General features: G+C 30.2%; 41 protein-coding genes (1 of these 41 only partly in view). All 41 read left to right on the top strand.

All coding sequences use genetic code 11. The features are described 5' to 3' along the window. Positions 1–260 precede the first annotated feature (260 nt). Positions 261–530, top strand: coding sequence for a 30S ribosomal protein S16 (gene rpsP / locus E4100_RS07340; RefSeq protein WP_135271391.1), 270 nt, complete (start codon positions 261–263; stop codon positions 528–530). Between the two features lie 17 nt (positions 531–547). Continuing rightward, entirely contained in the window at positions 548–778 is a 231-nt protein-coding gene (locus E4100_RS07335) for a KH domain-containing protein (protein WP_135271390.1), read from the top strand. 23 nt (positions 779–801) lie between these two features. Next, positions 802–1,302, top strand: a complete 501-nt coding sequence (gene rimM, locus E4100_RS07330; RefSeq protein ID WP_135271389.1) for a ribosome maturation factor RimM — start codon at positions 802–804, stop codon at positions 1,300–1,302. Continuing rightward, the gene (trmD, locus tag E4100_RS07325) at positions 1,299–2,024 is read left to right on the top strand and encodes a tRNA (guanosine(37)-N1)-methyltransferase TrmD (protein ID WP_135271388.1); all 726 of its coding nucleotides are present in this window, start codon (positions 1,299–1,301) and stop codon (positions 2,022–2,024) included. Before rimM ends, trmD begins: the two co-directional genes overlap by 4 nt. Positions 2,025–2,125: 101 nt before the next feature. Next, positions 2,126–2,473: a 50S ribosomal protein L19 gene (gene rplS / locus E4100_RS07320; RefSeq protein ID WP_135271387.1), complete on the top strand. Its 348-nt coding sequence runs from the start codon at positions 2,126–2,128 to the stop codon at positions 2,471–2,473. Between the two features lie 51 nt (positions 2,474–2,524). Next, entirely contained in the window at positions 2,525–3,340 is an 816-nt protein-coding gene (ylqF, locus tag E4100_RS07315) for a ribosome biogenesis GTPase YlqF (RefSeq protein ID WP_425596613.1), read from the top strand. Positions 3,341–3,342: 2 nt separating this feature from the next. Then, positions 3,343–3,957, top strand: coding sequence for a ribonuclease HII (locus E4100_RS07310; protein WP_135271385.1), 615 nt, complete (start codon positions 3,343–3,345; stop codon positions 3,955–3,957). Between the two features lies 1 nt (position 3,958). Then, the gene (locus E4100_RS07305) at positions 3,959–4,315 is read left to right on the top strand and encodes a YraN family protein (RefSeq protein ID WP_135271384.1); all 357 of its coding nucleotides are present in this window, start codon (positions 3,959–3,961) and stop codon (positions 4,313–4,315) included. A 25-nt stretch (positions 4,316–4,340) separates the two neighbouring features. Beyond that, entirely contained in the window at positions 4,341–5,861 is a 1,521-nt protein-coding gene (locus E4100_RS07300; protein WP_135271383.1) for a YifB family Mg chelatase-like AAA ATPase, read from the top strand. 6 nt (positions 5,862–5,867) lie between these two features. Further along, positions 5,868–6,959 (top strand): DNA-processing protein DprA, encoded by a 1,092-nt coding sequence (gene dprA, locus E4100_RS07295; RefSeq protein ID WP_135271382.1) that lies wholly within the window; start codon positions 5,868–5,870, stop codon positions 6,957–6,959. A gap of 19 nt (positions 6,960–6,978) precedes the next feature. Then, positions 6,979–9,060, top strand: a complete 2,082-nt coding sequence (topA, locus tag E4100_RS07290; protein ID WP_135271381.1) for a type I DNA topoisomerase — start codon at positions 6,979–6,981, stop codon at positions 9,058–9,060. Between the two features lie 100 nt (positions 9,061–9,160). Further along, positions 9,161–9,937: a GTP-sensing pleiotropic transcriptional regulator CodY gene (gene codY / locus E4100_RS07285; protein ID WP_135271380.1), complete on the top strand. Its 777-nt coding sequence runs from the start codon at positions 9,161–9,163 to the stop codon at positions 9,935–9,937. 181 nt (positions 9,938–10,118) lie between these two features. After that, entirely contained in the window at positions 10,119–10,877 is a 759-nt protein-coding gene (gene rpsB / locus E4100_RS07280) for a 30S ribosomal protein S2 (protein ID WP_135271379.1), read from the top strand. Positions 10,878–10,891: 14 nt separating this feature from the next. After that, positions 10,892–11,539: a translation elongation factor Ts gene (gene tsf / locus E4100_RS07275; RefSeq protein WP_135271378.1), complete on the top strand. Its 648-nt coding sequence runs from the start codon at positions 10,892–10,894 to the stop codon at positions 11,537–11,539. 59 nt (positions 11,540–11,598) lie between these two features. Then, positions 11,599–12,315 carry a UMP kinase gene (gene pyrH, locus E4100_RS07270; RefSeq protein ID WP_135271377.1) on the top strand — a complete coding sequence of 239 codons (717 nt, stop codon included), beginning with the start codon at positions 11,599–11,601 and terminating at the stop codon, positions 12,313–12,315. Further along, complete coding sequence (frr, locus tag E4100_RS07265; RefSeq protein ID WP_135271376.1) at positions 12,316–12,873, top strand: ribosome recycling factor; 558 nt, start codon at positions 12,316–12,318, stop codon at positions 12,871–12,873. It abuts the gene before it with no gap. 45 nt (positions 12,874–12,918) lie between these two features. After that, positions 12,919–13,650: an undecaprenyl pyrophosphate synthase gene (uppS, locus tag E4100_RS07260; protein ID WP_209315310.1), complete on the top strand. Its 732-nt coding sequence runs from the start codon at positions 12,919–12,921 to the stop codon at positions 13,648–13,650. Further along, positions 13,651–14,424, top strand: a complete 774-nt coding sequence (locus tag E4100_RS07255) for a phosphatidate cytidylyltransferase (RefSeq protein ID WP_135271375.1) — start codon at positions 13,651–13,653, stop codon at positions 14,422–14,424. Between the two features lie 17 nt (positions 14,425–14,441). Beyond that, positions 14,442–15,443: an RIP metalloprotease RseP gene (gene rseP, locus E4100_RS07250; RefSeq protein ID WP_135271374.1), complete on the top strand. Its 1,002-nt coding sequence runs from the start codon at positions 14,442–14,444 to the stop codon at positions 15,441–15,443. Between the two features lie 6 nt (positions 15,444–15,449). Next, a complete protein-coding gene (gene ispG / locus E4100_RS07245) occupies positions 15,450–16,505 on the top strand; it encodes a flavodoxin-dependent (E)-4-hydroxy-3-methylbut-2-enyl-diphosphate synthase (RefSeq protein ID WP_135271373.1) in 1,056 nt (351 codons plus the stop codon). Between the two features lie 19 nt (positions 16,506–16,524). Next, complete coding sequence (locus E4100_RS07240) at positions 16,525–20,766, top strand: PolC-type DNA polymerase III (RefSeq protein WP_135271372.1); 4,242 nt, start codon at positions 16,525–16,527, stop codon at positions 20,764–20,766. 93 nt (positions 20,767–20,859) lie between these two features. Beyond that, positions 20,860–21,330 carry a ribosome maturation factor RimP gene (locus E4100_RS07235; protein WP_245196374.1) on the top strand — a complete coding sequence of 157 codons (471 nt, stop codon included), beginning with the start codon at positions 20,860–20,862 and terminating at the stop codon, positions 21,328–21,330. Between the two features lie 27 nt (positions 21,331–21,357). Beyond that, entirely contained in the window at positions 21,358–22,428 is a 1,071-nt protein-coding gene (nusA, locus tag E4100_RS07230) for a transcription termination factor NusA (RefSeq protein ID WP_135271371.1), read from the top strand. Next, positions 22,418–22,681, top strand: coding sequence for an RNase P modulator RnpM (rnpM, locus tag E4100_RS07225; protein WP_135271370.1), 264 nt, complete (start codon positions 22,418–22,420; stop codon positions 22,679–22,681). Before nusA ends, rnpM begins: the two co-directional genes overlap by 11 nt. 28 nt (positions 22,682–22,709) lie before the next feature. Then, positions 22,710–24,818, top strand: coding sequence for a translation initiation factor IF-2 (gene infB / locus E4100_RS07220; RefSeq protein WP_135271369.1), 2,109 nt, complete (start codon positions 22,710–22,712; stop codon positions 24,816–24,818). A gap of 10 nt (positions 24,819–24,828) precedes the next feature. Continuing rightward, positions 24,829–25,221, top strand: a complete 393-nt coding sequence (gene rbfA / locus E4100_RS07215; RefSeq protein WP_135271368.1) for a 30S ribosome-binding factor RbfA — start codon at positions 24,829–24,831, stop codon at positions 25,219–25,221. Beyond that, positions 25,214–26,176, top strand: a complete 963-nt coding sequence (locus tag E4100_RS07210; protein ID WP_167792101.1) for a DHH family phosphoesterase — start codon at positions 25,214–25,216, stop codon at positions 26,174–26,176. Before rbfA ends, E4100_RS07210 begins: the two co-directional genes overlap by 8 nt. Positions 26,177–26,187: 11 nt before the next feature. After that, positions 26,188–27,087: a tRNA pseudouridine(55) synthase TruB gene (gene truB, locus E4100_RS07205; RefSeq protein WP_135271366.1), complete on the top strand. Its 900-nt coding sequence runs from the start codon at positions 26,188–26,190 to the stop codon at positions 27,085–27,087. Then, complete coding sequence (locus tag E4100_RS07200; RefSeq protein WP_135271365.1) at positions 27,087–28,016, top strand: bifunctional riboflavin kinase/FAD synthetase; 930 nt, start codon at positions 27,087–27,089, stop codon at positions 28,014–28,016. Before truB ends, E4100_RS07200 begins: the two co-directional genes overlap by 1 nt. 100 nt (positions 28,017–28,116) lie before the next feature. Further along, complete coding sequence (gene rpsO / locus E4100_RS07195) at positions 28,117–28,383, top strand: 30S ribosomal protein S15 (RefSeq protein ID WP_135271364.1); 267 nt, start codon at positions 28,117–28,119, stop codon at positions 28,381–28,383. Positions 28,384–28,443: 60 nt separating this feature from the next. After that, positions 28,444–30,558 (top strand): polyribonucleotide nucleotidyltransferase, encoded by a 2,115-nt coding sequence (locus tag E4100_RS07190; RefSeq protein WP_135271363.1) that lies wholly within the window; start codon positions 28,444–28,446, stop codon positions 30,556–30,558. A 50-nt stretch (positions 30,559–30,608) separates the two neighbouring features. After that, on the top strand, positions 30,609–31,883 hold the full coding sequence (locus tag E4100_RS07185) for a M16 family metallopeptidase (protein ID WP_167792100.1): 1,275 nt from the start codon (positions 30,609–30,611) through the stop codon (positions 31,881–31,883). Between the two features lie 9 nt (positions 31,884–31,892). Beyond that, complete coding sequence (gene dut / locus E4100_RS07180) at positions 31,893–32,324, top strand: dUTP diphosphatase (protein ID WP_135271361.1); 432 nt, start codon at positions 31,893–31,895, stop codon at positions 32,322–32,324. Between the two features lie 40 nt (positions 32,325–32,364). Then, positions 32,365–33,186 carry an undecaprenyl-diphosphate phosphatase gene (locus E4100_RS07175; RefSeq protein ID WP_135271360.1) on the top strand — a complete coding sequence of 274 codons (822 nt, stop codon included), beginning with the start codon at positions 32,365–32,367 and terminating at the stop codon, positions 33,184–33,186. Between the two features lie 13 nt (positions 33,187–33,199). Continuing rightward, positions 33,200–35,371, top strand: a complete 2,172-nt coding sequence (locus E4100_RS07170; protein ID WP_135271359.1) for a DNA translocase FtsK — start codon at positions 33,200–33,202, stop codon at positions 35,369–35,371. A gap of 5 nt (positions 35,372–35,376) precedes the next feature. Beyond that, positions 35,377–36,714 (top strand): 30S ribosomal protein S12 methylthiotransferase RimO, encoded by a 1,338-nt coding sequence (gene rimO / locus E4100_RS07165; RefSeq protein WP_135271358.1) that lies wholly within the window; start codon positions 35,377–35,379, stop codon positions 36,712–36,714. After that, positions 36,698–37,243: a CDP-diacylglycerol--glycerol-3-phosphate 3-phosphatidyltransferase gene (pgsA, locus tag E4100_RS07160; protein ID WP_135271357.1), complete on the top strand. Its 546-nt coding sequence runs from the start codon at positions 36,698–36,700 to the stop codon at positions 37,241–37,243. The genes rimO and pgsA overlap by 17 nt, the downstream gene beginning before the upstream one ends. 23 nt (positions 37,244–37,266) lie before the next feature. Beyond that, complete coding sequence (locus tag E4100_RS07155) at positions 37,267–38,511, top strand: competence/damage-inducible protein A (protein WP_135271356.1); 1,245 nt, start codon at positions 37,267–37,269, stop codon at positions 38,509–38,511. A gap of 76 nt (positions 38,512–38,587) precedes the next feature. Then, positions 38,588–39,622 carry a recombinase RecA gene (gene recA, locus E4100_RS07150; RefSeq protein ID WP_135271355.1) on the top strand — a complete coding sequence of 345 codons (1,035 nt, stop codon included), beginning with the start codon at positions 38,588–38,590 and terminating at the stop codon, positions 39,620–39,622. A 51-nt stretch (positions 39,623–39,673) separates the two neighbouring features. Further along, entirely contained in the window at positions 39,674–40,642 is a 969-nt protein-coding gene (locus E4100_RS07145) for a metallophosphoesterase family protein (protein WP_135271354.1), read from the top strand. An 8-nt stretch (positions 40,643–40,650) separates the two neighbouring features. Beyond that, a protein-coding gene (locus E4100_RS07140; RefSeq protein ID WP_135271353.1) for an AAA family ATPase crosses the window boundary here: on the top strand, positions 40,651–42,077 show its 5' portion. 19 nt of this gene lie beyond the right edge of the window; the window shows 1,427 of its 1,446 coding nt (coding positions 1–1,427); it begins with the start codon at positions 40,651–40,653; the stop codon falls past the right edge of the window.

The raw sequence follows: 42,077 nt of genomic DNA, 5'->3' as shown, positions 1-42,077 counted from the left end.
AATAGAGAAAGAAAGTCATCTTGATTTTGATTATAAAACTTATCAAAATCATTAGAAATATCACAAAGATTTAATTGCTTAGCTGAAACTGGCATAAGATTCTCCTTTCTGTTTTTGTTTTGAGTTATACACATTTTGACACTGTATATATACCCAAAATGGGGGGAATCTAGCCATTTCAATATAAACAAAGGCAGTAAATATGCGAGTTGTAGAGTTCTGCAACGAGCTAAGATAATATATAATTAGGAGGTGATATAATGGCAGTTAAAATAAGACTGAAAAGAATGGGAGCTAAAAAGAATCCTTTTTATAGAATAATAGTAGCTGATTCTAGATCCCCTAGGGATGGTAGATTCATTGAAGAAATTGGTTACTATAATCCACTTACAGAACCAAAGACAATAAAAGTAGACAATGAAAAAGCACTTAAATGGATAAAAAACGGTGCTAAACCAACTGAAACAGTTGAAAAATTGTTTAAAGAAAGTGGTATTTATGAAACAAAGGAAGAAAATGCTGACAAATAAGTATGGAGGTTTTAACTATGGGAGAATTAGTGGAATTTATAGCAAAAAGCTTAGTTGATAACCCTGATGAAGTTAAAGTAAACGAGATTGAAGGCTCTCAGTCTATAATCATTGAATTGCGAGTTGCGCCTGAAGATATGGGCAAAGTAATAGGTAAGCAAGGAAGAATTGCTAAAGCTATTAGAACTGTAGTTAAGGCAGCAGCAATAAAACAAAATAAAAGAGTAGTCGTTGAAATAATTCAATAAACTTCTGGAATTCAGGTGGATAGATGGATTATACTGTTGTAGGAATGATTACTAATACTCATGGGATAAAAGGTGATTTGAAAATTTATCCTCTTACAGACGATATAAATCGATTCTTCTATTTGAGTAAAGCTTATTTAGGAGATGAAAAAGAATTATATTATATTGAGTCAGTAAAAATTCATAAGGGTATGGTAATAGTTAAATTTAAAAGTTTAGACGATATTAACAAATCAGAAAAATATAAAGGGAAATACCTTTATGTAGATGATTATGATAAAGTGGAATTACCAGAAGATAGGTATTTTATTTCTGATCTCATCAACTGTACTGTATTTAATTTATCAAATGATTATATTGGAAAAGTGACTGATGTTATTACAGGAAATGCAAATGATGTATATGTAGTAACGAATGAAGAAGGTAAAGACTATTTAATACCTGCTGTTAAAAAATTCGTTGTGGAAGTAAATATTAAAGATAAATCAATAATTATTGATCCTATAGAAGGAATGTTAGAATGATTATAGATATATTAACTTTGTTCCCTGAGGTTTTCTCGTATCTTTATAGTTACAGCATTATTGGCAAGGCTTTGGAAAACAACAAATTTGTTCTAAACACTGTGAATATTAGAGATTTTTCAAAGGATAAACATAAAAGGGTTGATGATTATCCTTATGGTGGCGGACCTGGAATGATTCTAAAACCAGAACCAATATATGATGCTATTATGAGCTGTAAAACCGAAAAATCACATGTTGTTTATTTGTCTCCTAAAGGGAAATTGTTAAATCAAGAGATTGTAAAAGAATTAGCAAGAAAAGAACATGTCATTCTATTGTCTGGGCACTATGAAGGAGTCGATAATAGAATAGTTGAGAATTACGTTGATGAAGAAATTTCTATTGGTGATTATGTTTTAACAGGCGGAGAAATACCAACTATGGTAGTGATTGATTCTATTGTTAGGTTACTCCCAGGTGTACTATCTTCTGATGAATCATTTGAAAATGAATCATTTTACCAAGGACTGTTAGAATATCCACAATACACAAGACCTGAAAATTTCAGAGGTAAAAGAGTGCCTAAGATTCTTCTAAGTGGAGACCACATGAGGATTAAAAAATGGAGAATTATTAACTCCTTATATATAACCTTATCTAATAGGCCAGATCTGATATGTAACAATAAATTAGATGATACAACGAGTAGCTTAATTAAAGATATAATTAAAAACATTTAAAGTTTTATTGTATTAAAATTTTAACTATGTTATAATACATTTCGTGTAAATATGTGTGTTCCTCTGTTTTTACAAGAACATTCAAGGAAGGGAGGATAATGATGGACATAATAAAATCTATTGAAGCAGAACAAATAAGAAAAGATTTACCTCAATTTAATGTTGGAGATACAATTCAGGTATTTTATAAGGTAACTGAAGGTTCTAGGGAAAGAATTCAAGTATTTGAAGGTACTGTTCTTAAGATACAAGGAGAAGGATCAAGAAAAACTTTTACAGTAAGAAGAATATCATATGGTATTGGTGTTGAGAGAACATTCCCTATTAACTCTCCAAGAATCGATAAAATTACAGTAGTAAGAAAAGGCAAGGTAAGAAGAGCTAAATTGTATTACTTAAGAGATAGACAAGGTAAATCAGCTAAGGTTAAAGAAAAAAGATTTTACTAATGGGACTTAATAAGTCCCAATTTTTGTATTTAAAGTGGTGATAATATGAACATTAATATAAACTGGTACCCAGGGCACATGAAGAAGACTACAGAATCTATTAAATCGAATTTAAAATTAGTAGATATAGTTTATGAATTATTGGACGCGAGGATTCCTTATAGTAGTCAAAATCCATCAATTAATTCTATATTAGGACAGAAAAAGAGGATAACCATTCTAAATAAGTCTGACTTAGCAGATCCAAATATAAATAATAAATGGATGAAATGTTATAATAACAATGGGATTGATTGTGTATTTCTCAATTCATTAAATGGCAATGGCATTGATGAATTGGTTAATTTAACAAAAAAAATAATTGACAAAAATATGATTAAAGTTATGATTGTAGGTATTCCAAATGTTGGCAAATCTACATTGATTAATAGAATTGCAAATAGAAAATCTACTAAGACAGGCAATAAACCAGGTATTACTAAGTCGATACAATGGATTAATTCTAATAATGGTATTTATTTATTAGATACTCCAGGGGTATTATGGCCAAAATTCGAGGAAGAAAACGTTGGTTTAAATTTGGCGTTTGTGGGATCTATAAAGGATGAAATCTTAGATACTGTAACTCTTTCATTAAAATTAATAGATAAGCTTAATACAATAAACAAAATGTTAGTAATTAGACGATATGATTTGGAAAATAGTATCTCTGACTCTTATGTTACATTAGAAAATATTGCCATAAAAAGAGGTTGCCTATTGAAAGGATCAATTATTGATTTAGAAAAGGCAGCTAATATAGTAATTGATGATTTTAGAAAAGGACTTTTGGGAAGAATTTCGCTAGAAAGTCCGCAAGAGGGATAAATATGAATCAAATTGAATTAGAATTATATGAAAAAGGATACAACTATATAATTGGTGTTGATGAAGTTGGAAGAGGCTCTTTATTTGGCGATGTCACAGCATGTGCACTAATATTGCCAAAATACTTTTATATATTGGATGTAAAGGACTCTAAAAAATTATCTCCAAAGAAAAGAGAATATTTGAATGAAATAATTATAAGTAATTGTGTTGGTTATTCAATATCTTGTGTTGACAATAATACTATAGATAAAATAAACATTAAACAAGCTACTAGGCTAGCAATGAAATATGCTATTACAAATCTTCTACAAAAAACAAAAATTTCAACAGATAAAATAATAGCAATAGTTGATGCTGAAAGATTAGATTTATCTATTGATCAAATTTCATTAAATCATGCAGATGATTTAGTCCATCATGTTTCATGTGCATCAATTGTTGCAAAAGTTTATAGAGATCGTCTGTGCAATGAATGGGATAAATTGTACCCACAGTATAAATTATACAAGAATAAAGGCTATGGCACTGCAGAGCATATAGAGTTGATAAAAAAATATGGAGCTTCAGATATGCATAGGAAATCATTTTTAAATAATATTTTGAGGACTAATTAATATGAGTAATAAGAATATTGGAGATGAAGGGGAAAAATTAGTATTAGAGTATTTGAGATCTAATAATTATAAAATAATTTATCATAATTATAGAAATCAAATAGGTGAAATTGACATAATAGCTATGGATAGAGATATTCTAGTTTTTATTGAAGTTAAAACAAGAAATAGCAAAATTTATGGTAGGCCATCAGAAGCAGTGAATAGAAGAAAACAATTAAAAATAATAAATACCTCTTTATTGTATATTCAAACAAATAAATTAAATAATATTCAAATCAGATATGATGTAGCAGAAGTATATCCGCTAGATAATAATAAAATAATATATATTAAAAATGCTTTTAATGCATGGTAAATTATATTAAATGAGGTGAGTGCTAGTGTACTCTAAACTTAAAACATGTGTATTACAAGGATTAAATGGTCACATTGTAGATGTAGAGATCGATTTATCTAAGGGTCTTCCTGTTTTCAATATCGTTGGATTACCGGATACAGCGATAAAAGAATCCAAAGAACGAGTTAGAAGTGCAATTAAAAATTCAGGATTTGAATTTCCTCTTAATAGAATAACTATCAATCTTGCACCAGCAAATTTAAAGAAAGACGGTTCACAAATGGACTTGTCGATAGCTATAGGAATATTAGCTGCAGCGGAAATTGTTAATCTACCTGATGCTAATTGTATCTACCTAGGAGAGTTGTCTTTGGATGGGACTATCAATCCGATAATTGGTGCTTTACCGATGATAATATCTATGAGAGAATATGGTATAAAAAAATTCATTATTCCTGAACAAAATAAAGATGAGTGTGCAATCATAGAAGATGTAGATATTATCCCAGTAAATAATTTAAAACAAGTTTGTGATTTTTTAAATGGGAAACTGACGATAGAAGCTTATAAAGGAGAAGTTTATAGTTGTGAGAGCATAAGTAGCAATATTGATTTTTCTGATATAAAAGGGCAAGAAGGATTAAAAAGAGCTATGCAAATAGCCGCTGCTGGTTCTCATAACATGTTAATAGTTGGGCCTCCCGGATCAGGGAAAACCATGTCTGCAAGAAGATTGCCAACAATATTGCCATCTTTAAACATTGAGGAATCAATCGAAGTTACTAAAATTTATAGTATTGCAGGTCTTTTGACAGACAACAGGCTTATCACAGAAAGACCTTTTAGAGCCCCACATCACTCATCTTCAGGCATTGCTATAATAGGTGGAGGAAAAATTCCAAAACCAGGAGAAGTATCACTAGCGCATAGAGGAGTCTTATTTTTTGACGAATTACCAGAATTCCAGAAAAATGTTCTTGAAGTATTAAGGCAACCTCTTGAAGATGGTTTTGTACATATATCAAGAGTAAATGCATCTTTAACATATCCTTCAAATTTTATGTTCATAGCAAGTATGAATCCCTGCCCTTGCGGAAATCTTGGGGATCCATTTCATCAATGCACCTGTAGTCAAACATCGATCGAAAAATATCTTAATAAAATAAGTCATCCATTATTAGATAGAATTGATATACATATAGAAGTTTTACCTGTCAATTACTCTGATCTAAGTAAAGAGTCTAAGGAAATTTCATCATCAGATTTAAAAAGTACGGTTGAACAGGCAAGACTAATTCAGCAAAATAGAAACTCCACTAAAGCTACAATTTACAATGCCAATCTTTCAAACAAAGAAATTAAAACAATATGTAAGTTATCAAAGTCTGCAGAATTGTTGATGTCAAAGGCTTTTGAGAAATATAAATTCAGTGCGAGATCATATAATAAAATATTAAAAGTAGCTAGAACTATCGCTGATTTAGACCAGAAAGATATTATTGAAGATTATCATTTATCTGAGGCTATTAGATATAGAAGTTTAGATAAAAAATATTGGAGGTAATTATCAATGGGATATAGTGAAGAAGAAATCCTAATTTGGTTAAGCTATAATGGCATAAATAGTGATAAAATAGAAAAACTAGAAAATATTTTTGACAGTTTAAAAGATATTCAATATTTTAATAAAAATGAATTCGAAAGTCTTGGATTGTTTAATTCAAATATAATAGAGAAGTTATTGAGTTCCAATATTGATGATGTTTTAAATATAATTTATAATATGAAAAAATCAAATAACATTGGTATTTTGACTATTTATAGTGAAAATTATCCTATCAATCTAGAATATATTCAAAATAAACCCTTTGTATTATACTATAAAGGGAATATTGAACTGATTAATTCTAATTCATTAGCAATTGTTGGAACTAGGAAGCCAACATTATATGGGAAATGGGCATGTGAAAAATTTACGAAAGAGTTAATAAGCTATAATCTAACAATTATCAGTGGACTTGCATATGGAATAGACACTATTGCTCATAAAACCGCTCTTTCAAACAACGGACAAACAATTGCAGTTTTAGGTTGCGGAATTAACAAGATATACCCTAAATCAAACAAAGCATTATTTTACGATATTGAAAATAATGGTTTGATTATTAGTGAGTTTTCGCCTGATACTGAACCATTTAAATATAATTTCCCCCATAGAAATAGGATTATATCCGGACTTAGCTCTGGTGTTTTAGTTATAGAAGCCCAGAAAAACTCGGGTTCGTTGATTACTGCAAGCCATGCATTAAATCAGGGGAAAGAAGTATTTTCACTTCCTGGCAATATCAACAGCTTATACAGCGAAGGAACAAATGCATTAATAAAAGATGGAGCAAAGCTGGTTCAAAATGTAGAAGATATATTAGTAGAACTTGAAAATATATTACATCTCGAATATAATACTAAAGCATCCATTAATAGTATTGAGTTAGGTGATACTGAAAGCTGTATATATACAATACTAAAAGACGGCCCACTTCATTCTGATTTAATAGCCTTGAAATCCGGCTTAGATATAAACATGGTAAATAGTACTCTTACAATTCTTGAAATAAAAGGTATCGTTAAAGAGCTTGCCCCAAGTATTTTTACTATTTGCTAGTTAATTTGGAGGTGTTATTTTGACTAAAAACTTGGTGATCGTTGAATCGCCAGCAAAAGCAAAGTCGATAAGTAAAATGTTAGGGAAAAATTATACAGTGATTGCTTCTTTAGGTCATATTAAAGATTTGCCTAAAAGCAGGTTAGGAATAGACATAGAAAATGAATTTCAACCTGAATATATAACAATTAGAGGAAAAGGTAGTATCGTAAATAATTTAAAGAAAGAAGCCAAAAAATCAGACAATATTTTTCTTGCTACAGACCCTGATCGAGAAGGTGAAGCTATATCTTGGCATTTAGCTAACTTATTGGATATAGATAAAGATACTCCTTGTAGAGTTGAATTCCATGAAATTACAAAAGAAACAGTTAAAAATTCTGTTAAATCTCCAAGAAAACTTGATGAAAGTCTATATAACGCACAGCAAGCTAGGAGAATATTGGATAGGTTGGTAGGATACAAAATCAGTCCTATACTTTGGAAAAAAGTAAAAAAAGGCTTGAGTGCAGGTAGGGTCCAGTCTGTAGCAGTAAAGTTAATATGTGATCGAGAAAATGAAATTACGGAGTTTATTCCAGAAGAATATTGGACAATAAAGGCACAATTTAAAAAAGATTACAATGAATTTGAAGCTATGCTTACTCATCAAATAGTAGATGAAAAAGAAATGAAGCTAACCATAAGAAATGAAGAAGAAACGAAAAACATATTAGTAGAATTAAAAAATAATGAAAATATAGTTTTTGATATCAAAAAAAGCAAGAGGAAAAGAAGTCCATATCCACCATATACAACAAGTACTTTACAACAGGATTCATCAAAAAAATTAGGCTATACTTCAAAAAAAACAATGATGATTGCACAACAATTATATGAAGGAATTGATGTTAAGGGAGAAGGTACAACTGGGCTTATAACCTATATGAGGACTGACTCAACTAGAATAGCAAATGAAGCGGTTGATACAGCAAAAGAATATGTTATTAATAATTATGGGAAAGAGTATTCAAATGGAGGGAATAATTATTCTAAGAAGACTAAAAAGGAAACTCAAGATGCTCATGAAGGAATAAGGCCAACGCATATAAATTTATATCCTGAAAAAATAAAAGATTCTCTGACTAAGGAGCAGTTTAAATTATACAAACTAATATGGGATAGATTCATTGGTTCGCAGATGGCAGACGCAATTTATGATACAGTTTCTGTAAAAATAAAAAATGGCAAATATATTTTTAAATGCAATGGTTCTAAATTGCATTTTAGTGGATTTTTAGAAGCTTATAAAACAGCAGATGAAGAACAAAATGATGTTGTATTACCTGAATTAAATTTAGGTGAGAAATTAGAGCTTATAAAACTTGAAGAGAAAAGAAATTTTACTCAGCCACCATCAAGATATACTGAAGCATCTTTGATTAAAACGATGGAAGAACTTGGAATAGGCAGACCAAGCACATATTCGCCAACTATATCTACAATATTATCAAGAGGATATGTAGTACTTGAGAAAAAAACTTTCTATCCAACTGAACTTGGAACAATTGTTAATGATATATTAGTAAATTATTTTAGTGAAATAATAAATGAAGAATTTACTGCTCAGCTGGAAAACCAACTTGATGAAATTGCTGAAGGCAAATTAAACTGGAATGAGGTTATAAAAGAATTTTATTTGAAGTTTGAGAATGCATTAGACAAGGCTGAAAGCGAAATAGAAAAAATTGAAATTAAAGATGAAGAGTCAGATGAAATTTGTGAAAAATGTGGTAGGCAAATGGTAATAAAAGTCGGCAAATATGGTAAGTTTTTAGCTTGTCCAGGATATCCTGAATGCAAAAATGTCAAGCCTATATTAGAAAAAATAGGTGTCAAATGTCCTTTATGTGAAGACGGGGAAATAGTGAAAAAAAGAACAAAAAAAGGAAGAGTTTTTTATGGTTGTTCAAATTATCCAAGCTGTGGATTTAATTCTTGGCAAGAACCAGTACAGGAAAAGTGTCCTAAATGCGGAAGTATGATGGTAATAAAACAAACAAAAAATAGTAAAAAAGTAAGTTGTACCAATGATAAATGTGGATATAATAAAAATATTTAAAATATAAAAAATATCTGTACAATTCTTAAAATATATAGTATGTTATATATGTGATGAAAATTCAGAATTGTTTTAGAAAAATATATGAGGAGGTCAATATATGGAAAGTCTATTAAAAAAAACTAGAAGACTCAATAAAACACTTCAAAGTTATGGTTCGAAACCAATATCTTTTACAGAGTTAAGTAAGATATTATCTGATATTCTAGAAGCTAATGTCTACATAGCAAGTACAAAAGGTAGAGTATTGGGTTATGCACTATCAGAAGGATTTGATTGCGATATTGTAGAAAGTGAAGTAGTAAAAGAAGGAAGATTTCCTAAGAAGTATAATGAAGAACTTTTAAAAATCAGCGAAACAAAAGAAAATATAAAAGACATGGATATCTGTGTTTTTGATCAAACTTCAAGATGTGAATATCCAGATAAAGTTTCGACGATAATTCCTATAAATAGTGGTGGATCTAGACTTGGTACTCTTGTAATAGCTAGGTTTGGAAAAGACTTTAGTGAAGAAGACTTGATACTTTGTGAATATAGTGCAACGATAGTTGGAATGGAGATACTTAGGGCTAAAAGTGAAGAAATAGAAGAAGAAGCAAGAAAGAAGTCGGTAGTTGATATGGCGTTGGGAACACTTTCTTATTCTGAACGGGAAGCAATGGAATATATTTTTGAAGAACTTGATGGTATGGAAGGCTTAGTTGTTGCTAGCAAAATTGCTGACCGTGTTGGAATAACAAGATCGGTTATAGTAAATGCACTAAGAAAGTTTGAAAGCGCAGGGGTAATAGAATCAAGATCACTAGGTATGAAAGGAACTCATATAAAGGTCTTAAATGATAAGTTAATTGAAGAATTAAGAAGGAATAAATAGCAGCAAAAAAATAATCGCATTTTGCGCGATTATTTTTTTGCATTTCAAATTGTTGAATTTATGAAAATAATATGCTATACTATTTGAGGAATTACACACACGTCATGATGCAAGAGGCGTTCTCTTTTTGAGTCCTCGCGCAAATGAGTGAAGTGGAGGAAAAAAACTTGGAGGTGCAAATATGTCAGTAGTATCAATGAAAAATTTATTAGAAGCAGGAGTTCACTTTGGACATCAAACTAGGAGATGGAACCCTAAAATGTCCAAGTATATCTTTACAGAAAGAAATGGGATCTATATTATAGATTTACAAAAAACTGTTAAGATGATAGACGAAGCATATGCCGTAATGAAGGAAATAGTTGCTAATGGTGGAGAAGTTTTGTTTGTAGGAACAAAAAAACAAGCTCAAGAAGCAATTGAAACAGAAGCAAAGAGATGTGGGATGCATTATGTTAATCAAAGATGGCTAGGCGGCATGCTCACAAACTACAAAACTATAAGAAAAAGAATTGATAGACTTCATGATTTAGAAAAAATGGAAGAAGATGGGACTTTTGATGTTCTACCTAAGAAAGAGGTTATTCAATTAAAACACGAAAGAGAAAGATTAGAAAAATTTCTCGGCGGGATAAAAAACATGAATAGAATACCCGATGTTTTATTTGTTGTAGACCCTAGAAAAGAAAGAATCGCTGTTATGGAAGCTCATATATTAGGTATTCCCGTAATTGGCATAGTAGACACTAATTGTGATCCAGACGAAGTAGATTATGTAATACCAGGAAATGATGATGCAATAAGAGCTGTAAAACTCATTACAGAAACTATTGCAAATGCTGTAATTGAGTCTAGGCAAGGGGAACAATTCTCCATTGAACAAAACAATGGTAATAACAATGAAAAAAGCAATGAAGAAATAGTTAAAATAGAAGAATAAATAGGAGTGATAAAATGGCTATAAGTGCCTCTTTAGTTAAAGAACTAAGAGAAAAGACTGGTGCTGGGATGATGGATTGCAAAAAAGCACTTGAACAAACCAGTGGTGATATAGATAAGGCAATAGATTATCTTAGAGAAAAAGGATTAGCTTCAGCTTCAAAGAAGGCAGGTAGAATTGCGGCTGAAGGACTAATAGATGCTTATATTCATGGCGGAAGAATTGGTGTTTTAATAGAAGTAAATTCAGAAACTGACTTTGTTGCTAAAAACGATGAGTTCAAGCAATTTGTTAAAGATATGGCAATGCAAGTTGCTGCGTCCAATCCAAAAGTAGTTTCTAGAGAAAATTTAAGTCCAGAAGAAATAGCCCATGAAAAAGAAATTCAAATCAATAAAGTTATCAACGAAGGAAAACCAGCTCATGTTGCTGAAAAAATTGTTGAAGGAAGAATGGAAAAATATTATGAGGATGTATGTCTTCTAGATCAACCATTTATTAAAGATCCTAGCATGAAAGTTAAGGATGTATTAGCACAATTGATAGCAAAAATAGGAGAAAACATAGTAATAAGAAGATTTACAAGGTATGAAGTTGGAGAAGGACTAGAAAAGAGAGAAGAAAATTTTGCTGAAGAAGTTGCAAAACAAATGAAGATGTAATTATATATAGGAGAACACTAGTTGTTCTCCTTTATAAAATTATAATAAGGAGAGTACATATGAGCCTTCAATATAAGAGAATCGTTTTAAAACTTAGTGGGGAAGCCTTAGCGGGGAATAATGGCATGGGGATAGATCTTGAAACAATTAGGAATATTTCTTATCAAATTAAAAAAATTCATGATTTAGGTGTTGAAGTAGCTATAGTGGTTGGTGGCGGAAACTTTTGGCGTGGAAGATCATCAAAAGACATGGATAGAGCCACATCGGATTATATGGGAATGTTAGGGACAATGATGAACGCATTAGCTTTACAAGACGCACTTGAAAAAATTGATGTCATTACTCGAGTCCAGTCTGCAATAGAGATGAGACAAATAGCAGAACCATATATAAGGAGAAGAGCTATAAGACACTTAGAAAAAGGGAGAGTTGTAATTTTCGGAGCAGGCACAGGCAATCCTTTTTTTTCAACAGATACAACGGCTGCTTTGCGTGCGGCTGAAATAGAAGCAGATGTTATTTTTCTAGCAAAAAAAGGTGTTGATGGTGTATATGATTCTGATCCAAAGCTAAATAAAAATGCAAAAAAATTTGACACATTAAATTATATTGATATACTTAACTTAGGTTTGGGTATAATGGATTCAACAGCCACATCTCTTTGTATGGACAATAACATTCCATTAGTAGTATTTGGAATTGATGACCCAGATAATATAGTAAATGTTGTTTTAGGTAAAAAAATTGGTACGAATATAAAGGGGGATTTGTAGATGCAATTAGAAATTCATAAAGAAGCAGAACAGAAAATGAAGAAAACAATTGCAGTTTATAAAGAAGAGCTTCAGGCTATAAGAGCAGGGAGAGCAAACCCTGCATTGCTAGAAAGAATTACTGTTGATTATTATGGTCAAATCACACCTTTAAAACAAGTAGCTAGTATAACAGCTCCAGAACCAAGGTTACTTGTAATACAACCATGGGATTCCAAATTAATACCCCTTATTGAAAAGGAGATACTAAAATCAGATTTGGGATTAAACCCTTCTAATGATGGAAAAGTAATCAGACTATTAATACCTCAATTGACAGAAGAAAGACGTAAAGAACTGATAAAGTTAGTGAAAAAAAGTGCAGAGAATGCAAAAGTGGCAATAAGAAATACTCGAAGAGAAGCTGTAGATAAAATCAAAAAAGCTGAAAAGGAAAAAGAAATTTCTGAAGATGACAGAAAGTTAGCTGAAGAAGAAATTCAAAAAATAACTGACAAGTTTATCGGAGAAATCGATGAAATAACAAAGCAAAAAGAAGACGAACTACTTGAAATATAACCCTTCCTCTTGAAGGGTTTTTTGTTGATGGAGGTAACATTTAAAATGAATATAAATGATGATTATAAATTAAATTTTGAGGACATACCATCACATGTAGGAATAATTATGGATGGAAATGGAAGGTGGGCAACAGAAAAAGGACTGCCAAGATATTTAGGACATCAAGAGGGCATGAAACGTGTTATTGACATAGTAGAAGCAGCAAATGATATTGGTATAAAAAACTTAACATTATACGCTTTTTCAACAGAAAATTGGAAAAGATCAAAAATTGAGATAGATACCTTGATGAATCTGTTAGTGATATTTATTAGAAAAGAACTTAGAAGATTAGTTAAAAATAATATAAAGATAAATACTCTTGGGGATATAGATCAATTACCTTCTAATGCATTAAGTGAAGTTAAAAGAGCAGTTGAAAAAACTAAAGATAATAAAGGAATGATATTGAATATTGCGTTGAACTACGGCTCTAGGAAAGAAATTGTTGATGCAATTAAAAAAATCATTAAAGATCATGATAACGGTTTAATTAACATTGATGAGATAAATGAGCAAGAATTTACGAAATATTTATATACTGATGGTCAACCAGATCCTGATTTAATTATTAGAACAAGTGGTGAAAAAAGACTAAGTAATTTTCTTACATTTCAATCTGCATATTCGGAATTATATTTTACGGATCAGTATTGGCCAGACTTTAATAAAGAATCTTTCTTTTTAGCAATAAAAGATTTTCAAAATAGACAAAGAAGATTTGGAGGTATCTAATTGGATAATTTAAAGAAAAGAGTTCTATCTGGTATAATAGGTTTAACATTTATGATTGTAGTTGTGTTGAAGGGCGATATATTATTAAATATATCTCTATTTTTAATATCTATGATAGGATTAAGAGAAATATTCAATGCATTTAGAAATCTATCAATAAACCCAGTTAAATGGCTTGGCTTTTTATCTTGTGTTTTTATATACTTATCTATTTATTTACAATTTGACATTAATATGCTGATGATTTTAATTGCTTTAATTCTATTGATAAACTACGTGCTAAATGAAAAAATACATTTTATAGATATTTCAGCAACTTTTTTTTCAATAATTTATGTTCCGTTTATGTTGATAAATATTTCTTATTTAAGTAACACTAGGTATATTTGGATGATTTTCACTATAGCTTTTGGTACAGATACTTTTGCGTATTTGATTGGCAGTACTTTTGGTAAACATAAACTTTGTCCTAAGCTTAGCCCTAAGAAATCAGTAGAAGGAGCAATAGGTGGAATTTTTGGTAGTTTAATTACTACACTGGTATATAGCTATTTTTTTGCACCAAACTCTTTGTGGTTAATCGCGTTGCTTGCAATAGTTGCTTCTATAATAGCACAATTCGGTGATCTAGTTGCCTCAAAGTTAAAAAGAGAAGCAGGAATCAAAGATTATGGTAATATAATACCTGGACACGGTGGCATTTTAGATAGGTTTGATAGCATAATATTTGTCGCCCCTATCGTTTTTTATTTCTCGAAATTTTTTTTATTTTAAAATAAGGTGGTATAAATATGACAGTTATAGCAGCAATATTTGTATTTTTAATCGTAATTCTTATTCATGAATTAGGGCATTTTACTGTTGCAAAATTAGTTGGAATAAAAGTAAATGAACTTTCAATCGGAATGGGACCCAGATTTTATCATAGAAAGCGTGGAGATACAGAATATTCTATAAGAGCCCTTCCTATTGGAGGATATGTGAAAATGGAGGGTGAGGATGAAGAGTCTGATGATCCAAGAGGCTTTTCTAAAAAAAGTCCATTAGCGAGAATAGCAGTTGTTGCAGCTGGTGCAATAATGAATTTTATTCTTGCAATTATCGTATTATCGATTATTTCTTTTATGGTAGGTGAACCGACAACAACTATATCAGAAGTTATTGAAAATAGTCCTGCAGAATTAGCTGGCTTGAGACCTGGAGATAAGATAATCTCAATTTCAGACAATAAAATAGAATCATGGGATGACATAGTAAATAGTATAGAAAATTCCGATATAGAAACTAAATTGGAAATCAAGGTTGAGCGTGATAATGATATTACTAGTATTTTTGTGACGCCAAATATTGAGGATGGTAAGAAAATAATAGGAATTGTACCAGAGGGCGAAGGAAATTTAATAACAGCAATTAAAGAAGGATTTTCTAATACGGCTTATTTTATTAAACTTATGATTGATTTTATTATGACTGCGTTTAGTGGTAATGTATCCGCAGATGATTTATCTGGGCCTTTAGGTGTAATATCGGCTGTAAATCAAGCTGCTAATCAAGGAATCATTAGTTTGCTTTATTTATTAGCTTTTATAAGTGTAAATTTAGGATTTATCAACTTGCTACCATTTCCAGCACTTGATGGTGGAAGAATTGTATTTCTAATAGTAGAACTGGTGCGAGGGAAACCAATAGATCAAAAAAAAGAAGGTTTGATACATTTTATTGGTTTAATTTTATTGTTTGCACTCATGATATTTGTAACATATAATGATATATTAAGAACCAATTTATTTTAGGAGATAATGAAAATGATTAGAAAAAAAACAAAAAAAATAAAAGTAGGGGAATTATATGTAGGTGGCGATGCACCAATAACTGTTCAATCAATGACAAATACAGTAACCCAAGACATAGAAAATACCATTAGACAAATGCTTGAATTAGAGAAACATGGTTGTGACATAATAAGAGTTGCTATAAATAGTGATGAAGATGCAAGAGCAATAAAAGAAATAAAAAAACATATCAAAATGCCAATAATCGGTGACATTCAATTTGATTATAGATTAGCTTTGAGTGCGGTAAAATATGGAATTGATGGTTTGAGAATCAATCCTGGAAATATCGGAAGTGAACAGAAGGTTAAAGAAATTGTTAAAGCTTGTAATGAAGCGAATATATCTATAAGAGTCGGTGTAAATTCTGGGTCAATTAAAAAAGAATACCTAGAAAAGTACAACGGAGTAAACGAGAATTCTATTGTAGAAAGTGCATTAGAACAGGTCAATCTACTGGAAAGCTTAAATTTTAATAATATCAAGATATCACTAAAAGCAAGTTCTGTACCGCTTACCATTGAATCATATAAAAAAATGTCAGAAATAGTCGATTATCCTTTACATTTGGGAGTAACTGAAGCAGGCACACCATGGAGAGGAACTATCAAATCGTCTATCGGCATTGGAGCCTTACTATCAATGGGGATTGGAGATACAATTAGAGTGTCTCTAACCTCTGATCCAGTAGAAGAAGTAAAGGTAGGAAAAGAAATATTAAAATCTCTAGGTTTAAGAAAAGAAGGATTGACGCTAATATCGTGTCCAACATGTGGAAGGACTAAGATCAATTTGATAAAATTAGCAGAAGAAGTTGAAAAAGCTTTAGAACATATAGATAAACCAATAACAGTCGCGATTATGGGCTGTGTAGTAAATGGACCTGGAGAAGCCAAAGAAGCAGATATAGGAATTGCTGGTGGTGTTGGTGAGGGGTTAATATTTAAAAAAGGTCAAATAATTAAAAAAGTAGAAGAAGAATACTTGCTTGAAGAATTGTTAAAAGAAATAGATAAACTATAATTATTAGGAGTAGATCAATATGCTTTCTGAATATCAAGCTATAGTAAATTTTTTTACTGATATTAAGCAAATACCACAACTCAAAAATGTATACATTGAAAGAGTTTATTTTAATCCTAAAAAATCAATGTTGTCAATCAATTTAATAACACCACTTGACTACAATGAAGAATATACTGAATTGATTTACAATTCCTTTATAAATAAATTTCCAAATTATGCTATTTCATTGGTATTTTCGAACAACATACTTGAAGATGTTGATTTTATAAAAAACTATATTGTGACAATGATAACAAATCATATACCTTCTAGTAATTCTTGGATAGATAAATTGATAATTAAAGATAGTTCAGAATCAGTTCAAATACAATTTCCAAATCAGGTTTCTTTACATTCCTTTAATTTAAATGGGTTGAGACTTGAGATAGAAGAATTTTTAAAAGCTGTTTTTAATAAAAAGTTATTAGTATTGTTTTGTGAAAATGACAATATTGAGACATTTTTTGCAGATCAAAGTTCAAAAGAGCTTGAACTTGTGAAAGAAATTAATCAATCTGATAGTTTAAAAGATAAAAATATTAAAAAAGTTAGATTTGACAGAACTAAAAATAAAGTTTTTGACAAAAGACTAACATCGAAGACTATAGATCTTATTAACATTGAACTAAGCTCAGGAAATGTAACTATCTTTGGAGAGATCTTCGATATAAACTATAGGGATATAAAAGGGAACAAAAAACTATTATCGTTTTATATTACAGATTTTACAAATTCAATACAATGCAAATTATTTATAATGAATGATAGAATAGATGATTACATGGAAGTTTTAAGTGAAGGAGTTAATTTATATGTAAATGGTGATATTACTTATGACAATTATGCACGTGAAATAACTTTGATGGTAAGATCAATGAATCCTGTGGATAAAGAAAATAAAAAAGATTTAAGCCCACATAAAAGAGTTGAACTTCATCTTCATACTAATATGAGTTCAATGGATGGAATTAGTCCAGCTAAAAATTTGATTAAAAGAGCTATAGAATGGGGGCATCAAGCTATTGCTATAACTGACCATGGCGTAGTTCAAGCATTTCCAGAAGCTAGCGAATTTAATAATAAGATAAAAATCATATATGGGGTAGAGGCATATATGATAAATGATCAAAAAGAAATAATAACCAATCATGAGAAACATGAAGTATTAGATGATTTCGTAGTTTTTGATATCGAAACTACAGGGTTGTCAGCTCGTAATGATAAGATTACAGAAATTGGTGCAGTTAAAATTAAGAATGGAATCGTGATTGATAAATTCGAACAACTCATAAATCCTGAAATACCCATACCTAACAATATAACAGTTCTAACTGGAATTACAGACGATATGGTATCAAATATGCCTAAAATCAAAGAAGTTTTACCTAAATTCATGGATTTTATTGGAAATTCTATTTTAGTTGCTCACAATGCATCTTTTGATGTAGGGTTTATCAGAGAAGCATGTAATAATATGAATATAAATTTAAACAATGCAGTGTTAGATACATTAGCACTCTCAAGAGCTTTATTCCCAAATTTAAAAAGTCATAAGCTTAATGTGATTGCTAAATTTTTAAATGTTGAACTTATAAATCATCATAGAGCTGTAGATGATGCAAAAGCAACAGGAGACATATTAATTAAGATGTTAGATGTTTTAGCAGAAAAGGGAATCACAACTCCACAAAAATTGAACACAGGGTTGAATTTTTCAAATGTAAATAAGAATGATACATATCATTGTATTATACTTGCTAAGAATCAAGATGGAATTAAAGATTTATATAATCTAATTTCAAAATCTCATTTGGAACATTTCTACAGAAAACCACGTATGCCAAAAAGTTTGATAAAAAAATATAGAAAAAATCTTATAATAGGCAGTGCATGTGAACTTGGTGAAGTATACAAGGCGGTATTATCAAATAAACCAACTACGGAGATAAATGAAATTATTGATTTTTATGACTACATAGAAATTCAACCCATAGATAATAACTACCATTTAGTCAGAGAAGGGGTAGTAAAAGATCGGGATGAATTGAAGTATATCAATAAAAAAATATATGACATGTCAAAATCAAGGAATAAAATTGTTGTAGCAACTGGAGACGTTCACTTCTTGAATCCAGAAGATGAAATCTATAGGCGCATAATAATGTGTGGTCAGGGATTTAATGATGCTGATTATCAACCTCCACTGTATTTCAAGACAACAGATGAAATGTTAGAAGAATTTAATTACTTGGGTGAAGAAATTGCTGAAGAAATAGTTATTACAAATACAAATTTAATAAGTGATTTAATTGATAATGTAAAACCTATACCAGATGGAACATATCCGCCTAAAATTGAAGGCGCAGATGAAGAACTTAAAGATATGGCTTTTAAAAATGCAGTGAAAATGTATGGTGACCCACTACCAGATATTGTAGAAGAAAGATTGAATAGGGAATTAGATTCTATTATAAACAATGGTTACTCTGTATTGTATATAATAGCCCAGAAATTGGTTTCAAAATCAATGCAAGATGGATATTTAGTAGGTTCTAGAGGCTCTGTTGGGTCCTCATTAGTAGCGACGATGAGTGGAATAACAGAAGTTAATCCATTACCTCCTCATTATGTCTGTGATGCATGTCATTATACAGAATTTTTTAATGATGGTAGTATAGCATCAGGATTTGATCTGGAAGATAAGATTTGTCCAAAATGTGGTAAACCTTTAAAAAAAGAAGGTCATGACATTCCGTTTGAAGTTTTTTTAGGATTTGAGGGAGATAAGGAACCGGATATCGATCTTAATTTTGCTGGCGAATATCAGCCTATAGCCCATAAATATACAGAAGAACTATTTGGAGAAGGTAAGGTCTTTAGAGCTGGAACAATTGGAACAATAGCTGAAAAAACAGCTTATGGCTTTGTGAAAAAGTATTTTGAACAAAAAAATATTCCAATTAGCCAAGCTGAAATAAATAGGTTAGTAAAGGGATGTACTGGGATCAAAAGAACTTCTGGACAACATCCTGGTGGTGTTATGATAGTTCCTCACTATAAGGATATACATGATTTCACACCAATCCAATACCCTGCAGATGATAATTCCTCGGGTGTAATAACTACACATTTTGACTATCATTCTATTAGTGGAAGAATATTAAAACTTGACATCTTAGGCCATGATGTTCCGACTATTATAAAAATGCTAGGAGATCTTACGGGAATAAATCCACTTTCGATACCACTTGATGACAAAGAAACAATGAGTATATTTACGAGCACGGAAGCACTGAAAATTTCACCAGAAGAGATAAACTGTCCTGTAGGGACCCTTGGGATTCCAGAATTTGGCACTAAATTTGTTCGCCAAATGTTGGTTGATACTTCCCCCACTACATTCTCGGAATTAGTAAGAATATCTGGCCTTTCTCATGGGACTGATGTATGGGTAAACAACGCTCAAGATTTAGTAAAAAACAACATAGCACCTTTAAAGGAAGTTATATCAACTAGAGAAGATATTATGCTATATTTAATAAATGCAGGTTTAGACAAGAAAAAAGCATTCTTCACGATGGAGAAAGTAAGAAAAGGTAAGGGTTTAAGCCAAGAAGACCAAGATATAATGAGAAATTTGAATATTCCAGATTGGTATATTGAGTCCTGTAACAAAATAAAATACATGTTTCCAAAAGCACATGCTGCTGCATATGTGACTATGAGCTTTAGGATTGCATATTTTAAAGTTCATTATCCTAAAGCTTTTTATGCAACATATTTTACAACTAAAGCTAGTGATTTCGATGCAGAGCTTATATTGCAAGGCAAAAACGCCATAAAATCTAAAATACAAGAAATTGAGCATAAAAACAACGAAGCTACTGCAAAAGAAAAAAACCAATTGACAATTTTAGAGGTTGCTTTGGAAATGTATGCACGAGGCTTGAAATTCGAAAAAGTAGACTTATATAAATCAGACAGTGATAAATTTCTTATAGGAACTAATGGAATAATTCCGCCACTTAAAACACTCGAAGGAATTGGTGAAAATGCTGCAAGAAAGTTAGTTGAAGAAAGGGCAAAAGCTCCATTTTTGTCAATTGAAGAATTAATAGTAAGAGGAAAAGCTTCAAGACCTGTTATAGATGCATTATATAAGCATGGTTGTTTAGATAATCTCCCAGAAACAAATCAAATCAGTCTTTTTAACATTTGATTTAATTGGACGATTATGTTATAATATGTTATGACAATTAATAGTTAATTCAAAGAGTGGGGAATCCCACTCTTAATTTTTGCAAGAGGTATGGTGAAAAAATTGAATAAAAAAGAGATTATAAAGTCTGTAAAATCATTGGGTGAACCTATAATATCTAGTTTGGGATATGAAATGGTTGATGTAGAATTTATCAAAGAGCAAAACGAATATTACTTAAAAATATTTATTGATAAAACTGGAGGTATCAATTTAGAGGATTGCCAGTTAGTAAGTGAAACTATTGGGGAAAAATTAGATGAATTAGATATCATTGAAACATCTTATTATTTAGAAGTTTCATCCCCAGGACTAGATAGACCGATAAAAACAGACCAAGACATAAAAAGAAATTTAGAAAAAGAAGTAGAAGTAAATTTATACAAATCAATTAATGGGAAAAAACATATTGAGGGTATATTAATTGCTTACGATGAAAAAAATGTTACGTTACAAGTTGAAGAGAATAGAATGGATATTCCAAGAGAGTCAATTTCATTAATGAGACTAGTAATACGTTTTTAATATTTGAATATGAGGAGGAGTAAAAGGATGAATGTTGATTTCATCAGCGCCCTTGAAGAAATAGAAAAAGAAAAAGGGATTTCAAAAAGTATAATTATAGATGCCTTAGAATCAGCGTTAATATCTAGCTATAAAAAGAACTTTGGTTCTTCACAAAATGTAGTAGTAGAAATTGATAATAATACAGGAGATGTAAAAGTTTTTGCGATTAAATCAGTTGTTGATAATGATGAATTAGAAGATGAATTATTACAGATGCCAATTGAATCTGCTAAAAAGATAGATCCTAAATTAAATGTTGGAGATTCTATAAAATTAGAAGTTACACCAAAAAATTTTGGTAGAATAGCGGCTCAAACTGCAAAACAAGTAGTAATACAAAGAATTAAAGATGCAGAAAGAGATGTGATATTCGAAGATTTTATTAGCAGAGAAAATGAAATTATCACAGGACAAGTACAAAGAATATCAAAAAATAATGTATATATTGATCTTGGAAAGATAGAAGGTATTCTGCCACCTGCTGAGCAGATCCCTGGTGAAATATATAATCAAGGAGACAGGTTAAAGTTACTTATTTCTGAAGTTAAGAAGACTACAAAGGGTCCACAGATAATTTTGTCGAGGGCAAGTGCAAATCTTGTAAAGAGATTATTTGAAATAGAGGTTCCTGAAATAGTAGAAGGTATCGTAGAAATTTATTCAATTGCCAGAGAAGCTGGTTCAAGAACTAAAATAGCTGTATTTTCTAAAAGTGTGGACGTAGATGCGCTTGGAGCCTGTGTTGGATTTAAAGGAACTAGAGTAAAAGCAATTGTGGATGAATTGAATGGTGAAAAAATAGATATTGTTATTTGGAGCAAAAATGTAGATGAATTTATTGCTAATAGCTTAAGTCCTTCAAAAGTTATCCGTGTCTTCTCCAATGAAAAAGAAAAATCAGCACTTGTTATAGTTCCTGACCATCAATTATCATTGGCAATTGGTAAAGAAGGCCAGAATGCAAGATTAGCAGCAAAATTGACAGGTTGGAAAATAGACATAAAATCTGAAAGCCAATACAATAATATAAATGGAGATGGTGTAAATGAGCCCTAAAAAAATACCACTAAGAAAATGTATTGCTTGTAATGAGATGAAGCCAAAACGAGATTTAATAAGAATAGTAAAAAGTAATGATGGCATAGTAAGTGTAGACCTAACTGGAAAAGCAAATGGAAGAGGAGCATATATATGTGCATCTGAAGATTGCTTAAATGATATAATTAAATCAAAAAAACTATCAAAACATTTACAAACTGAAATTAATGAAGAAGTATATCAAAAACTTAGAGAGGCTATAAAAAAATGAAAGTCACCTAAAAAGCGGAGGTGTTAAGATGGGAAAAATTAGAATTTATGAATTAGCTAAAGAATTAAATATGTCTAGCAAGGAGCTAGTTGAAAAAATATCAGAACTCAATATAAATGTTCATAGCCATATGAGTTCTATTGAGGAAGAAGATGCTAAACTGATTAAAGAATTATTATTAGAAGAGGAAGACAAAGCAAAAGATGATATGAATGAAAAAGATGATATGAATGAAAAAGATGATTTGAATATTGAGACTCAAATAAGTGTTGAATTTGAAGAGAAAAAAATAAAGCACAAAAAAACAAACAAGAAAAAAAGTCACATTAAGGAAGTTAATATAGACAATAATGTAGATAATAGAGACATGAATGATAAAACCACAGAAAAAACAATACAAATCGAAACTGAGATCACAGTAAAAGAATTAGCTGAAAAATTACAAACAAATCCAGCACAAGTTATTTCAAAATTAATTCCATTAGGCATAATGGCCACTCAAAATCAAACTATTGATGCTGAAATTGCAGAATTAGTAGCAGGAGAATTTGGATATAAAATCAATGTATCATCTAGTAAAGAGGAATCTGAAATTGACTTATTGGATTATGATGATGATCCTAAAGATTTATTACCAAGACCTCCTGTTGTAACAGTAATGGGGCACGTAGATCATGGGAAAACTTCATTATTGGATGCAATTAGACATACTAATGTTACAGGGAAAGAGGCAGGTGGCATAACTCAACATATTGGAGCATACACAGTAAATATAAACAATAAAAAAATTGTGTTTTTAGATACTCCAGGGCATGAGGCTTTTACTTCCATGCGTGCTAGAGGAGCTAAGATAACTGATATCGCAATACTTGTAGTAGCAGCAGATGACGGTGTAATGCCTCAAACAATAGAAGCTATTTCTCACGCAAAAGCTGCAAAAGTTCCAATAATAGTAGCTATCAACAAGATTGATAAACCTGAGGCAAATATAGATAGAGTTAAGCAAGAATTAGCGGAAAATGGAGTTTTAGCAGAAGACTGGGGCGGCGATACAATTATGGTACCAGTATCTGCAAAGAATAAAATAGGTATTGAAGATTTGCTTGAAATGATTCTATTAGTCGCTGAAATGCAAGAGTTAAAGGCAAATCCTAATAGAAAAGCTGTAGGTACAATTATTGAAGCTCAATTAGATAAGGGAAAAGGACCTATGGCTACTGTATTAGTTCAAAAGGGGACATTAAGTGTTGGAGATATGGTTGTAACAGGTACTTCTAGCGGAAGAATTAGAGCAATGTTCGATGATAAGGGGAAGAAAGTTAAAAAGGCAACTCCATCAATTCCTGTCATGATTTTAGGTTTATCGGAAGTACCAAATGCTGGAGATATGATTTATGCAGTAGAAAATGAAAAAATTGCAAGGCATTTAGCCGATATAAAAAAGAATAAACTAAAAGAACAACAAATTAAACACACAACAAAAGTATCTCTAGACGATCTATTTGAAAGAATTAAACAAGGTGAATTAAAAGAGTTAAATCTAATCATTAAAGCAGACGTTAGAGGATCAATAGAAGCATTAGCGCAATCTGTAAATAAGTTAGAAACAGATGAAGTGAGAGTTAATGTTATTCATAGTGGTGTAGGGGGCATATCAGAAAGTGATGTAATGCTAGCTTCAGCATCAAATGCGCTAGTAATTGGCTTTAATGTAAGACCTAATTTAAATGCTATAGAAGTTGCAAAAAAAGAAAATGTAGACATAAGAACATATAGAGTAATTTATGAGGCAATTGAAGATATTCAAGCAGCGATAAAAGGAATGCATGCTCCTAAAATAGTTGAAGAAATTTTAGGACGAGCAACTGTTAGAGCAACTTTTAGACTTCCAAATGGCACTTCTGTTGCTGGAATTTATGTACTAAATGGTAAAATTACTAGGAATTCAAAAATCCGATTATTAAGAGATGATGTAGTAATTTATGATGGCTCAGTTTTATCATTGAAAAGATTTAAAGATGATGTTAAAGAAGTACAAACTGGATTTGAGGCTGGTTTAGCTTTAGAAAACTTCAATGATATCAAAGAAGGAGACAATATTGAAGCATATATTTTAAAAGAAGTGAATAGTGATTAGAGGTGTTAAAATGAACGAGAAAAGGATAAATAGAATCTCAGAAGAAATAAAAAGAGTAGTTGCTGATTTGATTTTAAATGATATAAAGGACCCAAGAATTAGCAAAATGGCTAGTGTAAACAGAGTAATTGTGACTAAAGATTTAAAATACGCTAAAATATACGTATCAGTATTGGGCAATAATGAAGAAAAATCTGAAACTTTAAAAGGTCTTGATAGCGCAAAAGGATATATAAGAAAAGCAATTGGAGACAAAGTAAACCTTAGAATTACACCTGATCCTATATTTTATATTGACGATAGCATTGAGCATGCAATTTATATGACAAATCTTATAAAACAAGTAACAAATGAAGTAAATGTTAACAAAGAACAAACTGATGGAGAATCAGAAAATGAATAGGATTATAAAACAAAAATTATCTAACGAAATAAATAATTCAAATTGTATAGGCATTGTATCACATTTAAATCCTGATGGAGATAATATTGGATCTATATTATCACTTGGTATTTCACTAGAAAAATTGGGCAAAACTGTGACAATATTAAAATCCGATTATGTACCTAGTGATTTTTTATTTCTACCTTATGTAAATAAAATAATAAAACCGGAAGATAATTTGAAATTTGACATCTTATTTGTATTAGACAGTAGTGATCCTGAAAGGCTTGGGGATAATAAAAAATATTTGCTAGATTCAGGATGTGTAGTTAACATTGACCATCACATTAGCAATACAAATTTTGGGGATATAAACATAGTTGATCCTAGGTCATCATCAACTAGCGAGATAATTTTTAAGCTTATAGAAGAGCTAAATTTGCCACTTGATATAGATATAGCTACTTGCATATATGTTGGTATTAGCACAGATACGGGAAGATTTATGTATGAAAATGTTACATCTAGTACACATAGCATTGCGTCAAAGATCTTAGAAATTGGAATAGATGCTTATGATGTTAACAAAAAGATATACCAAAAAAGGTCTCTAGAACGTACAAAGCTATTTATAAAAGTTGTTGCATCATCAAAGCTATTGTGTAGTAACAAAGTTTCAATAGCAAAAGTAATGCTTGAAGACCTAAATGAAACGAACGCAAAACCAGAAGATTCAGATGGAATAGTTGAATTTTTAAGAGATACAGAAACAGTTGAAGTCTCTGTCTTGTTAAAAGAAGTAACCAACAATATAACCCGTGTTAGTATAAGAACCAAGGACTATGTTGATGCAAATAAAATATGTAATCATTTTGGTGGTGGCGGACATCTGAGAGCAGCAGGATGTACAATCGAAAAAAATATAGATGAATCAGAAAGCTTAATAATTGAAGTTATTAAAAACTATATTTGAGGATTATGAATATGAATGGCGTCTTGAATTATTACAAACCTTCAGGCATTACATCTCATGATGCAGTAAATATTGTAAGAAAGATAATGAATACAAAAAAAGTTGGTCATATAGGTACGCTTGATCCAATGGCTTGTGGAGTTTTGCCAATGCTCGTTGGTAATGCCACTAGAATTTCTGAATATCTTATTGAACATGACAAAGAGTATATCGCGGAATTGACTTTAGGGCTGAGAACTGATACTTATGATAAAGAGGGAAAACCAATTGCTCAATCCGATGTTACAGTAACTTCTGAACAAATAGTAGATGTGTTCAAGCAATTTGAAGGACAAATTAAGCAGATTCCTCCAATGTTTTCTTCAAAAAAAATAAATGGGAAAAAGCTATATGAACTAGCAAGAATGGGCAAAGAGATTGATAGAAAACCTAATATAGTTGATATAAAAAAGTTAAATATCATGAATATAATTGATAATAAAAAGATTATTTTTAGGGTTAAATGTTCAAAAGGAACATATATAAGATCACTATGTGATGATATTGGTATGAAAATAGGAACTTTTGGTTATATGTCATTTTTACAAAGGGTTCAAGTGAGTAATTTTAAAATTGAAAATTCAATTAATGATGATTTATTAAAAGATCTTAAACAAAAAGATACAAAAAAAGATTTTTTAATTCCAATAGATAAGGCTATTGATTATATGGACTCAATAAATGTTAATGAAGAATATTTTAAAAAATTATGTAATGGCAACAGCATACCGATTAAACAAAGGCAAAATTTTATACCTAATACAAACTTAAGAGTATATTCTAATCATATATTTGTTGGAATAGGTCAGATAAATATAGAGAATAATAATGCAATACTAAAGATGAAAAAGGTTCTACTAGGTGATAACTAATGAATATTATAGAATTACATGACGATTACAAAAGTATTGAAAAAACTGCAATAGCACTTGGAAATTTTGATGGAATACATATTGGCCATCAAAATCTTATAGAAAGAATGATAGAAATATCAAAAATCAACAATTTAATTTCTTCTGTGTTAATATTTGAGAATCATACTAAGAGTATAACAAGTAATACCTTTCCTAGTTTATTAACTAACAATGAACAAAAGCTTAATATTCTAAATAAACTTGGAGTTGAAAATATATATTTAATGAAGTTTAATGAAAAAGTAATGAAACTATCTCCATCTGAATTTATTAATAATATATTGATTGATAAGTTGAATTGTAAATCTGTAGTAGTCGGGTATAACTACAAGTTTGGATATAAAGCATCTGGGAATACGGATACATTAAAAAAGATTTGCTCTGAGAATGATATTTATACTGAAATACTAAACCCTGTATATTACGAAGACAAAATAGTTAGTAGTACACTTATAAGGAGTTTAATAACCTATGGTAAAATAGATATAGCAAATAAGCTTTTAGGTAGATTCTATACAATAAAAGGAGAAGTAGTTCATGGGAAAGGTATTGGCACGAAACTTGGTTTTCCAACTGCTAATATCAGATTAATTGATAATTTTGTTATTCCCAAAAATGGTGTTTATAGCACATTAACTACTATTGGTGATAAAACTTATAAAAGTGCCACCAGTGTTGGATTTAATCCTACTTTTCAAGAAAAATCATTGAAGATTGAAAATCACATTATCGGATTTAATGATTTATTATATGGAAATATAATAGATATATCATTTGTAGAATATATTAGGCCAGAAATAAGCTTTGACAAAGTAGAAGATTTAGTTAATAGAATGATAGAAGATGTAAATTATATAAAAAAGAAAAATGTGATTTACAATTTATAGAGTATATGATAATATCATATTGTCAGTTACCTTATCAAAGCTATTCGTTCCTCAGCGATAGCGTTGATAATGGCGAATTATATTATATGGAGGTGGAATAATGTTAGCAAAAGAAGAAAAAGAAAGAATTATTGAAGAGTTCAAAACTCATGAAGGGGACACTGGATCGCCAGAAGTTCAGATTGCTCTTTTAACTTACAGAATCAATGCAGTAAATGATCATCTTCAAACACATAAAAAAGATCATCATTCAAGAAGAGGACTTTTGAAAATGGTAGGTCAAAGAAGAGGTTTGCTCAGATATCTAGAGAATAAAGATATTGAAAGATATCGTTCTTTAATTGAAAAACTTGGCATTCGAGGTTAAATTAGAGCGGGACTTCCCGCTCTATTAGTTTATATAATGAAAAATGATTGGAGGTAGCTCATGGAAAAGATTTATAAATATATGCTCGCAGGCAGAGAATTGTGCATTACTATTGGAAAACTTGCACAGCAAGCTAATGGCTCATGCCTTGTTAGATATGGTGATACTGTTACTTTGGTAACAGCTACTCAATCAAAAGAGCCACGTGAAGGAATTGATTTTTTCCCTTTAAGTGTAGATTATGAAGAAAAATTATATTCAGTAGGTAAAATTCCTGGAGGATTTATAAAAAGAGAAGGCAGACCTAGCGAAAAAGCAATACTTACTTCAAGATTAATAGATAGACCAATTAGACCACTATTTCCTGATGGTTTTAGAAACGATGTACAAGTGATAGCAACTGTTCTGTCAGTAGACCAAGATAATAGCCCTGAAATAGCTGCTATGATAGGTTCTTCAATTGCCTTATCTATTTCGGATATTCCTTTTAATGGTCCTACTGGTTCAGTGCAAGTAGGAAGAGTAAATGGAGAAATAATTATCAACCCAAATAGTGAGCAAAGAGAGCTTTCAGATATTAATTTAACAGTTTCTGGAACCAAAGATGCAATAATGATGGTAGAGGCAGGTGCAAAATTTGTAACAGAACAAGTAATGCTAGAAGCTATATTGAAAGGTCACGATGAAATCAAGAAAATATGTGATTTTATTAATGAAATAGTTCAAGATTGCGGAAAAGAAAAATCAAAATATGAATTGTTTATGCCTAATAAAGACGTTGAAAATTTAGTTAGGCAACTTGCAACTAATAAACTCATTGATGCCTTATATACTGTTGATAAAACTCAGAGAGATGAAAATGTAGAGAATTTAAAAAATGAAATTACAGAGATTGTATTAGAAAAATATCCAGATACAGAAAAAGATGTCTCCGAAGTCTTTGAAACCATTATGAAAGAAGAAGTTAGAAAACAAATAATCGAAAAAGGTATTAGACCAGACAATAGAAAATTAGATGAGATCAGACCTATCAGCTGTGAAGTTGGACTTTTACCTAGAACACATGGATCTGGATTATTCAATAGAGGTCAAACACAGGTTCTAACTATAGCAACTTTGGGAGCTTCAAGTGATGTTCAAATAATCGATGGACTAGGAGAAGAAGAATCTAAAAGATATATGCATCATTATAATTTCCCATCATATTCTGTTGGTGAAGTTCGACCATCTAGAGGTCCTGGAAGAAGAGAGATTGGTCATGGAGCATTAGCTGAAAGAGCATTAGAACCAGTCATTCCTCCAGAAAATGAATTTCCATATACCTTAAGACTTGTTTCTGAAGTATTAAGTTCAAATGGATCAACTTCACAAGCAAGTGTATGTGGTTCTACTTTAGCATTATTAGATGCGGGTGTACCTATAAAAGCCCCTGTTGCTGGGATCGCGATGGGATTGATTAAAGAAGGAGATAAAGTCGCAATATTGTCTGATATTCAAGGCCTAGAAGATCATCTTGGCGATATGGATTTTAAAGTAGCAGGAACTAGTGAAGGAATAACAGCTATTCAAATGGATATAAAAATAGATGGAATAGATGAAAATATATTGACAGAAGCATTAGAAAGAGCTAGAAAAGGAAGATTATTTATACTTGATAAAATGATGCAAACAATTTCTGCTCCAAGAGAAGAATTATCAATATATGCGCCTCGAATAACTGTTTTACAAGTTAACCCTGATAAAATTAGAGATATTATAGGACCTGGCGGAAAAATTATAAATAAAATAATAGACGAAACTGGTGTAAAAATAGATATCGAAGATGATGGTAGAGTATCAATTATTTCAAACAATGCTGTTGCTAGCAAAAAAGCAATTGAGATAATCCAAAACATAGTAAAAGAAATAGAAGTTGGAGATATTTATCTTGGCAAAGTAACAAAAATTACAACTTTTGGTGCTTTTGTTGAAATTTTGAATGGGAAAGAAGGGTTAGTTCATATTTCTCAATTGGCAAAAGAAAGAGTAAACAAAGTTGAGGATATCGTATCAGTTGGTGATGAAATATTAGTTAAAGTAATAGAAATTGACAACCAAGGTCGTATTAATTTGTCTAGAAAAGTATTGCTACCTGATGAAAAGATTGAAAATAATCAAGAACCGACAAATAATTAATAAGGAGCATGAACCTTTGGTTCATGTTTGTTTTCTTTAAGGAGGAAATAATGCTAGTAACTAGTTTAGATAATGGTATAAAAGTTGTAATTGACAATACCAAATACATTAATTCTGCATTAATTGGCATTTTAATAAAAAGTGGATCAATATATGAAAAAAAAGAAATTTTGGGAATATCACATTTCATAGAGCATATGTTGTTTAAAGGGACAACAAATAGAACTAATCGAGAAATTGCAGAAGAAATAGATTTTGTAGGTGGCCAAATAAATGCTTTTACAACAAAAGAACATACATGTATATATTCTAAAGTACCATATAAACATATAAATTTAGCAATCGACATAATTCATGATATGTTGGCTAATTCACTTTTTCTAGATAGTGATATATTGAAAGAAAAAAATATTATTACTGAAGAAATCAAGATGTATAAAGATTTACCTGATGATTTAGTTTTTGAAATCATGAGTGAAATAATGTTCAAAGACACTCCTTTGTCCTTTCCGATTTTAGGAACTGAACATACAGTTAATAATATAAATAGAAATGAAATAAAGAAATACTATAACAATAGATATGCTGCGGAAAATATTGTTATCTCGATAGCTGGTAATGTTGATGTTGAAAATATTATCGACCAATTAAATAATAAATTTATCAGTTTTACTAATAGTTTTCTTGGACAAGCTAGTGAAAACGAAGTATCATCAAACCACTCTAATTTAGTTATAAAAGGAGAGGTGAAAAAAACAGAACAATTAAATCTATGCCTTGGAATCCCTTATTGTTCAACTTATTCAGATGATTATTTTGAAGGGCTATTAGTAAATAATTATATTGGTGGAAGTATGAGCTCAATTTTATATCAAATTATTAGAGAAGACCTTGGATTAGCTTACGAGATCGAATCAAGTGTTGAAACATATAAAGATGCTGGATTGCTAGAAATATATGTGGCTTTAGATAGTAAAAATGCAATAGATGTGTTAAAAATTATAAAAAGAGAATTAATGAATCTATATAAAGATAAGGTTTGTGATAATCATATAGAGAAATATAAAGAACAACTAATAGGTAGTTATCTACTTAGTATTGATAATCCATTTAACAAGATGTATGATAATGGAAAAGAGTTATTAGATATTGGGTCTATAGAAAATCATGATAAAATAATAAACAATATAAATAAAATATCCGAGAAAAGTGTATCCAAATTCATAGATCAATATTTTAGTTTAAATAAAATATTTATAAGTTATGTTGGTAATATTAAAAATAAAATCAAATTTGAACAGAAAATCCAAGATGTATTTTACTAGGAGGATAAAATGAAAGTAAAAATAGTAAATAAAAGTTCGAACAGTTTACCTGAATATAAAACTGTCGGTGCAGCAGGATTAGATTTATGTGCATATTTAAGTGAGCCAATAAAAATCAATCCGTTAGAAAGAGCTCTAATACCTACTGGATTGTTTTTAGAAATACCTAAAGGGTATGAAGCCCAAATAAGAGGAAGAAGTGGATTAGCACTAAATCATGGAATAACACTTGCTAACGGAGTCGGCACTATAGATAGTGATTATAGAGGTGAAGTAAAAATTATCATCATCAATCTTGGCAATGAATCTTTTGTTGTCAACAATGGAGACAGGATAGCTCAGATGGTATTCACAAAGTATGAGAGAGCAGACTTTATTGAAGTAGTTGAAATAAACGAAACTGCTAGAGGAGAAAATGGATTTGGGCATACTGGCATATAAAAAATATTTTATTACTTAAATATAATCGGGAGGTATTACAGTGAGTTGGTTAGAAGCAATTATATTAGGGTTATTTCAAGGCATTGCAGAATTTTTACCCATTAGCAGTTCAGGACATTTGGCTCTATTACAACAATTTTTTGGCATAACAGAGGGAAATTTGTTTTATGCTGAAATGCTTCATTTTGGAACTTTGATTTCAATTATTATAGTTTATTTTAAAGATATAAAATTAATGATTATAGAATTTCTTAGGCTAATATCAACAATAATTAAAGAAAGAACAATTCCTGATTTAAATCAATATCAAAAATTTGTATTACTTATATTAGTGGCATCTATTCCAACAGCAATTATTGGATTAAGCCTAGAAAATATTATAGAAAGCATGTTTACTACGATATTGCCTATAGGTATTGCATTTATTATCACAGGATTTTTGCTCTGGTTTTCAGAAAAAAAAGGGAAGGGAAACAAGAAAATAGAGGATGTAACCATTAAAGATTCACTTTTCGTTGGACTTATGCAAGGAGTAGCAATATTCCCTGGTATATCAAGATCGGGATCTACAATTGTAGGAGCCCTATTAAGAAATTTTGATCGTAACTTAGCCACTGAATTTTCTTTTTTGTTGTCAATACCAGCGGTATTAGGATCATTTATTTTAGGAATAAGAGATGTCTTAAAAGGATCTACAGTGTCAATCGAATTACCTATTATAATTGGCGTAATTATATCCGCAATAGCTGGAGTGTTTGCAATTAAAGCACTAGTAAAGATATTAGAGAATAAAAAATTACATTATTTTTCGATTTATTTGTGGATAATTGGTATAATAATAATAGTATCTCAATTAATTTAAGATAGGTGGTAACATGGCAACTAAAAAGAAACCAACAAGAGGCAAAGTAAATGATAAAGTTTCTCAAAAGAAAAATTTAAATATTCGCAAAGATATTATTGCAATTGCTTTGATTGGGCTTTCTATTTTAGTCCTTGTAAGTTTTTTTACTGAAAAAACTGGAATAATAGGGAATTCTTTAAAACATACTTTCTATTTATTGTTTGGCACGGCTTCCTACGTATTCCCATTTTTAATAATTCTATTATCAGTATTATTGCTTATAAATAAAGAGAATATGCCTAAATTTTTAACATTGATATTTCTATTTTTATCTATTTTAGTTATCTTGGACAGTAGAAATGATATAAGTTTAAGCTTTGCAGATAGAATGTCTTATATATTTCACAATTCTAGTGAACAGATAAATGGTGGCATAATAGGCGGTCTGTTTGGATTTCTATTCTATAAACTCTTTGGAAATGTGGGAACATATATAATTGTTGCCTTTATTGACTTAGTTTTACTTACCTATTTAATAGGGAAAAATAATTTAGTTAATTTATACGCAAAATTACACAATAGAAATGCAGAGAAGAATAAAAAGAAGAATATCCCAAGAAACGATGAAACCACTGAGGAAACAGAGAATTATGTTTTACAAATAACAGATTATACATCATCTAATAAAGAACAAGAAACAATTAGTAAAAAGAATCCAATTAAAAAAACTAATAGCAAATCTCAAGAATATACTGTAAACAATAATCAAATAGATACTAAGCCTAAAAACATATCACACTACACTTTACCAACAATAAATTTACTAAATGATTATACAAGCAAGAATGAAAGCAATGATAAAAAAGAAATAATAAATAATGCAAAAATAATTGAAGAAACTATGAAAAATTTTGGCATAGAAGCTACAGTGACACATATTAATATTGGTCCTACAATAACTTGCTATGAACTTACACCAGCTCCAGGGATAAAACTGAGTAGAATTGTTTCGTTATCAGATAACATTTCATTAAGCCTTGCAATGCCAGATATTAGAATAGAGGCTCCAATACCTGGAAAATCTGCTGTTGGGATAGAAGTTCCAAATAAATTTAAAGATATGGTAACATTAAAAGAAATGTTATCAAGTAAAGAATTCATTGAGTCGAACTCAGACTTAACATTTGTTTTAGGCAAAGATATTACAGGCAAAACCATTGTATCAGATATTCAAAATATGCCTCATCTTTTAATCGCAGGTGCAACTGGTTCTGGTAAAAGCGTATGTATAAACACTATAATAATGAGCCTACTTTTTAAAAATTCACCTGATAATGTTAAAATGGTTTTAATTGATCCTAAGGTAGTAGAATTGAACATATATAATGGAATACCTCATCTTCTAATCCCAGTGGTAACTGATCCTAAAAAAGCTTCTCATGCTTTGAATTGGGCTGTTGTTGAAATGGAAAGACGATATAAATTGTTTGCACAAAATAATGTTAGAGATATTCATTCGTATAATAAGAAATATAAAAATAGTGCTGATAAGTTACCAAAAATCATCATAATAATTGACGAATTAGCAGATCTTATGATGGTTAGCGCAAATGAGATCGAGGATTATATCGCAAGACTAGCTCAAATGGCGCGAGCTGCTGGAATGCATCTAATTGTAGCAACACAAAGACCGTCAGTAGACGTAATAACAGGTACTATAAAAGCTAATATACCATCTCGTATTAGTTTTGCAGTTTCATCTCAAATTGATTCAAGAACAATACTTGATATGTCTGGGGCTGAAAAACTATTAGGGAAAGGAGATATGCTTTTCTTTCCTTCCAGTATATCAAAGCCAATCAGAATTCAAGGTGCTTTTGTTACAAATGATGAAGTGGAGAAAGTTGTTAGTTTTTTAAGAGAAAACAATCAAACTGTGTATGATCCTGATGTAATTGAGAAAGTTACTTCCAATATGAATCAATCGGAATATGACCAAGACGATGAACTATTGAGGGAAGCTATTGAATTAGTAGTCTCAGAACAAACTGCATCAATATCATTACTACAAAGAAGATTTAAAATCGGTTACGCAAGAGCTGCTCGATTAATTGATTCAATGGAGGAAAGAGGAGTTGTCGGAGGATACGAAGGTAGTAAACCCAGAAAGGTACTTTTAACAGATGAAGATTTGGAGGAATAAGTTTAATGAACATTCGCAGTATATATTTCGAGACTTTAGGTTGCTCAAAAAATGAAGTCGACACTAATATTATGAAATCAATACTAGATAACAAATTATATAAAATTACTGAAGATAAAGAAAATGCTGAGATCATTGTTGTTAATACATGTGGCTTTATCGAAACTGCTAAAATAGAATCGATTGATACAATTTTAGAATTAGCTAAATTAAAACAAAACGGATCTTGTAAATTTCTAGTGTTAACAGGCTGCTTAGCTCAAAGATATCCTGAAGAATTAATAACAGAAATGCCGGAAATAGACGCTATAATTGGGACTGGGAATATTCATGAAATTAACAATGTATTATACAATTTGAATTCTAATGTGAAAAATGTCAAAGTAGATAATATTAATAATTCATATCCAGAAAAAGTAAACCGCAAGATAGAATCTTTTGTTCAATATGTAAAAATATCTGAAGGGTGCAATAATAATTGTACTTATTGTATAATTCCGAAATTAAGGGGTAAAAATAGAAGCAGAAGGATAGAAGATATATTATCAGAAATTAAATATTTTGTAGATAATAATGTAAAAGAAATAATTCTTATTGCTCAAAACACCTCAGATTATGGAATAGACCTGTATGATGATTATAAGCTATATGAACTATTAGATGATATTGAAAAAATAGAAGGTGATTTTCTTGTAAGGCTATTATACTTATATCCTGATCACATTGATGATAAGTTGATTAAAAGTATAAAAAACAACAGTAAGGTCTCAAAATACTTAGATATTCCACTACAACACGTAAATAATAATATTTTAAAAGCCATGAATAGGCACACAAATCGAGAGTCTATAGAAGCTCTAATTACTAAATTAAGAAAAGAAATACCAGAAGTCATTATTAGAACTACGTTAATAGTTGGATTCCCAGGGGAAACTGAAGAGTCTTTCAATGAACTATGCGAATTTATAGAAAAAAATAAATTTGATAAATTAGGCGTTTTTCCATATTCAAGAGAGGAGGGGACAGCTTCCTATAGTTATTCAAATCAAATCAGTGAAGAAATTAAATTAAATAGATTAGAAAAAATAATGCAAATTCAAAAAAGGATATCAAATGAACTATTGAGATCTAAAATTGGTAAAACTTATAAAGTTCTTGTTGAAAATAAAATTGAAGATAATTTGTATGAGGGAAGGAGCTACATGGATAGTCCTGAAATAGATGGTGTAATATTTATTCAGTCAAAATCGTCATTAAAATTAGGACAGTTTGTAAATGTTCATATAGTAGATAATTTAGAATATGATTTAATGGGGGTAGTTGAAAATGAATCTAGCAAATAAAATTACAATACTTCGTGTTTTATTAGTACCATTATTTATTGTGTTTTTTTATTTAGATTTTCAATACAGTCAGTACGTCGCTTTAGCAATATTTGTGATAGCATCAATAACTGATTCAATAGATGGTCACTTAGCTAGAAGTAGAAACATGGTTACGACTTTCGGAAAATTTGTTGATCCTTTGGCTGATAAGATATTAACCACATCAGCTTTTATATTATTGGTTGGAACTGGGAAAATACCTTCGTGGGTAGTAATTATAATAATCGCTCGAGAATTTATTATCTCAGGTTTAAGAGTATTAGCTGCCTCAAATGGTGTGACAATTGCAGCAAGCAAATGGGGTAAAATCAAAACAATTACACAACTTGTAGCAATAATTCTTCTTTTGTTGGATAATTTTCCATTTAGTTATATTGGAATACAATTAGACTATATAATGCTTTATATTTCATTGTTCTTTACTGTTTTATCTGGTGTTGACTATGTGCAGAAAAATATCAAAGTATTAAATCTAGACGATATATAAAATATTATAAAGGTGATACAACTATGAAGGCTGAGATAATTAACGTTGGTACGGAGATATTATTAGGTAGCATAATAAATACTAATTCTGTATATATATGTAAAAAATTAGTTGAGGTAGGTATTGAACCAATTTTTCAAACTTCTGTAGTAGATGATACTGAATTAGTAAAGATAGCTTTTAAAAACGCTCTTGAAAGAGCCAACCTAATTATAATCACAGGAGGCTTAGGACCAACTGAAGATGATTTAACTAAAGAAGCTTTAGCTCAATTGTTAGGTTTAAATTTAGAATTAGATCTAAATGCAAAGCAAACAATAGAAAACTATTTTAAAAATAACAACAAAAAAATGACATCTAATAATTATAAACAAGCTTTAAAGCTGAAAAATTCAGAATTAATACCAAATAACAATGGAACTGCACCTGGTATTTTTCTAGAATTAAATGGAAATAAAATATTTCTCCTTCCAGGACCTCCAAATGAGTTAATACCAATGTTTGAAGAATGTGTATTACCTAAATTAAAAACAGACATTTATTTAGTAACAAAATCAATAAATACTCTGGAAATAAGCGAATCTGAATTGGAAACTATTTTGAGAGAAATTGAAATTTATTATCCTGAAATAGAAATTGCAACCTATGCTTCATATGGTGCAGTTGAAATAAAAATAATTGGCAAAGGCTATGATCTTAACGATCTTAATTATAAAATTTCTCGGGTTATTGATACAATCGATTCAAAAATTCACAATTATATTTATGGCTTCGATTATAGTTCTATAGAAGAAATGCTTGTAGATAAATTAAAGAGATCAAAACAAAAAATAAGTATTGCTGAATCAGTGACTGGAGGTATTATAACCTCAAGAATAACAAGAATACCAGGTGCTTCTGAAGTGCTTGATAGAGGCATTGTGACTTATACAATTGAATCTAAAATTGATGAGTTAGGTGTTTCTAAAAATACCATTGATACATATGGTGTAGTAAGCGAACAAGTAGTTGTAGAAATGGCAAAAGGAATATACAATAAGACTAAATCTGATTATTGCATAGCTACAACTGGTTTTGCAGGACCTTCTGCTGACAAAGGAAAAACTGTTGGAGAGAACTATATATGTATATATACTGAGGGCAATCCGATTGTTATTTATAACCAGTTTAAAGGAACAAGAGAAATGATACAACAAAAAATTGCAAATCTAGCTCTTGCTAAATTAACAATTCAGATTAATAACAAGTTGACTTTAAATAAAAATTAGTGTAGTATATATTTAGAACTAATGTTCGTATATATGAGAGGGGTGACTCCAGTTTATCTGGGATACAATGGTGGAAATGGATGATAAGAAAAAGGCTCTTGATTTAGCAATAAGTCAAATTGAAAAACAATTCGGTAAAGGTTCCATAATGAAACTTGGCGAAGCTAGTAAATTAGATTTAGATTATATATCTACTGGTTCGCTAGATTTAGATATAGCAATAGGCATTGGGGGTGTACCCAGAGGTAGAATAATTGAAATATATGGTCCTGAATCTTCTGGGAAAACGACTATTGCACTTCATGTTATAGCGGAGGCTCAAAAAGAAGGTGGTATTGCTGCTTTTATAGATGCTGAGCATGCATTAGATCCTAATTATGCCAAAAAACTTGGTGTAGATATTGATAATCTAATAATATCACAGCCAGATACTGGTGAACAAGCTTTAGAGATTACAGAAGCACTTATAAGAAGTGGTGCAATAGATGTAGTAGTAATAGACTCTGTCGCAGCTTTAGTTCCTAAGGCAGAGATTGAAGGCGAAATGGGTGATAGTCACATTGGACTACAAGCGAGATTAATGTCGCAAGCTTTGCGAAAGCTAGCTGGAGCGATAAGCAAGTCTAATGCTACATGCATTTTTATTAATCAGTTAAGAGAAAAAGTAGGTGTAATGTTCGGAAACCCTGAAACAACTTCAGGTGGAAGGGCATTAAAGTTCTATGCATCAATTAGGCTAGATGTTAGAAAAATTGATTCTATAAAACAAGGGGAAGAGATACTTGGAAATAGAACACGAGTAAAAGTAGTAAAAAATAAAGTTGCTCCACCCTTTAAACAAGCAGAATTTGATATTATGTATGGCGAAGGGATATCAAAAGAAGGAAGTATTGTGGATGCTGGCGTGAATGCAGGTATAATTAATAAAGCAGGTTCATGGTTTAGCTATAATGATATAAAATTAGGACAAGGCAGAGAAAATGCTAAAGAGTTTCTAAGGCAAAATCCAGAAATCTATCAAGAAATTGAAGATACAGTTAGAAAGAAATATGGATTAAGTAAAAAAGGGAAAAATGATACTGTCGATAGCAACTTAATCAAATCCGAATAGATGTACTATGAGCCTCCTAAGCAAAAGGAGGCTTTAAAATAGGAGGATATAATGAAAATTTTGTTTTTAACTGATACACATCTAAGAAGTTCAAATCCTAAGAATAGGAAAGATGATTTTCAAAAAACATTAGAAAATAAATTAGAAGAAATCGCTCAAATGGTAGATGAATATGAAATTGATTTTGTAATCCATGGTGGGGATTTATTTGATAGACCAGATACGTCAGTATTAACAGTAACAAAGTATGCAAATATAATTAAGAAAATAAAAAAACCAATATATATAATTAGCGGAAATCATGATATTTTTGGATTAAACCCAGCAACGTTAGATAGAACTATGTTAGGATTATTGGGCAATTTGAATTTTTTAAATATTATAAGAGATGATGATAAAATAATACTAGAAAAGGAGAATATAAGAGTACAAGTTACAGGCAAACCTTATACTTATGACATTGATTCAAATGTTTCAAATTATATATTGGAATCAGTAGATTCTAATTGTAATTATTCCATAAATATAGTTCATGGGATGTTATTAGATAAACCGTTTATAAAAGGAATTCCTTATACATTGATAGATGATATACTAGAAACTAAAGCAGATATAACATTAAGCGGACATTATCATGCTGGATTTGGAATAATATTTAGGAACAATAAATATTTCATAAATCCAGGAAGCCTTGTAAGAATAACTAACAGTTTAAAAGAAATAGAACGAATACCACAAGTTGCAATAATTACACTTAATAAGGACATCTCGATAGAACTGATTCCTTTGAAAGTAGCAAAATCAGGAGATGAAGTACTTGATAGAACAGAGCTTGAAAAGAACATATATAGAAATGAAAGAATAATGGAGTTTAAGCAAACAATTGATTCAGCTTTGAATTTTGAAAAAGTGGATATAAACGATATTTTAATAGAAGTAGCTATATCTGAGAATGTAAACGATAAAGTTAAAGAAGAAGCATTAAAACGAATAGCAATAGCTCAAATGAAGAATGTATAGGTGAGAAAATGAAATATATAACAAAACTAATATTAGAAAATTTTCAATCACATAAATACTCTGAACTTGTATTTAACGGAGGCATGAACGTTATAATTGGGCCTTCTGATTCAGGAAAATCTGCAATTATAAGGGCTTTAAAATGGGTCTTATATAATGAACCATCGGGGGATTATTTTATAAGAGAAAACGAGAACCAGTGCAGCGTCACCATTCATACAAACGATGGATTTATTCTAAAGAGGTATAGAACAAGAAGCAAAAATGGTTATTCTCTAACTTATCCGAATGGAGAGGAGTTGACATTTGAAGGAATAGGAAATAGTGTACCGAATGAAATCGTTGAAACTATTGGAATCCAAAAAATTCAACTTGATTCTGATGAATCTGCATCTATAAATATTGGTGAACAATTAGAAGGACCGTTTTTATTGTCAGAAAAAACATCCACAAGAGCAAATGCGATTGGAAGATTAGTAGGAGTTAATATATTAGATGATGCTATAAAAGAAACTGCTAAAGACATCAAAAATATAAATTCAAAGAAAAAAAACTTAGAGGAATCTCTAGATAATATTAACAATGAATTAGAAAGCTTCAATTATTTAGACCAATTAACCAGTACTTATAAAGAATTAAAAGATAAGTTAAATTTATTAGAGTATAAAAATAAAAAACTTGAGAAGTTATTGACCTTGAAATCCAACTTAAATTCTATACTGTCAAATAAGAAAAACGCCGAAGCAATATTAAATAATCTAAAAAATTTATATAGAATTGAGACTTTATTTGAAAAATTATCAAAAGAATTAATTAAGTATTATAATTTTGAAAAAACTCATGAAAAACTAACATTTTACAATCAAAAAATTATGGTGACTGAAAAAATATTAAATTCACTTATAGATTTATCAAAGGTTGATAGAACATACAACAATTTGGGGTACAAAATAAAAAGCTACAATGAATTTACTCTATTATATGCCAAATATAATAAACTTAAAAAAGATAAAAACATTTATATGAATTTAATGGATAGTTTAGAACACATCGACCAAGTAAATAATATTTACAACGACCTATATTTGAAAACTAATACGTATTTAAAAATATTACAATACAATAGCAGATTAATTGAAATAAAAAAGAAGATTCACTATATATATCAAATAAATGACAGATTAAATAAATTTACTGAAAAGACAAATATAGAAGAAATAACTCTTAGAATAAAATTGCTTGTAGATTTAGTTTCTTTTAATAATAAAATATTAAAATTGCAAAAAGATATTACTCGTTCATCTGAAATTATTAAGAAATTAAATGAAGATATGAATACTATTGTTTATAAATATAAAAATATATTGAGTAAGTATGAAAAATGTCCTTATTGTTTAAGCGATATCAATAAAGATAAGATAGAACACATTATAAA

Origin of the sequence: Soehngenia longivitae (genome assembly GCF_004684055.1) — a bacterium.
GTDB classification, from domain to species: Bacteria; Bacillota; Clostridia; order Tissierellales; family Tissierellaceae; genus Soehngenia; species Soehngenia longivitae.
Note: the sequence above shows the minus strand (reverse complement) of the source record. Positions and strands in the feature narration are given on the sequence as shown.

Bases quoted from the DNA above. Each gene is read 5' to 3' on its own strand.
- rpsP (WP_135271391.1), top strand. From the start codon at position 261: ATGGCAGTTAAAATAAGACTGAAAAGAATGGGAGCTAAAAAGAATCCT.
- E4100_RS07335 (WP_135271390.1), top strand. From the start codon at position 548: ATGGGAGAATTAGTGGAATTTATAGCAAAAAGCTTAGTTGATAACCCT.
- rimM (WP_135271389.1), top strand. From the start codon at position 802: ATGGATTATACTGTTGTAGGAATGATTACTAATACTCATGGGATAAAA.
- trmD (WP_135271388.1), top strand. From the start codon at position 1,299: ATGATTATAGATATATTAACTTTGTTCCCTGAGGTTTTCTCGTATCTT.
- rplS (WP_135271387.1), top strand. From the start codon at position 2,126: ATGGACATAATAAAATCTATTGAAGCAGAACAAATAAGAAAAGATTTA.
- E4100_RS07310 (WP_135271385.1), top strand. From the start codon at position 3,343: ATGAATCAAATTGAATTAGAATTATATGAAAAAGGATACAACTATATA.
- E4100_RS07305 (WP_135271384.1), top strand. From the start codon at position 3,959: ATGAGTAATAAGAATATTGGAGATGAAGGGGAAAAATTAGTATTAGAG.
- dprA (WP_135271382.1), top strand. From the start codon at position 5,868: ATGGGATATAGTGAAGAAGAAATCCTAATTTGGTTAAGCTATAATGGC.
- codY (WP_135271380.1), top strand. From the start codon at position 9,161: ATGGAAAGTCTATTAAAAAAAACTAGAAGACTCAATAAAACACTTCAA.
- rpsB (WP_135271379.1), top strand. From the start codon at position 10,119: ATGTCAGTAGTATCAATGAAAAATTTATTAGAAGCAGGAGTTCACTTT.
- tsf (WP_135271378.1), top strand. From the start codon at position 10,892: ATGGCTATAAGTGCCTCTTTAGTTAAAGAACTAAGAGAAAAGACTGGT.
- pyrH (WP_135271377.1), top strand. From the start codon at position 11,599: ATGAGCCTTCAATATAAGAGAATCGTTTTAAAACTTAGTGGGGAAGCC.
- frr (WP_135271376.1), top strand. From the start codon at position 12,316: ATGCAATTAGAAATTCATAAAGAAGCAGAACAGAAAATGAAGAAAACA.
- uppS (WP_209315310.1), top strand. From the start codon at position 12,919: ATGAATATAAATGATGATTATAAATTAAATTTTGAGGACATACCATCA.
- rseP (WP_135271374.1), top strand. From the start codon at position 14,442: ATGACAGTTATAGCAGCAATATTTGTATTTTTAATCGTAATTCTTATT.
- ispG (WP_135271373.1), top strand. From the start codon at position 15,450: ATGAAAATGATTAGAAAAAAAACAAAAAAAATAAAAGTAGGGGAATTA.
- E4100_RS07240 (WP_135271372.1), top strand. From the start codon at position 16,525: ATGCTTTCTGAATATCAAGCTATAGTAAATTTTTTTACTGATATTAAG.
- nusA (WP_135271371.1), top strand. From the start codon at position 21,358: ATGAATGTTGATTTCATCAGCGCCCTTGAAGAAATAGAAAAAGAAAAA.
- rnpM (WP_135271370.1), top strand. From the start codon at position 22,418: ATGAGCCCTAAAAAAATACCACTAAGAAAATGTATTGCTTGTAATGAG.
- infB (WP_135271369.1), top strand. From the start codon at position 22,710: ATGGGAAAAATTAGAATTTATGAATTAGCTAAAGAATTAAATATGTCT.
- rbfA (WP_135271368.1), top strand. From the start codon at position 24,829: ATGAACGAGAAAAGGATAAATAGAATCTCAGAAGAAATAAAAAGAGTA.
- E4100_RS07210 (WP_167792101.1), top strand. From the start codon at position 25,214: ATGAATAGGATTATAAAACAAAAATTATCTAACGAAATAAATAATTCA.
- truB (WP_135271366.1), top strand. From the start codon at position 26,188: ATGAATGGCGTCTTGAATTATTACAAACCTTCAGGCATTACATCTCAT.
- E4100_RS07200 (WP_135271365.1), top strand. From the start codon at position 27,087: ATGAATATTATAGAATTACATGACGATTACAAAAGTATTGAAAAAACT.
- rpsO (WP_135271364.1), top strand. From the start codon at position 28,117: ATGTTAGCAAAAGAAGAAAAAGAAAGAATTATTGAAGAGTTCAAAACT.
- E4100_RS07190 (WP_135271363.1), top strand. From the start codon at position 28,444: ATGGAAAAGATTTATAAATATATGCTCGCAGGCAGAGAATTGTGCATT.
- E4100_RS07185 (WP_167792100.1), top strand. From the start codon at position 30,609: ATGCTAGTAACTAGTTTAGATAATGGTATAAAAGTTGTAATTGACAAT.
- dut (WP_135271361.1), top strand. From the start codon at position 31,893: ATGAAAGTAAAAATAGTAAATAAAAGTTCGAACAGTTTACCTGAATAT.
- E4100_RS07170 (WP_135271359.1), top strand. From the start codon at position 33,200: ATGGCAACTAAAAAGAAACCAACAAGAGGCAAAGTAAATGATAAAGTT.
- rimO (WP_135271358.1), top strand. From the start codon at position 35,377: ATGAACATTCGCAGTATATATTTCGAGACTTTAGGTTGCTCAAAAAAT.
- pgsA (WP_135271357.1), top strand. From the start codon at position 36,698: ATGAATCTAGCAAATAAAATTACAATACTTCGTGTTTTATTAGTACCA.
- E4100_RS07155 (WP_135271356.1), top strand. From the start codon at position 37,267: ATGAAGGCTGAGATAATTAACGTTGGTACGGAGATATTATTAGGTAGC.
- recA (WP_135271355.1), top strand. From the start codon at position 38,588: ATGGATGATAAGAAAAAGGCTCTTGATTTAGCAATAAGTCAAATTGAA.
- E4100_RS07145 (WP_135271354.1), top strand. From the start codon at position 39,674: ATGAAAATTTTGTTTTTAACTGATACACATCTAAGAAGTTCAAATCCT.